This is a genomic window from Paludifilum halophilum (genome assembly GCF_002245355.1).
Classification (GTDB): Bacteria; Bacillota; Bacilli; order Thermoactinomycetales; family DSM-45169; genus Paludifilum; species Paludifilum halophilum.
Map to the genome: position 1 here is coordinate 1 of NZ_NOWF01000003.1, position 57,671 is coordinate 57,671.

Consider the following 57,671-nt stretch of genomic DNA (forward strand, 5'->3'; position numbering starts at 1 on the left):
TATCTTCAGAAATGGAGCCAATGGTTTCGATGTAGAAACGACTGTTCCAAAGATGCCCTCCCCAAAGTTTCTGTTTTAAATGGGGGAATTTTAAGAAACATTTTCGTGCGGAAATTCCTTTTAACATCTTGACTATGTACGAGGGAGCCACCTTTGGATGAGCGGAAGCAAATACATGGACATCTTTCTCACCCACTTCCATCATGACAACTTCAAAGCCCTTTTCCTCCGCGATCTCTTGAAAAAGCCTCTGTCAGAAAGGATTCAATTTCCATATCCAGTACTTTTCTGCGGTATTTGACGGACCAAACGATATGATCATTGACGTTATAGACACAAGTTCTCGCATGCTTGATGTTCTCTTTTCCCATCCATGTAGTATAGCGAAAATAGCGGGAGTTGGCTATATTTCATGCGATTTCCCCTCGACATATGATCTGATTATCTACCGACATTGTCGGACTTGCGAGGGGGTTAACACCCCCGCCCCTCGTCCGACGCTCGCTTTCATCTACCCCATTAAAATGGGGGAGGATTCCCGCTCGCATATCCTAAATCAACATACCGGCGATGGAAGCACTCAAAAGAGAAGCCAGTGTCCCCGCCAAAACGGCTCGCAAACCAAACTGAGCAATCTCTCCCCGACGGGAGGGTGCGATTCCGCCCAAGCCTCCGATTTGAATGGCAATACTGGACAGGTTGGCAAAACCGCACAGGGCGAAGGTAACCACAGCCACTGTCTTCGGAGACAGCGTGTCCACTTCCGGTGCAAAGCTGGAATAGGCGACAAACTCATTCAGTACGATTTTTTGTCCGATAAAACTGCCCGCCATCAACGCTTCCGACCAGGGGACTCCGATTACGAAAGCTACAGGAGAAAAGATAAGGCCCAAAATCGCTTCCAAAGTCAGATCACCGTAACCGAACCATCCCCCGACATTGCTCAAAATTCCGTTCACCAGTGCGATCAAGGCGATAAAAGCGAGCAGGAGAGCCCCGACATTGGCAGCCAGCTTCAAACCATCCAGTGCCCCGGTCGCTGCAGCGTCAATCACATTGACGTGCTCCTTTTTCTCCTCCTTCACGACCCCTTCTTCGGCCGTCGACTCTTCCGTCTCCGGTACCATGATCTTGGCCATAATCAAACCAGCGGGAGCCGCCATAAAACTGGCCGCCAGCAAATATTCCAGCGGAATCCCCAACAGGGAATACCCCACTAACACCGAGCCCGCCACAGAAGCAAAGCCCCCGGTCATGACTGCGAAGAGTTCGGACGAAGTCATCTTTGCAATATAGGGCTTGACCACCAGCGGTGCCTCGGTTTGGCCGACAAAAATATTGGCCGCGGCTGATAAGGACTCCGTTTTGCTGGTTTTGAGCAGTTTTGCCACACCCCCGCCCAACAGCCGGATCACCCATTGCATAATTCCCAAGTGATACAATACCGACATCAGTGAAGAAAAAAAGATGATAATCGGCAACACCTGAAAGGCAAAAATCGTCCCTTCATTCCCTTCCAGCAAGTCGCCGAAAAGAAAGGTAATCCCTTCATTGGCAAAGTTGATCAAGGCTTGTACCTTGTTACTGAACCAAGCCAGCGCCTCTTTTCCCGTCTCCCATTTCAAAACAATGAAGGCAAAACTGAGCTGGATAAGCAATCCGCCCAGGATGGTCCGAAAGTTCAAGGCTTTCTTGTTGGTGGAAAATAGAAAGGCGATCAACAGAACCGTTATCATTCCACCAATGCCCCAGAGAAGATGCATGTCAACCCAACCTTTCCAGGCGTTTAATCTGTAAAATCAAACTCCATTTCCGCAATTCGTACGGTATCCCCTGTTGAAGCGCCTTTAGCCCGAAGGGCGTCGTCCACACCCATTTTCTTTAATATGTGGGCGAAGCGGCGTACGGAATCATCGTACTGGAAGTTGGTCATTTTCACCAGTTTCTCGACTCGATCGCCCTCGACAACGTAGACTTCGTTTTCTTTTCGAATGGCAAACGGTTGCGGAGAAGGACTGCGGTAAACTTTTCGTTTCCCTTCCTCCGGCTCCACCGCGTCCTTCACGGGTGTCCGGTCAAGAAGATCAGCCACAGCAAACAAAAGCTCCTTCAATCCTTTCCGGGTCACGGATGAAATAGGATAAACAGGAATTTCAGGGCCGACCTGCCCCCGAAAGATTTCCAGGTTTTCCTCCGCTTCCGGTAAATCCATCTTGTTGGCCGCTACAATCTGAGGGAGCAGAGAAAGAGTTTCCTTGTACCGGTTCAGTTCTTCGTTGATTTGCATCCAGTCCCGGTAAGGGTCCCGACCTTCCGAACCGGCCATATCCACTACATGGACCAGTACACGGGTTCGTTCTATATGACGCAGGAACTCATATCCCAGCCCCACTCCCTCATGGGCTCCTTCAATCAAGCCGGGCAAGTCAGCCATGACAAAGCTGCGCCCATCCGCCACTACCACCACTCCCAGATTGGGGGAAAGGGTCGTAAAATGATAAGCCCCGATTTTCGGCTTTGCGGCGCTGACTGTCGATAGAAGCGTCGATTTTCCGACGCTGGGGTAACCGACCAGCCCTACATCCGCCAATAGTTTCAGTTCCAGCTCCACCCAGAGTTCTTCGCCGGGTTCTCCGTTTTCCGCCACATGAGGAGCCGGATTCTTCGGAGTCGCAAACCGAATGTTTCCCCGTCCTCCCCGGCCGCCTCGGGCGATCACGGCCTCTTGACCATGCTCCGTCAGATCGGAGATGATCTCTCGGGTATCCGCATGAATCGCCATCGTACCCGGCGGTACTGGAACGATCAAGGGCTCAGCTCCCTTGCCGTGCTGGCTCTTGGAACGACCGTTCTCCCCGCGAGGGGCCTTGAAGTGCTTTTGATACCGGAAATCCATCAAGGTCCGTAATCCTTCGTCTACACGGAAGACGACATCGCCACCGCGACCGCCGTCGCCCCCTGCGGGCCCCCCTTTGGGAACATACGTCTCCCGGCGGAAGGCAACCATTCCGTTGCCGCCGTCACCGCCGCGGACAAAAATCTTCACCTTATCAACAAACATGCCTCCACCGCCTGTATCATAGGGTCATCCGGGAAACCGAATCGTCATCGATTCGGCCTCGGGTTGCAAAACCGCTTTCCATCTCTTTATTCTATCCCGCAACTCCTCTCGGTCAATCGTCGACGGGAGGTGATCGACCGGTAACTCCGGATCCAACGTCAATCGAACTTCTTTTCCTTCCTTCCACAGCCTTAGCCAAATCTCAGCAGGGTCTTCACCATCACCGGAGAAAGGCGTCAGCCGGGAAAGAACTTCCTTCAGAGCAGCCTGAATCCGTTCCCCGTCCCGAAACGTCAACCGTCGTGCCGATTCATCCACATGAATTTCCCATTGCCACTCGGGATATTCCTGAGGAAGAGTTACCAGGGTGAGAGCTAAAAACGAAGGTTCAACCCGGGAAATCAACCGCTCCTCCTGCAACCGGTTCACCTGCTTTTCCAAATAAGGGGGAATCCGCTGCGCCTGTCCCATGGAAGCGTAACCCGTCACCACCTGTACATGATTCATCCAATCATGCCGGTGCCGACTGAGCAATTGTAACGTTTCATCCGCATTCCGGAGGCGGCATTGCTTCTCCAGCGCCCTGCCGAAGCGCTTCCATCCCCGAAGGAGCATGCATACGGTCAAAAAACCCAGTGGCACACCGACTGACCAACCCCAGGGCTGAAGGGCCATCAACAGGATGAAACCGCAGGCCGGTGCAAAATGCTTGAAACCGTAGGTCCAACCATCTTCCACGTATACCGTCTCCCTCTCGGTATGGTCCAGACGTGCCTTTATTGTAATCGATTTCTTTCCACAAAAAAACCCCGGCTTCTTTTCGCCAGGGTTTTGGAAACGGATCAACCGTTAAGCTTGCATTTCAACGGCAACCGGTTCCGGGTAAACGCTGACCCGTTTGCGGTCACGGCCTTGACGTTCAAACTTGACGACTCCGTCCACTTTGGCAAAGAGAGTGTCATCACCGCCGCGGCCGACACCCATTCCCGGATAGATCTTGGTCCCGCGTTGGCGAACCAAAATGCTGCCCGCATTTACCAATTGACCGTCTCCGCTTTTTACACCCAAACGTTTGGCAATGCTGTCACGGCCGTTCTTTGTCGAACCGACACCTTTTTTCTGAGCAAAGAATTGCAGATTCATTTTCAGCATGATGTCCACCTCCTTCAAAAGTATCTATGAATGTTCATCCATCTGTACATAATCCTTGTATTCATCGGCTATCGAGCGAAGCGAAGATTGCATCGCCTCCAACAGAAAGCGTACCCGCCCGTCGGTCTCGGAACTCAGTCCGGCCGGCACGCGCAAATCCAGCTCCCCGTCGGTGTTGTCTTCCTCCCGGAAGAGGCGCACGCCAAGGAGACTTTCCGATGCGTTGGTCAAACCGATGGTGATTCCAGAAACAGCGGCACAGACAATATCCTGTCCATATTCACCGTAATCGGCGTGTCCCCGGACTCGGATACCCGCGATACGCCCCTCTTCATCCCTGTTAACCGTGATTCGTATCATCGGTGACGGGAATCATGCGTCGATCTTGTCGATGACGACTTTGGTGAAGGGTTGACGATGTCCTTGCTTCCGCTTGTAGTTTTTCTTGGGCTTGTACTTGAAGACGACTACCTTCTTGCCTTTGCCGTGCTTCTCCACTTTACCCGTGACCTTGGCACCTTCCACCAGGGGCGTGCCGACCAGGGACTGATCTTCTTTGCCGACAAAGAGCACCTTATCGAAGGTAACCGTTTCTCCTGCTTCTGCGGGCAGCTTTTCGATATAGACGGATTGTCCTTCTTGGACTTTATACTGTTTGCCGCCCGTTTCGATCAATGCGTACATCCCGGAACCTCCTTCTGTCGAAGACTCGCCAACAACGGGTGGGAAACCCCTTGGATACCCGTGTTGTGCGGTATGGCTTACTCCGGGAGAGCAAGCGCAAATGACACAAAAAGAATCTTATCATAAACGACCGTTCCTGTCAATTTGACGCAGGACTTTTTCACAAACGGCTTATCTACCCAACCAAGTCCCCTATCATAGACGAAGCGGCTTTGTCATCGAAAAAACGTCCGAGCAAAACCTCCTCCGGCAATGAACATAACCGCCCTTGCCGGTCTCGGACCACAAATACATGATAAGCTTCTTTTCGCATCCGTTTCAACACCGCGTACAGGGGCTCTTCCCGGCAAACGTTCAGTTGAACGATTCGGGCGGAATCCGGAGGCGGGCATTCTTTTCTGTGCATCAAAAAACGCACATACTGAAATTCTTTCTGTTTGAGGGCCATCCAGTTGGCATACGCCAGAAAGAGAGCGATCATGCACAAATGAAGATGAACCGTCTCGGCAGTGGTGAATGCATACAAAAAAAACGACAGTGCCACAATCAAGCTTCCCCACAAGGTCCATAAGATACACTTCCGGTAAGGCATTCCGTAGCTCAAAAGCGATTGGAGGATTCGTCCTCCGTCCAAAGGATAGACAGGTAACAGGTTAAATCCGGCCATCAAGGTATTCCCCTGGATGAAATACTCGGTCCAATCCCCCGACCACCAACCGGCCTTGAAAAAAAGAATCCCGGCCAATACCATCATCACATTGTGGAAGGGACCCGCCAGTGCGACAACGATTTCCTCCCGGGCGGAAACGGTTCCCCATTCATCTGTGTGAGCGACACCGCCAAAGGGCAGAAGCTCCATACGACGAATACGCCACCCGAAAGAATGGGCGGCAGTGATATGGCCCATTTCGTGGATGATCACCAATACAAACAGGGTGATCACCTCCATAAACCGCCCGGTCAGCACGGAAGATAAAATCACCAACCAAAACAGAACATGGACCCGCACCTCGATCCCTTGCCACGGCCATTTATTCAAAGGTGATCACTTTCGTCGGATCGACGAATTGATCGCCCCGCTTCAAAGCGAAAAAGAGCAGGGGTTCACCATCCCGGCCTCCCGTCTCACCCAACAGTTGCTCCGGTTTAACCCAATCCTTCTCCTTGACCCGGATCTCTTTCAGCCAACCGTACCAAGTCTCACGACCATCGGTATGCCGCACGACAACCGTCAAACCCAACCCTTCTTTTCGTCCGGCTTCCACTACCCAACCCTCAGCGGCAGATACGACCGGAGCTTGTTCCGAGGTCCGCAGAGTCACTCCCCGATCCTCCTTTTTAAAGGAACCGGTCAATTCTCCCTTGACTGGGGCTATCCAGCGCTGTTCCGATTTTTCCTGTTCGTTTTTTTCTCTGAATGTAGGTAAAATAGCCGGAGAGCCATCGATATTTTCCTGATACCATTGGGCAACCCCCCGGAAATTATAATCCCGTTCCATCACCTCCGTAATAAACGCTTGCACCTGCTTGCCCGCCGGTACCTGTGACTGAAAGACCAAATAGGTTCCCGTAAGCAGAAAAAAAGCGAAAAAGGCTTGGACGACCCATCGTCCTTCTTTTTTCTTCTCGCTTTCCTCCATCCACTGACCCGGCCGGTTCCATGGCAGATCCTCGGATTTTCCCGTCTCTCTTTTCTGCCACACAGGTTGTCCATAACGACCCCAGCCTGCACCGGTTCCATATTGACTGTCACGGATCGCCTTCATCTGCCGTTCCCGACGCTTTTTCACTCCTTGATACCATTCCCGCATCGTCCTACACCGCCTCTTTCCGCCTAATCCCTGTTTGTAACCATCCTATTCCCGTCCTCCGGGAATATGAGCCCTTGTCCCAGTATCGCTGACAATCAACGACGACAAGTGAAAATCAGCCGGCATCAATCCAGAACGATGCGGTTATCTATTAAAAAAAGAACCGGATGTTTCCGGTTCTTTTTTGATCACTCGAGAGTGGCCAAGTGCTTTTTGGGATCATATTCAATCAGCGGACTTCCCTGATTGACTCGGTGCAGAAAATCGGGATTGGCAATCAAAGGGCGTCCGAAGGCCGCCACATCGATAATACCTTCCTCTATTGCTTGTTCCGCTGTATCCGGATCCAAATCACCGACTCCGACGATCATACCGTCCCAAAATTGGCGAACTAACTGATGCAGGGTTTTTCCATCGGCGATGGTTTCTTGAAAATTCATGGTGGAAGGATGGATCATCCGGACTCCCGCCTCTTTAAAGGCCTCGATAAACGTTCGGATTGCCGCTTCCGGTTCTTCCCACATGTAGTCGGGCTGATCGATTTTGAGGGCGGAGAAACGGATCAAAGTACGGTCCGCCCCGACAGCATCGATCACGGCGTTCAACACTTCTTTCATAAAAGTGAGACGCTGGGCCAGATCTCCACCATATCGATCAGTTCGGCGGTTTGAAACATCAGAGTTAAACTGATCAATCAAGTATCCGTGGGCACCGTGAATCTCAACGCCATCAAACCCGGCCTCCAATGCGTTTTTCGCCGCCTGGGCATACTGACCCACCACCTCTCGGATATCATCAATACTCATTTCCTCCGGTGTGTCAAAGGGTTTGCGAAAGCGCGGCACACGACCCTCGGCACGCAACGGGGAGGCGGACTGAGGCGGCCACCCGCCGGTCAGTTCATGGTGGGATGCACGGCCCACATGCCATATTTGGGCGATGATCCTGCCGCCTTCCCGATGAACGGCTTCCGTGACAGGCTTCCAGGATTCAATCTGCTCTTTTGTATAGAGGCCCGGTACTCCCGGGTTTCCTTTGGCACGGGGACTGATCACGATACCTTCCGTGATGATCAGGCCGATCCCGTCAGCGGCGCGTTTGCGATAATATTCCATGACATCCCGACCGACAACCCCGGTTTCATCATCGGCAAAACAGCGTGTCATCGGGGCCATCGCAGTTCGGGTCCTCAGTTTCCAGGCCCCGATTTGAACCGGCTCCATCAGTTTCTTTTTCACTCGGGTACTCATAAGCTCCCCTCCGGTTCTTGATACGTATTTTTATACCAGGCGGCGGCGACTCCGATTTCCGAACGGGTCAACTGATGACCGGTGCTCCCCCAATGAACTTCCACTTCAGCACCCGCCTTCTGAAACAACTTTTCCAGCTCCTCGGTTTCTGCCGGGACGCAGATGGGATCGTTCCGCCCCGCTCCGATGAAGACGGGCAGACCGGAGAGATCCGGAAGTTCGATTCCACGTCTGGGTACCATCGGATGGTGTAAGACGGCTCCTTGAAGAATCTTCCCATAATGTAACAGCAGACTGGCAGCGATATTGGCCCCGTTGGAATATCCGACAGCAATCAATCGTCTTGGGGAAAAACCGTACTCTTGTGCGGCTTCCTCCAAAAATTCCTTCAGCTCCCAAGTTCGGAAAACAAGATCCTCCTCATCAAACACCCCTTCAGACAGGCGGTGGAAAAAGCGGGGCATTCCGTTTTCCAATACATTTCCGCGTACACTCAGAACAGAAGCCGACGGATCCACCATCTCCGCCAGAGGAAGGAGATCTTCCTCATTTCCGCCGGTCCCGTGCAATAAAAGCAGAACGGAAGCATCAGCGTCGGCTCCCTTTCGAAAAAGATGTTTCATTCTCATGACCGCCGATCTCCTTTCAACAAGCGGACTTCAATCGGCTGAAGGATTCTCTCGATCTGATCCCGCTGGGACTCCAACCAGGGGGGTAACATGAGCTTTTCTCCCAGCGCCTCCAGCGGTTCATCCCGGGTAAATCCCGGCGGATCCGTGGCCATTTCAAACAGGATACCGCCTTCCTCCCGAAAGTAAACGGAGTGAAAATACTCCCGGTTAATAATCTCTGTAGGGCTGAACCCGTTTTGTTGAATCCGGCTTCTCCAGTCCTTCATCTCCTCATCATCCCGTGCCCTCCACGCGATGTGATGGACGGTCCCCGCTCCCATACTTCCCGGAGCAGGGATCGTTTGCTTGACATCGATGACGTTTCCCAGGTCCCCTGTGGCACGAAGGCGGGAGAAATCATTTTCTTCACCCACTTTTTCCAGGCCCATTTGCTCCAACAAATGAACGGTCGAATCAGGATTGCCGGAGTACAGAATCGCACCCCCAAAACCTTTGATCGCTTTTTCTTGAGGAATATTCCCGAAGGCCCATTCGTTCCGGGGACCTTCTTCCCGGGCAACCAACTCCAACCGAAGGCCGTGGGGATCGTTAAACTCCAAGTAATCCTCTCCAAAGCGACTGGAATTCATGACCGACACACCGAACGCCTTCAGACGTTCCTCCCAGAATCCCAGCGTACCGACGGGAACGACATAGGTTGTAACCCCCACCTGCCCCGCTCCGATCCGACCCCGCCGGGCACCCGACCACGGGAAAAAGGTGATGATCGTTCCCGGGTCTCCTTTTTTGTTTCCGAAATACAGATGATACGTTCCCGGATCATCGAAATTAACCGTCTTTTTCACAAAACGGAGTCCCAAAACCCCGGCGTAAAAATCCACATTCTCCTGAGGATCTCCTACTATCGCTGTCACATGGTGAATCCCAGCGGTTTGTCGGGTCATGGAAAACCCTCCTTTTCAGGTCATCAATTTATGTAAAGTTACTTTACTTTAGTAAGTATTTTATCATACCTCTGTAACACGTCAACATACCGCCTGACCGGATGTGTTCCACCAGGATACCTTGATACCCGTTCGCCTTCGCATACATCGGAGGCGATAGGGGAAAGCTTTACAAAAGGAGGAGGATCTCAATTGATTGGACTGCTGGTTAAGCTCATCGTCTGCCCATCGGTCGTGCTCCTTTCCACGGCTATGTTCGCCGACGTTTATTATCCCTACATTTACCAACCGATCATCGTCGGGTTGGTGCTTGCGGTGGTCGGTCACATGATGGAGCTTCTCTTGCTCAAAAGAGGCACCTTTTGGTTGAGTAATATCATGGATTTTATTGCCGCCACTGCTATTGTTTATTTCAGCGCTTTCTTTTTCGCCGGAGCCCAAATGACGGTGATCGGCGCATTGTTAACCGGCTTCCTTTTGACCGTGGCGGAATATTTCCAGCATTTATGGTTGATCCGTACAGGAAAAACCCAAAAAGCGGTGTAAAACAGAGTCTGCCTGCTTAAGATCATTTCCCCAATACCGGACCGGATCAGACTCTGTTCCCTTCAAAATGGCACCGACCACCCCCGGCAAGGGATCAAACAGATCAAAGTTTCCTGAAGGGACACTAGGTACATTAATCAACCACTTTGAGTAATTCGGGACTTCCATATCAAAAACCCGCCTGACAGGCTAGAAAAGCCCTGATCGGCGGGTCACTCATCTTACAGCGAATTATGCGAAGCCCAGCCATTTTTTCATCCGGGCCACCATCTTGTTCTCCTTTTCCAGAACCAAAAGCGGTACAACTTCCCCTTGAATTCTTTTAGCGATATTTCGATAAGCCTTAGAAGCCAAGCCTTTATTATGTAAAACGATCGGTTCCCCCTGATTGCCTGCCCAAATAATTTCCTCATCGTCAGGGACCACACCGAGAAGGTCGATCGCCAGAACGGAAACCACTTCATCGACGTCCATCATACCGCCTTCTTTGACCAAATGAGAGCGAAAGCGGTTAACGATCAGCTTGGGAGAACCTACATTTTCTTTTTCCAGAAGACCGATTACGCGATCGGCATCTCGCACCGAAGCATTTTCCGGAGTCGCAATCACGATGGCACGATCGGCCCCGGATACAGCCGTTTTAAACCCCATCTCTATTCCGGCGGGAGAATCGATGATGACATAATCGAACTCTTCCTTCAACTCATAAGTCAACCAGCGCAGCTGTTCCGTACTGATCGCCGATTTATCTTTGGTTTGAGCCGCAGGCAACAGGTAAAGAGCGTCACAGCGTTTATCCTTGATCAATGCTTGCTTGATCCGGCATTTTTTTTCGACAACATCGACGAGATCGAATATGATGCGATTTTCCAAACCCATCAGGACATCCAGGTTGCGTAGTCCGATATCCGTATCCAACAAACAGACTTTATTTCCGGCCAGGGCTAAAGCAGTACCGATGTTGGCCGACGTCGTCGACTTGCCTACGCCACCTTTCCCCGAAGTCACTACGATGGACTCACCCACTCTTCACCCTCCTCCCGGGCACAGACCTTCCACACGGGTCATCCTCTGAACCGATTTTCTTTCCACTCGATCTCGGGGCGAATTCGGCTCAGATGATGCATTTTATCCACCGCAATCTGGTGATTAATCAAGTAAGCGAAGTTCATACCCGAAGTCTCCGAATCCTCCCATTCGTCAGGAGGTCGCGATACCACGTTAGCGATTCTCAATTGTGTCGGTTTCAGAGCGGAGGCGGCGATAATGGCTGACTCGTCCCCTTCGCCGCCGGCATGGGCCAATCCGCGAAGCGCTCCGAGAACGAAAACGCTCCCCGTCGTCCGTACGGTCCCACCGGGATTCACATCGCCGAGGAGCAACAGGTCGCCGCGGTACTCCAAGACCTGACCGGAACGAACCGTTCCGGCCAGCATCTGAATCCCCGGGTTCATATTACCCCCGTCCGATTTCCCTTCCGTCTCGATGGAATGAATGATCAGATTTTTTCGTGCGGAAAAGAGCCGTCGCAATTCCTTTTCCTCACTGCGGCTGATCTGCCGGTTTCCGGTTTTGATTCGCACCCGGGTATCCGGACCATCCCATATGTTGGACGATTGTTCCAACTTGTATTGTAATTCACTTAATATCACGGAAAATGGACGCGATTCATCCAACAGGAAAAGAAGCCCGTCCTTGGTTCCTTTAATCGTGACACCCGGCTTTAACACTTTCCCCATGATTCAAGTCACCCCGCCTTATGTAAGATTTCGGCACACACCCCCGAATTCCTGCCCTCAAACGAACAAGTTGGCGGCCCGATTCACTTCCTGATCTTTGAATGAAACATCTGTACCGAATGCGGGTGAAACCGTTTAAAAATCCATTGAACTCCCAGGTAGACGGGAAAAGCGACCAATGTATTCAACAGAATCGACGGAACGATATGAAGGCCCAAGGCATCCTCCCAGCCGATGCGGGTAACGCCGAACAGGCGAAACCAGGCATAACTCATCGTGAGATGAACCCCTTGATTGAGACCCGTTACCAAAAGGGCGACGATCGGTCCCGAGACGAATTGGCGGGAAAACAGCCCGCCAAAATACCCGACTGCGGCAGTAGTGAAGGCGTAAACGCCGATGGCATCCCCAAAGACCACGTCATGGAGCAGACCGAAGCAAAACCCGTAAATCAGTCCGAGCCGCCGATCCCGCAACAGAGAAACGATGATGACACCGCTGACCGCCAGTTGGGGAATCCAGACGATATCGCTCCCCCAGGTTTGAGGAGCCAACAGTTGCAGAACAGTCCCTTCTAATAAAAAAAGAAAAGAGAGGAAACCGACGAGAATCCAGGCGGCCATTCGCTCATTCCCCTCCGTTTCCTTCCCGAGAATCCAACTCTTCCTGATGTTTTTTCAATTGCAGCTTCGTCGGATCCCGTACAACCATGACGTAATCCAACCGTTCGAAGCGGGCCGCGGGCTTGACATAAACCTTTTGATCGACACCGAACTCCCCTCTCGTCACTTCATCGACGGTTCCGATCAAAAGATCACCGGCAAAAGTGTCCGACATACCGGAAGTGACTACCATTTGTCCTTTTTTCAATTTTGCACCGGAGGGAAGTTTTTTCATCAGCAATCGCTTTTTTTCGGTGTCGTAACCTTCGATCAAGCCGAAGACATTCCCGTTCTTCGTCTGAACATGGGCGGCGATGCCGGGAGCGCTACCCGTATCCGTCAGCAGTTGAACATCGGACATATGACCTGTCGTCGCTGTAATCCGGCCGATCAACCCTTCATGGGTAATCACCGGCATATCCTTCCGGATACCGTCCTCAGAGCCACGGTCGATCACCACCCGATTGTTCCAGCGGTCGGGACTGCGGGCCACGGTTCGGGCCGTAATAAAATTGAGCTGATTTTCCCCGGTATACCGGACCGCCTTCTTTAATTCCTTATTTTCTTGCTGCAACTGGTCCACACGGGCTTTCAGCTTCAGATAGCGATCCATTTTCTTTTCCAGCTTCTCATTTTCCGCTCTTAACGTCCCGATTTCGCCCCATTCCTCCAACCAGTTCGAAACTCCGAACACCGGAGTGGATAGGAGACTGTCCACCCAGGCAACGCTATTTTTCACCGCCGCCTCCGGCCAAGTTACACCCTCCCGTTCCCCCCGGGTCATCCCCATGATCACGATCAGCAAAATGACGGAAACCAGCAGAGCAAACAGCCGGCGATTACCGAAAAAACGAAAGAACAATCCGGATCACCCGCTTACTACCTGTTTCCGTGCCGGGAAGAGGTGATCCCCGCTCCGGAGGTGAACAGATGGATGTTTTCCAGGGATTGTCCGGTTCCGATAGCGACGGAATCCAAGGCGTTTTCGGCGACGACAACCGGCATATCCGTTTCTCTGGAAAGACGAGTATCCAAGTGGCGCAACAAAGCCCCGCCGCCGGTCAGGACAATCCCCCGATCCATGATATCAGCGGCCAATTCCGGCGGCGTCTGTTCCAGCGTGAGCTTCACCGAATCGATAATCGAATTTACCGTGTCGGAAAGGGCTTCAGCGATTTCCCGGGAATGAACCTGAACATTTTTGGGAAGGCCGGAGATCATATCGCGTCCTCGGATCTCCCGGTGCTTTTCCACGGCATCGGATTCAGCCGATCCGATCTCCAACTTGATCGTCTCTGCAGTCCGTTCGCCGATCATTACATTATACATCCGTTTAATATACTGAATAATCGCTTCATCCATCTCATCGCCGGCGATTCGCAAAGACTTGGCCGTAACGATGCCGCCGAGGGAAATCACTGCCACTTCCGTCGTTCCGCCTCCGATGTCGACAATCATACTGCCCATGGGTTCCCAAACCGGCAGTCCGGCACCGATGGCGGCGGCAAAGGGTTCCTCGATGGTATAGGCTTCCTTTGCGCCCGCCTGACGCGTCGCTTCCTCCACAGCCCGCTTCTCCACAGCGGTCACACCCGAAGGAACACAAACCATGACATTGGGGCGGCGGGGAAGATAGACCCGCTGGGTCTGCGCTTTCTTGATGAAGTATTCCAACATGGTCGCTGTCGTGTTGTAATCGGCGATCACCCCGTCCTTCATCGGCCGGATCGCCACAATGTTTCCGGGAGTTCGACCGATCATGCGCTTTGCCTCATCTCCGACCGCTTTAATCTCCTCAGAGCCGGTCTCCAAAGCGACCACGGAGGGCTCTCTCACCACAATGCCCTGTCCTTTTAAATAGACGAGCGTATTGGCCGTTCCCAGATCGATCCCCATGTCCCGGGTTAAACCGCCGAATTTCTGAAAAATCGTCTCGGTTCCCCCGTCACTGTTCCCTTTACTCCCAAACCAAAATCGCATTGACGATCTCAGCCCTTCTGCTTAAATATGTTGTGTCAATCAGCTTCAACAAGTTGTTTCTCGTTATCGTTCGCTTATGAGGGAAGAATCCCTTTTTCTTTCATGCTGTAGAAACGTTGATCTCCGATGATGATATGATCCAACAGATCCACTCCAACGATCTGACCCGCTTCAAACAGGCGCTGGGTGACATGGATGTCTTCCCGGCTGGGTGTCGGATCCCCGCTGGGGTGATTATGGACACAAACCACACCGGCGGAACTTCGCCGGATCGCTTCCCGAAAAACCTCCCTCGGGTGGACCACCGAAGCGTTCAGACTGCCCACAAAAATGCACCGCTTATCGATTACCCGGTTTTTCGTGTTCAAAAACAGGCAGATAAAGTGTTCCTGGGACAGATAGCGCAACTCATCCATGACGTAATCAGCCGCATCCCGGGGCGAGCGAATCGCGGCCCGTTCATCGGGGATCGCCCGGGATATGCGGCGTCCCAGCTCAATTCCCGCCAACACCTGAATCGCCTTGGCCGGACCGATCCCTCGGATTTGCACCATTTCGGACAAATTCATGTCAGCGAGACCTTTGAGACCTCCGGTTTGAGACAGCACCCGATTAGCTAAAGTGACGACCGATTCGGAAGAGGTCCCGGTCCGCAGTAAAATCGCAATCAATTCCCCGTTGGATAAGTGGGATGCCCCACGTTGGGTCATCCGCTCCCGAGGACGTTCTTCCTTCGGTACATCCCGAATCATCAACTGATCCCGGTCACGCGTCAACGCTCCAACCTCCCGACTCACCGGTCAATAAGGAGGACATGGATGTGGAACGCAAAGAGGTTAAGCCTTATTCTCCGGAGAGGAAAATGAATGTAATACGGAATAATCCAATTCGTTCAACATGTCATAAAGCAAAGGAAGGGACATACCCACTACATTGGTATAACATCCGTCAATCCAATCCACCCACATGGAGCCGATCCCCTGAAGCCCGTAGGCTCCAGCCTTGTCCATCGGTTCGCCGGTCGCTACGTACCACTCGATCTCCTCGCGGTTCATACTGCGAACCATCACTTCCGTCACCCGATGGCCAATCAGGCGGCGGGAAACTTTCCCTCCGTCCACTTCCACCAACGCAATCCCCGTATATACTTGATGAGCTTGCCCCTGTAAGCGCTGCAAGATGCCGACTGCATCATCAGCATCCTTCGGTTTCCCCAGTATTTCTCCGTTCAGGGCGACGACCGTATCCGACCCGATGACCAGCGCATGATCCTGGGTATGGGCCACTGCCAACGCTTTCTTTGCGGCGAGGATTTCCACCAGTTCGCCGGGGAAGGGATCTCCGGGGACTTCTTCGGTTACTGAGCTCGGGTACACAGAAAAGGGAACGCCTAACGTGCGCAGGAGTTCCCGACGCCGAGGAGACCCGGAAGCGAGTACGAGTTCCGGCTGCATGGGGTCCCGACCTCCTTATCCGTCTGCGGTAAATTTTGTTAATCGATTGCTTATTTTATGCTCAGTCGGGAATAAAATTCAAATCTTGTAAAAAAGGAAAGAAAATAGATCCTGTTGGCCACCCCGGACTCTTCTTCCGGAACTAAGCGCCTCTCACGCGGTCACAGGATCGTGAGTGACTTACCACACGGCTAACGTTCTCCCAAGGTATTTCCTTCGGGCACCGTGGGCTTCTCGGCTCATCGGGGCTGACAATCTAGATCCCTCGCCGACGGCTCCGCCCGAGCCAACAATATACACCGGGCTGATCCGGCTGCTGTCTGATACTACCGGGGCCAAAAACGGGACCCGGTCTGTAGAACGAGCTTTCGCTCTCGCTTTAAAGCTAACAAAACCTTGCCGGACAGAGAAGGCTTGTCTTCCCTCGTCCGACGACCGAAGAAAGTGCCCGCGGTGCACTTGCTTTCATTCCAACCCTAAAAGACGGGGTTTCCCGCTCACATTCTATAAACAGTGGATATAGATTCAGTTTAGCAAAATCAATTCAGAGGAACAAGGAACAATCAACTTCTAGCGCAAAGCTTCCACAAATTTTTCATAGGCGAGAGCGTAACGGATCAGACCTTCCTGTATCTGCCAAACAACCGCCGTATTCGGAGAGGCGGAGAAATCCCCCCCTCCCTGCATCACCTGATCGATGGCTTGCCTCATTTGATTGAACTCCGGGCGGGCCCCCTCGGGGATCTCCCGATTCAACCGATTCCCGGTTTCCTGAAAGGCTTTGTAAGAGGAACGAATTTTCTCCCGATCCGGATTCCATGAAGGATCGGAAGATCCCAAAAAGCGAACAGTCTCTTTTGTTAAATTCGCAAAAATCTCATTACCCTTTTTCAAAAAAGAGGAAAGGGGTTTTCCCCACTTTTCGGCATCCTCCTCGGAAACCGGAAGAGGATCAGCCCCGGTTTCCGTTTCATTCAGGTGAATGTCTACCTCTTTTTCTTTTAAAAGGGAAGATAGTTTAAGGGCATCATCCCGCTGAAGACCAATCCCTTGATAAATACGGTAAGGCGCCTGGTCCGTCATCACGGCCGCCAGTCCCTGAGTTCGGTGTTTTTTTTGCATCCGGTCAGCTCCGGATTTCTCCTTATAAATCCCGCTTTGAACGAAAACCGACTTTAATGTCGGGAGCTTTAAGCTCTCCTGCTCAGTACCTGCGGGCTTCTCCTTTGAAGATTCCCCTCCGGATTCAGCTTTCCCCTTTTCAACCTCTCCCGTCGGATCAGGAACCGTTTTTAAATGGGAATCGATCGCCCGCGACGAAATTTCCGCATCACCGGAAAAGAATAAGGAAAGAATGAGGATTCCCATCAAGGTCCCCAACAGAACCGCCCCACCCACGGAAACGACCATGGGCCAAACCCCTTTTTGTCCATTCGGATGACGGCTTTTTCGGGAATAGGGACTCCCCCATTCGATTCCGTCCTCTTCCTCCCGCACCACCCGGGGACGAGCCATCCGGCCCGTCCCCTTTTCGCCCTTTCCTGCGTCATCAGCAAGGGGTTTCGGACTACCGGCGGTGATGGCACCCGGACCGGGTGTCCGCTCCTCCTCCCGAAACTTCGACGACGCGGTACCGGAAAAAGGACGGGTACCGGATCGAGACTGGATCTGAACCGTTGCGGTTGTTTTATCCGTCTGTCTGTTCCTCGTCCGGAGGGTGATTCGGGGTTTTTCCATGGTTTATCGTCTCCTTCTCTCACGGTTACTACCATGTTATGTTTTGATAGAATCGGCTAGAACCTGCGATCGGAAGACGAAAAAAGAAATCTGATAGATAGAGAGTTTATGGAAAAAAAGAGAGATACCATCGGATCAATTCCTCTGCCCATGCCCATGCCGTCAAAAATCCGACAGCTAGAAAGGGGCCGAAGGGCAGAGCGGTCCTTCGGCCCACTGCTCCCGATACCCACAGAAATACAGCGAACAAGCCTCCTGCAAAAACAGAAACAACCAAACCCGCCGCAATATCCGGCCAACCCAGACATCCCCCTGAAGCGGCCGCCAATTTGACATCGCCCCCACCCATACCTCCGCGGCTCAATCGAGCCACCGTCCACAACACAGCGCCACCGATCAACCATCCAGCCGGATAGGAAAGCAGGGTTGTTTCTCCGAAAAGGAGCCGAACTGCTAAAAAAAAGAAGCCTCCGGGAATGGTCAACCGGTCGGGAATCAGCCCGTATGCAAGATCCGTCAGTACAGCCGTCGCCAAAAAGAGAATAAAAAACCAACCGATCACTCGATCCGTTCCGCTCTCTTCCAGCCCGAATACCAACAGGAAAGCGGCGGCAACCGCCCCCTGGAAAAAAACCGAGTTGAAACGGGGAAAAACGGGATTCTCTACCAACTGAGAAACTGTAAAACGCGCCAATCTCGGAAGTCCCCCCGCCACCAGCCAGCCCATCAAACCTACTGCTATCCCTGTCCAAACAGCCATCCTTTGATCGATTCACCTCAAATGCTGAAAATCATTTCCGGCACACATCCATTATATACAAAAAAAGGGCTGAGAGGGTGATGGTTGATGTGGTGATTCAGCAACCCAAGGGCCGATTGGTAAATGGCCATGGAGTTTACGGATCGGCCGGTTCTGAAACAACTCCGTATTTGTTCCGATAACGGGACAGGGCAGTGAGAGGCCATATATAGTGATAGCTGTGGTACCGGATATAAAATTGCCCCGACAAACCCGCCCCGGTAGGATAAGTGATCATCCAACCCGATTTTTTCCGCATCATATCCAATAAACATCGCACACCGGCCCGGATTTCCGGAATCGGCTTTTCATAGACTGTAATCAACGCGTCCAAAGCCCAGGCGGTCTGGGAGGGGGTACTATATCCCAAGGGAACATATCTTCTCACCTCATCGCTGCGGCAGGATTCTCCCCAACCCCCGTCCCGGTTTTGAACAGATAAAAGCCAGTGAACCCCTTTGGCGATAACCGGATGAGAACGATCGTACCCGACCGCCGCCATCCCTGTTACAACCGCCCACGTTCCGTACAAGTACGCGATCCCCCAACGCCCGAACCAGGAACCGTCCGACTCCTGATTTTTCACTAAAAAATGGACCGCCCGTTGGACTGCGGGATGATCGCGGTTCCACTTTAATTCACGACCGATAAATGTTAACGTGCGCCCGGTCAAGTCGCAGGTAGACGGATCCGTCCAAACCGTACGGGCATCCTGGTATGGAAGAAGCCGAGCGGGCCAGGATTTATCCGTATTTTTTTCAAAAGCGGACCACCCCCCGTCCCGGTTTTGCATGGACAGTAACCAATGGACTCCCCTCCACCAATGTCCTCCATACAAAGAGGGAGCGAGCCGGACGGTTCCTGCGATCGCTTTCAGACAGGCGGCGGTGTCATCCACATCCGGGTTGATCGTGTTGATATCGGAAAATCCCCAACCCCCGGGAAGCACTCCCGGATTTCGCAGGGACCAATCCCCCAGACGGGTGTGTTGACGGCGTAGAAGATAATTCACACCCCTTTGAACCACCGGGGAACTGGGAGGGATCCCGGCCTGTTGCAAAGCGTCCAGGATGAGCGACGTATCCCAGACTGCCGAGGTGGTTTCCTGCAGGTGAAACCCTTCTTTTACCGGAAACAAAAATGTTTTCAGCCCTCTCACCGCATGGGCGATCACCGGGTGATTTTTCGAATAACCCAAGGCCATCCATCCGAAGATCATCAACCAGGTCGAGCTAAAGTAGCTGTATAACGTTCCGTCCGGTTCAATACGATCCAGGATAAACCGCTCCCCTTTTCTTAGAGCCAGCGTTTGCAAGATATTGCCGGAGAAGAGCTGTGCAGAGAGGGCCGCTTTTACTTCTCGATCCAGGGCATGAGCCTCTGCCGAGGCGGAAGCTTCCTCGGATCCGGCCGGCCACCAGCCTGCCAAGCGGTCGGATATTCCCGGCACGGATGCGGAAAAACGGCGGTGGGACGCCAGCAAAATCGGAGCGACATGAACTCGGGTAAAACCGACCAAATCAAAAAAGCTGACTGGAAACCACCAAGGCAACAACAGAAACTCCACCGGGACTTTCGGATGTTGGGACCAGTCGTATAAACCCATGAAAGTGAGCATGACCCTTGTCAGAGAACCGGCTCGCCGCACGCCTCCCCGCGATTGGACAAACTCTCTCGCCCTCTGTGCAACCGGATGATTCCGATCCATCGCTCCCGTCCCCACTAAGGCTGTGACGGCTTCCACCGTCGCCGATACATTGCCATTCGGTTCATCGGGATAAAGTTTCCACACTCCCTCATCACCAGTGGCAATCAGGCGCTCAATCATCCCCTTTTTCCCTTCAGCGGAATCGTCACCCAGAAGTTGATACAACAAAACCATATAAGCATCCGTCATCGGACCGGATTCAAAACAAAATGACCACCGACCGTCGGGTTGTTGGTTGTTTTGCAGAAAACAAAGAATTCTCCGGATCTCCGCCTCTACCTCTTCCATCATCGTACTCCCCCCTGATTCACCATATGGAATCCGTAACCGGAGTATTCGACTGGAAGCTGCTTTTGGAACTGGACACGGGTCGGGGTCTGGGATAAGATGACAAGGACGGATGAATTCAGTTGAGAAAGCGAGGGTCGGTTGTTGCTGGAAATCAAGCAGTTAACCGGAGGATATTCCGCGCAATCCTCCGTCATCTTCGATATTGATTTTACGGTTCAACCCGGGGAAATCGTGGGACTGATCGGCCTCAACGGCGCCGGCAAAAGTACGACGATCAAGCAGATCCTGGGTTTTCTGCGGCCCCGGTCCGGCCAAATCCGGTTTAACGGCATTTCCCTGGATGAGGATCCGGTCCAGTTTCGCAGGCAAGTTTCCTACATACCGGAAACCCCGTACCTATATCCGGAACTCACTCTACGTGAGCACCTCGAGTTGACAGCGATGGCGTACGGGGTTGACCGCCAAACCCTGCAAAGCCGGCAAAACCATCTCCTGGATTTGTTTCAGATGAAAAAGAGATTGGATTGGTACCCCAGTACATTTTCCAAAGGGATGCGCCAAAAAGTGATGATCTTATGCGCTTTTCTCATTCGTCCCTCCCTGTTGATCGTGGATGAACCTTTTATCGGGCTCGATCCCTTGGCGATCCACTCCCTGCTGGAGCAGATGACCGAATTGAAAAAAGAGGGGGCGGGCATCCTTCTGTCCACTCATGTCTTGGCCACCGCCGAAAAGTATGGGGACCGCTTTGTATTATTAAGAGACGGACGAATCTCTTTAAAAGGAACTCTGGCGGAAATAAGAGAACAGGCCGGGTTAAAGCATGCTTCCCTGGACGATCTCTTTATCCATGCAACAAAGGAAGATCGACCATGAACACCCATGAAGATTTGTTCATTCAACGGCTGAAACAAGCCTGGAACAAGGGAATCCGCTACTGTGTTTTAATCGCCAGGGGGCTTCATCTCATTCCCTTGTTTCTGATCCTGTTAGTTTACTTTGGGTACAAAGCCTTTTTGGGATGGTTGCCCGCTGATTTCCCCGCTTACCTGTTCATGGCGCTGATCATTTCCTGGACTCTTACCCAAACAGGCATCCGCACCTACCTCAAAGAACCGGACCCGGTATTTTTGCTGCCGGCTCAATCCATCCTGATCACTTATTTCCGTTACAGCCTGGTCTACAGCGCCTTCGTGCAAGTCTTTAAAACCACTTTGTGGATGGCTTTTTTGTTCCCCTTGTATATCGACCGAATCGGCGGTATGAGTGCCTTTGCTCTCTCTCTGATCACCGTAGTCGCTCTGAAGCTGTGGAACGTTCAAATCCGTTGGCTGGAGATTCAATCCGGCTCCCATCCCGGGCTGGCCCTCTTCCTTCGGGGCGTGACCAACCTGTTGGCAACGGTATGGCTTTTTTACGGAGGCTTCTTTGGAATCCCTCTGATAATCGCTATCGTATGGCTCGCTTTGGTCCTTTTTTTCTACTGGAAACGAACACATCCATCCCATATCATTGCTTGGGAAAGGTTGCTCGCGGAAGAACAACGGACGGTAGCCCGTTATTATCGATTGGCCAATCAGTTTGTCGATGTACCTTTCGTCGGCAATCAAGTAAAAAACCCCCCATGGTTACGATTTATTTACCGGTGGATTCCCTTCGGTAGTAAAAACACATACCTATACCTTTATCTACGCACTTTTATTCGCTACAGTGAGCCCTTAGGAAGTGTGTTTCGATTGACACTGGTTACCTCCATCTTGCTTACATTCATGCCGGCGATTCCTTGGTTCCTTACATCGGGATTGTTTGCGGGCGGTCTTTATCTGACGGCCATCCAACTTCCCTGGATCCGTCGAATCCATCGCTATCAGCCGTGGTTTCGGCTGTATCCCCTGCCCGAACAACAAAAGCAGACAGACCTGTCCCGTCTCTTATCGGTCTTGTTGGGGGTTCAAGGAACCTTGATTCTTCTTCCGCCACTCCTCTTGCAATCCCACTCTTATCCCCTCCTGCTAACCCTTCTTGGGGCCGGGTGGGTCATCGCGTTCTTTTTCAGTTATGTCCATCTGCCTGTCAAGCAAAAAAAGTTCCCCGGATAAACCGGGGAATGGGTATCTTCCTTTGTGATGAGCGAATCAAAAAACCCTGGTTTCCTATCCAAAGGAACCAGGGTTTTGTGTGTCTATGCTCCCTTTGCCGGATACATCATAAAACCCTAAAAACTAACTTAATGCACGAACCAGACTTTTTCCAAATGCTTTGGCACCATCTGGACCATTGCTTGTAATGATATCATCATGAGCAACAACGTCTTGGGCAACATATTCGACCTTGTTAGCTTTTAATTCATGAATCATTACATCGACTGGATAACATGTCGCTTTTCGCCCGGAGAGCAAGCCTGTTTTTACTACCGAAACAGATCCTGCACAAATTCCTGTTACAAGAATGTTTTTCTCATATGCCTGTTTCAAATAGCTCGTTAATTCTTCATTTCCCCATAGATAGTCGATTGTTCCTGATCCGCCAATCACAGTTATCACATGATAATTATCGGCTGAAACGTCAGAGAAGACAACTTCGGCTGTCGCTTTCCCTTGATTATCTCCGGTGATATCACCGGTCTTGGTACTTGCGATCGTTACTTCAACTCCCGCCTTTTCCAATTCTTCTTTTGGAAGAAATAATTCCTCCTCATTAAACCGATCGGGTGGTATAATAAATAACGCTTTTTTACTCATGATATCCTCCTTAAAGTTAATGACTTGTGTTTCGGACATAACCTATTGTACGGACGGGCATTTATATTGTGAAGAATGCACTTTTTTGTGCGGATGTTACTAAAAGGTTACTGTCATAAAAAGAAGGAGGCCGATCGGAAACCATGCCTGATCTACTAAGAGAAGAAATTAAAGAAAAGATACTAAATGGTGATTTTCATTGCGAAAAAGAGCTCACCTTATCGATCATAAGCGGAAAATGGAAAATCGTTATTCTATGGCATTTAGGTGTAGAAGGCCCACATCGTTTCAGCGATCTCCAAAGACTTTTTCCGAAAATATCGCATAAAATATTAACAAACCAATTACGCGAACTGATCGAAGATGGAATCGTCCATAGAGAAGTATTTCCGGAAGTTCCTCCCAAAGTCGAATACTCCATGACTGAGCTTGGGATGACATTACTACCCATCGTGGAAATGATGTATGAATGGGGGAAAAATCGAATAGAAGAAATCAAACAAGAAATCAATTCTTCAAGGTGAAATCAATAACCATCTCTCTGTGCTTTAATCAGCAGCCGGTCAGTCTAAGCGGCGAACCGTTTGACCCACCCGTCCTTTATCTTAATATAAAAAGACTGCTGACCCGAACACTTTGTCAGCAGTCTCATTCCCCGGATAGGGGAACTTTTTTATTTCTGTTGCAGTTTCTTAACGTCTTCCATCATTTGGTCCACATCCGGATTGATTCCGTCGTACCGTTGGTACACGGTTCCGTTCCGATCCACCAGGAAGAAGGAAACAGGATGGTTGATTACCAGCGGATCATCCTCGGATTTTCGTTCCTGCTTTTGTACAGTGCCTTTAAAGCCGTCCCTAACCAACTTTTGAATTTCTTGATCGCTGTATCCCGTCAAGAAGTGCCAGTTGTCAAAATCGACATCATGCTTTTCGCCGAACTTTTCCAGAACTTTCGGTTGATCATGTTCCGGATCGACGCTAAAGGAAACGATTTCCACATCCAACCCTTCTTGATCCAGTGTTTTTTGTACACGGGACATGTTGGCGGTCATCGGGGGACAAACATCGGGACAACGGGTAAAGATCGTATCCGCTAACCAAACCTTGCCGTCCAGATCGGACAGGCCGAATAATTCGCCGTCCTGATCCGTATATTGAAAATCGGGGACTTCCCAGTTTAATGCTTGCTGTTCTTTCTGCCCGCTATCATTGCCGTTATTCTCCGGTTCATCGGTTCCACAGGCAGTCAGCACAACGAGGGAAAACAGCATTGCCGTCCACCCGAGGATTTTTAAACGCTTTTTCATCATCGATGATCCGACTCCTTCCGATTCCGAACCTGCACCGAATTCGGTGCTGTCGATTCGGATGAATCAAGCCCTCCTCCTCAGTGTAATCGATTTTGTGCCGGGACCCTGCCTGCTTCCAGCAACCTTCACAAATTCGTTAAAATCCGCACCGCCCATCGGCCCGGTATCGGAGCGAAGTCTCAATGAAGAACAGGCCTTATAAAAAAATCATGACTCCTTCTCTGGATCATCCCATTCCAAGGCATAATTAGGCTTGAAGAAAAAGATCACTTTCTCTTTCTTCTCCCTTTGGGAAATAATGAGCCTGTCATGAAGAGGTACAGGCTCGCTTTCGAATAGCTCTAACATTTTCATATTCATTGTAATCGATATACATACAGGCCTTTTCATTTCTCATTTTGGAATGACAGTAATAACATCGCCAGAATTATTTGTTATAACTTTAACATCTTTTGTTTAAAAAGTATTATTCACGTGTCTTATTTACCTTGACCATGCTCCACATACCGATGTCCCGGAAACCCAGCCGTTTATAGATCTTCCCCGCCCGGGGATTATCATAAAAGAGGCACAGTTTTTTCCCTTCGTACAATACCTCACAGCACAATCGGGCCATCAGTTGCGTCGCCAATCCTTGACGGCGAAAGTCAACATGAGTTCCCACACCGACGATCATAGCGGCATAAGGATTTTCCGCTGAAGTCCGGACCATGGAAACCGCCCGTCCTTCGGATTCAATCCAGTATCCTCTGGATTCTCCCTTCTCCAGGGAATGGCGCAACATTTCTTCCGCTTTGGCATTGCCGCGAAATTCGTCGATCGTATTTGCCAGCTCCATAATGACAGGGACATCCTGCAGACGCATCGGTCTCACTTGATAGGAGAGCGGTTGAATCATCCTGTCCAGATGTTCCGATCGAGTAAGTTCGGTAAAATAAGTGGTTCGCAAGCCGGACCAGTCGAGGGGAAGCTCTTTCACCCGGCGGAACGTTTCCGTTACCCGTTCACCCCCAAAAACGTTTCCAAGTTCCCCTGTTCCAGAATCACCCGAACCAATCCGTCCCGGTCAAATTCTCCTTCGGCATAAGGGATGTAATTGCCGAAATAACGGAGCAGAACCGCCCGCAATTCGCCTTCCGGGCTGAAGTCACCCCAAACTTGCTGAAAATCCCGATCAAAGCCAAAGTTGATGATATCACCGATCATGAACAGATTAAGAGAGCTTTGTTTACGGAGAAACCGCAAAACCGGCTCCCGATCCTCTTCCTTCAGTTGACGAATGGTCATCCATCATTCTTCCCTTACGACGGAGTTTTATTTGATCTATTATACAATAAAACAGCCCCGGAAGAAGCCCGGGGCTGTCGACAGAATCTCATCGGTTCATGGTTATTCCAAAGTGGATTACTGCTGTTTAGCCGGTTTGGCATTTCGACCTTTCTTGGGACGGGGTCTTTCCTTTCTCAAGTCTTTATAAAGGGAGATTCCCATACCGATTAGAACGAATATAAAGGGGAAGGCCGCGATAATCGACGCCGTCTGTAGCCCTGTCAATCCTCCGGAGGCCAGCAGAACAGCCGCGGCACCCGCCTGAATAACCCCCCAGGTCAGTTTTACGCTCTGAGACGGATTCAAGCTGCCGTTGGTGGTCTGCATACCCAGCACAAAAGTGGCAGAATCAGCGGAAGTGATGAAGAAAGTGCTGATCAGCAGAATGGCGATCACAGATATGACAGAGCCCAAGGGGAACCCTTCCAAGAGTTTGAACAAAGCAATTTCTGTTCCCTGTTCGTTCATCAGATCCACAATTCCGGCCCCTTGGAACATTTCGGCGTACAGTCCACCGCCGCCCAATACAGCAAACCAGAGAGCGCTGAAGATGGTCGGAACCGCCAAAACACCGATCACGAATTCCCGGATCGTACGGCCCCGCGAAACCCGGGCGATGAAGGTCCCTACAAAGGGTGCCCAGGCAATCCACCAAGCCCAGTAGAAAATCGTCCAGCTCTGTTTCCACTCCGCTTGCTGTGTATCATTGAAGGGGGAAACTTGCAGACTCATGTGCGGCAGTTCCTGGAGGTAGTTTCCAATCGTTGTTGTGAAGAAGTTCAACATGAATTGGGTCGGTCCCGCGAAGAGCACAAACAACATCAGTAAAGTAGCCAGGATAATATTCATGTTGCTAAGATACTTAATGCCTTTATTGAGGCCGGACCAAGCCGATATCATAAACAAGACTGTTACAACGGCAATAATGATCAACTGGGTGGTCAGAGTATTTTCGATCCCGTCGGACAAAAAGGACAGGCCGCCGGAAATTTGAGCGGCTCCGAGACCAAGGGAGGTCGCCACGCCGAAGACAGTGGCGAATACGGCAAGAATGTCGATCGTCTTACCGATCGGTCCTTTCACCTTGTCCCCGAGCAAGGGATAAAAGGTGGCACTGATCAAACCCGGTGCATCCTTGCGGAATTTAAAGTAGGCCAGTCCCAAAGCGATTAAGGTGTAGATCCCCCAGGGATGAAGTCCCCAGTGGAATAGAGAATACTTCATCGCGTTGGCTGCGGCTTCCCGGGTTCCTCCTTCTCCCGTCGGAGGTGAGGAAAAATGGGACAGGGGTTCTGCTACTCCCCAAAACACCAGCCCAATCCCCATACCGGCACTGAACAGCATGGCAAACCAAGTTAAGTAACTGTACTCCGGTCTTTCCTCATCCTTTCCCAGCCGGACGCTCCCCGCTCGGGAGAAGACTAGGAAAATCACGAAGATCAGAAAGGCCGACGCGGCCAACAGGTAAAACCAACCGAAACTGGTCTGTAGGAAATCCTGAATATTTCCTGTCACCCCAGCGACGCTTTCCGGGGAAATGGCCCCCCACAGAATAAACAGAAAAGCAATGAAGACGGATGTACTGAAAACAGTTTTTGATACTTTTTTCACATTAACCCACCTTTGACTATTCCATCACACTTCTTTTCAAGGCATATTATTGTATACCCTAATTTCTGGGGAAGAAACACAATCAGGATCGAATAATCATTTTATACCGATATTGTGCCTTTCTCCCCAGACAATATAACAGCATACAATGGTTTCTCCCTTCGTCCAAGAAAAAAGCCCATCCGCAACGGGATGAGCTATTTTTCATTGTTACGGCCGGCTGAATGGATCCCGTGAAAAATGCAACCCGCAAAAAGGGTATGAATCCTTTATAGTATATGCCAGGATGGGCCGCCGTTTCAAAACCGCTCACACTGTTTCCTCGGGAATGAGATGTTTATAAGGACGAATCGAGGAAATTAAAATGGTTTTTCAGAGACTTTTATTCACCTTTTTGCGTTTTTCCAGCGCAGACACCAAGTTGTGCGCCACTCGCCAGATATCTCCGGCTCCCATGGTTATTACCAGATCCCCCGGCTGGATGCGGTCGATCAGATAATTCTCCACATCTTCCTTGGTATCGCAAAAGTACGTATGAGGATTACAATTAGCCCGGGTCATTTCCGCCAGCCTTTCCGAAGTCACTCCCTCAATCGGTGCTTCTCCCGGCGGAGAGTAGATACTGGTAATCACCAGTTCATCCACTTCCCCGAATGACCGGCTAAATTCCTCCATCAAAAGGTGAGTTCGGGAGTAACGCTGAGGCTGAAAAACGGCAACGATTCTTCGTTCCATCGCTTTTAGACCGTTGATGGTGGTTCGGATCTCCGTCGGGTGGTGGGCATAGTCGTCCACGACAAGAATGTCATCCACCTCGCCGATGACTTGGAACCGGCGCTTGGCCCCCTGAAACCGATACAATCCCCTGGCCGCCTGCTCAAAGTCGAGACCCGACTCCAGACAGACAATCAGAGTGGCCAGAGCGTTGGCTACATTGTGTCGTCCCGGAACACAGATCGTTACCTCACCCAGGATGTCCTCTCCCCGTTGAACATCAAAATGAACCCGGTTCAACTGTTGTCGGATGTTGACGGCATTGTAATCCGCCTTCCGATCCAGGGCATAAGTAATTACCCGAGCTTCAGTCTCAGAAGCGATTTCCCGCAGGTAGGCATCATCCCACCCCAGTACAGCGACTCCATCATCCTTCACTTGGCGCAAAAACTGTCGGTAAGCTTTTTTCAGGTTGTCAAATTCTCCGTCATAATTCTCCAAGTGATCGGGTTCAATATTGGTAACAACCGCCATATGGGGATGATATTCCAGAAACGTCCCGTCACTTTCATCCGCCTCCGCCACCACGTAATCACTCTGTCCGGCCTTGGCATTGCTTCCCAGACCGACCACTTCACCTCCGATCACATAGGTGGGATCGACACCGCTCTCTTCCATCGTCTGGGCGATCATCGAGGACGTGGTTGTCTTTCCGTGAGCACCCGCCACAGCAATCCCCTTTTTATGGTTCAGAAGCACCGCCAACATCTGTGAGCGATGCAAGACGGGAATCCCTTCTCGTCTCGCTTCTTCCAGCTCCACATTACTCTCAGGAATGCTCGAAGAATAAACCACCCGATCGGCACCATGGACGAGAGAAGAGTCGTGACCCCGATGAATCTCGGCCCCTCTGTCGGCCAACCCCTCCGTCAGTTTGTTGGACGCTACATCGGAGCCTGTCACTCGGTACCCCATCTCCAGCAGTACGCGGGCAATCGCACTCATCCCATACCCGCCGATTCCGATAAAATGCACATGTTCCTGTTGATTCAACCCACTCACCCACCTTCGTTTCTATTCTACGTACATAGGCTTTGACGAAGTTCCGAAACCAGAAACAGCGTACCCGTCACCAGGATCAGGTCGTTTTCACCCGCCCAGCGTGTCAGCGCCTCCAATCCCTCGCGAGAGGAACCATACGCCTCTACTTTGGCTTCCGGTTGAAAAAAACGAACCTGCTCCCCCAATTTTTCAGCGGGCATCGCCCGGGGATGCTCCGGCTGAGTCGCCACTACCCGGTCCGCCAGCGGCAGCAGCGGAGAGAGAATCCCTTGGACATCCTTATCTTCCAAAACGCCGATCAACAGATGCAAGGAGTCGTATGTATAGGAAGAAAGGGCGCGGGCCAGCGCACAGGCCGCTTCAGGATTATGGGCACCGTCCAGCAAAATCTGCGGCTGCTTCGACACTCTCTCCAAGCGGCCCGGCCACTCAGTCCGTTCCATTCCCCGCAGGATATCCTCATCATCCAACACCGTCGCATAATATTGTCTGAGCACTTCCAGTGTCATTAACGCGGCGGTTCCGTTCGTCACCTGATGAGATCCCGCCAGCGGAATCGTCACCGGTTCGATATCCCGAAAAGGACCGCTGAACCGGAAATACGCCCCTTCCTTCTCTCCGGGAAGTTCCTGTCCGTAAAAATCCCGGTCGATCCGGTAGAAACGGCTGTTGTTCTCTTCTGCTTTCTCCTTTAACACTTGCGCCGCCGCTTCCTCCCGGCAAGTGGTTAGCACCGGAACGCCCGGTTTGATAATACCCGCCTTTTCGGCGGCGATCTCGGACAGACTTTCACCCAACAGGTTCATATGGTCGTGTCCGATACTGGTAATGACAGAAACCAGGGGGTAAACCACATTGGTGGAATCCAGGCGGCCGCCCAGGCCCGTTTCCCACACGACAAACCACGGCAGGGCTTCCCGGGCAAAATAATTGATCGCCACCAGGGTCCAGAATTCAAAAGGTGTCGGCCGTTCCATTCCCTCTTCCGCCAGCTTCTCGACAACGGCAGCCACTTGTCCCGCCCAGTGATTAAACGCCTCTTCTCCGATCGGTTCGCCATCCATTGAAATGCGTTCGCTCCAATGGTTGATATAAGGGGATGTGAACATGCCGGTGGGATAGCCGGCCTCGTTCAACACGGAAGCGATCATTGCCGCTGTCGAACCTTTCCCATTGGTTCCGGCAATATGAATATATTTCAGTCGCCTCTCGGGACGACCCATCCGTTCCAGCACCTCTTCCATACGCTCCAGACCGGGCCGGATCCCCGTCTCACATCCTTGTTCCATCCACTGAAACACGTCCTCCGACGAGGTAAAATCGATTTCCTCCGTCATCTGTCTCGCCCCCTTTGGACCCATCCGTTTTTTCTTCGCAAAGAGAGCCGGGCGACCATCCGCCCGGTGATCCTCATCCTTGTTCTTGAAGAAGGTGAATCTGGATCATCAACGATCCTGCCCTTGCAACTCTTTCAGCCGGTTTTTCACTTTGTCCCGTTTTTGCCGGTACTCTGCTCCCTTTTGTTTCTCCTCCTCCACAATATGAGCGGGTGCTTTAGAAACGAAACCCCGGTTGGCCAGTTTTTTCTCAACCCGTTCCACTTCCTTGTCCAACTTTTTCAATTCGTCTTGTAAACGGGTGATCGTTTGGCCGATATCGATTAAACCTTCCAGGGGAATGAAAATCTCTGCGCCTGTGACAACAGCGGTTGTGGCCTTATCCGGCCGCGCCAAATCACTTCCCGCTTGAAAGCGGTCCGCTCCGCAAAGCCGCCGAATCGCCGACTCATTGTTTCGATAGGCGGATAAAACGCTCCCGTCGGCACGGATGATCAGCTCCACCTGTTTTTTCGGGGAAATTTCCATCTCCGCCCGTATATTGCGGACGGCACGGATCGTCTCGATCAGGACCCGCATCTCCTGAACCGCTTGTGTCGCTTCAAAAGCGGGATTCTTCTGCGGCCATTGCGACACCGTGATACTCTCCCCGTCGACGGGCAGGTGCTGCCAAATCTCTTCCGTGATATAGGGCATGAACGGATGCAGCAAACGGAGAGACTGATCCAGAACGTAAACCAGAACGGAACGGGTCACTCGCTTGGCTTCTTCGTCTTCTCCGTACAAGGGCCGTTTGGCAAATTCAATATACCAGTCGCACAATTCATCCCAGATAAAGCGATACAACGCCTGTCCCGCTTCGCCAAAGTCGTAGCGATTCAGGCTTTCGGTAACCGTCTCCACGGTTTCGTTCAGCCGGTGTAAAATCCAACGATCCGCTGTTGACAAAGGCGCTTCCAAAGAGAGAGTTTCCGCCCCGGTCTCCTCCAAATGCATCAAAGCGAACCGGGAGGCATTCCAGATTTTATTTGCGAAATGGCGGGCGGCTTCCACACGCTCCCAGCGAAAACGCTGATCGTTGCCCGGAGTGTATCCGGTGGACAGCATAAACCGCATCGCATCGGCACCGTACTGATCAATCACTTCCATCGGATCGACCCCGTTGCCCAGGGATTTCGACATCTTCCGCCCCTCGGCGTCACGGACCAGACCGGTGATCAATACATCCCGGAAGGGCTTTTCGCCGGTAAACTCCAGAGCGGTGAAAATCATCCGGGCCACCCAGAAGTAAATGATATCATATCCGGTCACCAATACGTCCGTCGGATAGTATCGATCCAGATCGTTCGTTTTCTGAGGCCAACCCAGGGTAGAAAAGGGCCACAGACCCGAGCTGAACCAGGTATCCAGCACATCTTCATCCTGCTTCAGCTTCCCGCCGCCGCAACGGGGACAAGATTCAGGATCCTCTATCCGAACAATGGTCTCGCCGCAATCGGCACAATACCACGCCGGAATTCGATGACCCCACCATAACTGTCGGGAAATACACCAATCCCGCACATTTTCAATCCAATGCAGATAGATTTTTTCGAACCGCTCGGGAACAAACCGAACCCCTTCGCCGGATTTGGTATCGCGGATCGCCTGTTTCGCCAGGGGCTTCATCGCGACAAACCACTGAGTGGAAAGGTAAGGTTCCACCACCGCCCCGGAGCGCTCGCTGTGACCGACGGAATGAACGTGCTCTTCAATCTCCGTCAACACACCGGCATCTTGGAGGTCCTTAACGATCTTCTCACGGCATTCAAAACGGTCCAACCCCCGGTAAGGGCCGGCATTCTCGTTCATCGTTCCCGTCTCATCCATCACCAGTACCTGAGGCAAGTCATGACGGCCTCCGATTTCAAAATCATTGGGATCGTGAGCCGGTGTGATTTTGACGGCACCGCTTCCAAATTCGGGATCCACGTGCTCATCGGCAACGATGGGAATCTCCCGACCAACAACGGGTAGAACAACGGATTGACCCACCAATCCCTTGTACCGATCGTCATCGGGATGAACAGCGACACCGGTGTCCCCCAACATGGTTTCCGGTCGGGTAGTGGCTACACGGATGAAACCCGAACCGTCCTTCAAAGGATAATTCATGTGATAAAGGTGTCCCTGCACTTCCTTGTGGATCACTTCAATATCCGAAAGAGCCGTACGGGCCGCTGGATCCCAGTTGATAATATACTGTCCGCGATAAATCAGCCCTTTTTCATAAAGGGTGACGAACACTTTTCGCACGGCCCGGGATAAGCCTTCGTCCATCGTAAACCGCTCCCGGGAGTAGTCCAGCGAAAGCCCCATTTTGTACCATTGTTCGCGAATAATCTGGGCATAGTGCTCTTTCCACTCCCACACCTTTTCCAGAAACTTTTCCCGCCCCAGATCGTGGCGACTGATTCCCTCCTCTCTGAGTCGGGCCTCCACTTTGGACTGGGTGGCGATTCCAGCGTGATCCATCCCCGACATCCACAGGGTGTCATAGCCCTCCATCCGCTTCCAACGGATCAGGATATCCTGCAATGTCATATTCAAAGCGTGGCCGATGTGCAAATTTCCCGTCACATTAGGCGGTGGAATCACAATCGAAAAAGGCTCTTTCTCCTCGCTTCCCTCTTTGCCAGCCTGGAAAAATCCACCTTTAAACCAAAATTCATACCATTTTTGTTCTGCCTGTTTCGGATCATACGCCTTCGGCATGGTCGATCTCCCTTGTTCAACCATTTGCGCCCTCCTTTAAAAAGAATAAAAAAAACTCCCTCGTCTCAAAGGACGGACAGGAGTTCCGCGGTACCACCTTTTATTCATCGGAATAACATTCGATGCTCTCATTCCCGTTAACGTGTGGGACCGGACCGCCCTACTCACCCTTTCAGGCGGACAGCTCCGGGGTGACGTTCGAACGGTTTCACCTGGAAGCCTTCCAGCCAAGGGCTTCCTCTCTTTAAAGGCTGACGCCGCCTACTTTCCCCTTCATCGCTTTTTTCGAACATATCCATTGTTGTTTTATTTTATAACGCCAAAGCTGCCGAGTCAAACCGGCACCTGTCCAATCACTAAAAAGCGGAGGAACCTCTTTTTCGTTCCCCCGCCGATGAAAAGAAAAAAATTACCGTACCATTCCAAAGGCTTGTTGAACACTTTCCCACATCAGTTGCGGATTTGCCAAAAAGGCCAATAACAACACGGTACACAACAGCATCACGCTGAGAATGAGGATGATCAATAAGCCGCGGTACATACTCCTCATCGTCGATTTGACGACGCTCACGCGAAGCCCCCCTTATCCTGCAGTCTCTTGTACTATTTTGCTCTTTTCCCTTCAGCTTGTCCACCTTTTTTCGTTTTCCTCCTCCGCTCTTCGCAATAACCCGTCAAAAGAACCGGACAAAGGTTCCTCTCACAGGGGAAAAACAAACTTCCGGCAAAGGATCGTATTTTTCCCCCGTGCATATCATTTGGTTAAGGGAAAAATCAACAACCGGTAGAACGTATCGAAGAAGGTGAAAGCGATGGACCTGTTTCAAGCTCTTTTTCTGTCCTCCACCCTTTTTCTGTCGTTGAAGGGCCTGAAAAATTGGTTACAACAGCACCATGTCCGTAAATAAAAAAACACCGGTGATACCGGTGCAGAATGGTGACAAAGGGCATTTGTCCCTGATGAATCATTTTTCAGGAGAATCAATCGATCGCCGCCGATATCGGTGCTTTTGTTTCCCGCTCTTTACCTCGATGCGGAATCGACACCACGGACGCCGGCAGGCTCCAGAGACTTTCCATTTTTGTCGGGCGGCAACTTTTTTTGCCACAGACGCAATACCCAATCCTGAAACAGATGAAGACGATCCATCTCCTCTTCCAACCGACGCAGAAAAGCCGCTTCTTCCCCCTGATGACCTTCATAGTATCGGCGGATAAGGTGGAAAGGACGTTCCGGATAAGCCAGATAAAGGGCCAATAATCTTTTTTCTTTCCCCGTCAGAGGCCACTCCGATTCATACTCTTTTAATAAAGCGGCCGGATCAACCACTTCCTCTTCTTCCAATGAAAGAAACCGGCGCATAAACGAAGCGATGTCCAGAACCGGACTGTCCAGAACAGCGTGATCAAAGTCGATCCATTTCCAGCCGTCCTCACCAACCAAGAGATTCCGGGGATCCAAGCGTCCGTGTACCAGTGTGTAACGGGGAGGGCGCCCCTGCTCTCGATTTACAAATTTGTCCATCCCCTGAATCGCGAATGAGAAAGCCTTATCAATAAAAGACACATGGCCCTTCAAGGCCCGATCGAAAGGGGACGGGAATTCCCGATTCAAAGCGACCTCCCGGTATTGAAACACGTCCTTCTGGTGCTCTTTCCATCGGTCAATCAACGTTGTGTCCACCTGTCGGCGAAATTCCGAACTATCCTCCGTTGCGGTGTGACAGAGACGATGAAGGCGGGCCAACTGGCGGATCAGTTCGTCGATCGCCACCTTCCCATTCCAACCGGCTTTTCCATACCAGGGAAGCGCATACCACACTCCATCCCCCTGTTGGACATAAGCTTTTCCGGATTGGGTCTTTACCCAGGGAAGCAAGTGTTCATATCCTGCATCCAACAACCGACGGGTCACCTGTTCCAAAAAAGCGAGTTTCTCGGGGGAAGCGACTGATTTTTTCAAAGCGTAGACTTGGTTACGGTCAACGACGCGCAACGCACCGCGGACATAGCGAACTTGACGAGGAGACCAGCCGTACTGTTCAAATACCTGGGCCAGGACGGGACCATCTCGGTTCGGGTCCAGTTTCAACGGGCTTCTCCCCTTTCTCAATTCCCCGGCTACTCTCCCTTCTTTCGGGGCATTATTCATTGGCCGCAGGGAGATAGACGATTTGCCCCTCCTCCAGGGCGGCGGATTCCAACCGGTTCATCTGCATGATTTTACTGGCGGCCACATTGTAACGATCGGCGATGGTGTCGAGGGAATCTTCCTTGTGGACAATCACCATTCTCATTTTGACGAATTCATCTTTATCATCTTTTAACATCCATCGGGCCCATTCCAGACCTGTTCCCGAACCCGACTCTTGCTCCTCTTCTTCAGTTTCTTTCGCCTCTTCCATATCTTGCTCACTTCCGCTCGGTGCCGACTCCTCTTTGTCATCATCACGGTCACCGGCGGTTTCCTCTGGTTTCAAGTCCTCGGCCCCGAACTCTCTTTTCTCATCTTCACCGAAGTCCTGAGAACCAAACTCGTTGGAGTCGGGTGGACGGAGAAATTGATCGGATAAGTTCAGGTTTTCCCGGTCTCGACCGATCCGGGGATGAAGGCCCAGCTTCACTGTGTCCGAAGGAGAAGGGACCTTTGGTTCTTCCGCCCGATCGTGATCTTCCTCTGCACCATCTTCATCGTTGTCTTCCTCTGTATCCTCCTCACGGGGTGAGGCACCTTCATCAGCAATGGGCTCCTTTTTCGCCTGCTCTTCCACTCTTTTCTCTGTCTCTTTCACCGCTTGCGTCTCTTCCGAAAGTTCTTCCTCCTCCTCTTCCGGTTCGTTAATCGGATATTCTTGCGTATCTGCAAGTCCTTCCTCGTTGTCATCATTTTCCGGGTCATAACGGGCCACATGAATATATTCGTATTCGTTTTCTTCCGGTTCAAGAATGCCTTCAGCGGAACCTTCCTCTGCTTGTTTTTCTTCCTCTCTTTGGCTCACTTCGGGTACACTGAAGGTCGGGGACTTTCTTCGATCAATCACTTCGTAGGACGGGTCCGACTCTTCTGGTTGCTTCTCCTGCAGTAAACCATCAATGGTTAAAACCGCTTCAATCTGTAGTTCAAAGGGTGACAACACTTTATAATCGAAGGATTCGATCTCTGAAGCGATGTGCTCCATATCCGCCCGATCCGCCGGTAGTGTGATCTCCACGGGGATCACATAAGCGATTTCTTCCTGTTTCTCCTCCGGTTGAAACCCTCCTTTCCCTGTCTCCTCTTTTTTCTCCGCAGACTTGAAATCGGAATCTTCTTCAGCAAGATAGGTTCCGTTCAACCTCAGATAACCCTGGATTTTCAAGTGTGTTTTCTGATCTTCGATTTCCACATCCGGATATAGATCCAATTCCAGGAGGGTGCCGATCCCCGATTGTTGGGGATGGAGCCGGACCTTTTCCAAGATGTCGAACCGAAGTTGGTTGTAGTTGCTCTCCGTCAAAACAATCCCCCCTCAAAACAAGATTAGCGAAAGAACCCGAAAATCTCTCCCGCTGAACGGACGATCCACCAGAAGAAGAAAACTTCGCACCTCTGCAAAATGCCGGAATTTCGTGTTTTCCGGGTACGGATGCCGCCGAAACAGCGAAAGTTTTGGGTTTACAGCTGTACGCGATGACTGACAAGGGGGAGCTCCCCGTGTCAACATAGGGTCAACAGTCTGGTACTGTAAATATATGCGGGGAATGGACGGATATAACCCCTGTCCGTCAAGGCCCCGTCCGCCCCCTGGCATGTAAAAAAAGCCGATTCCCGACCTTATCGGGAATCGGCGGTCACTCAGGATCACAGTTTGCGCAAAGCGGTCCGGCTGGCTTCGATCGTCCGTTCGATATCCTCGGGTGTATGGGCTTTGGATACAAACATTCCCTCAAACTGAGACGGGGGAAGGGAAATACCCTGGTTCATCATCTCTTTGAAATAACGGGCAAACCGTTCGGTATCCGATTTTTTGGCTTGCTCGTAGCTGACCACTTTTTCTCCGGTAAAGAAGAGACAGACCATCGAACCGACACGGTTGATGTGGGAAGGAATTCCGACTTCGTCGGCATTTTGCCGCAACCCCTCTTCCAGGCGGACCGCCCGCTGTTCCAATTGCTCGTAAGATCCGGGCTTTTTCATCTCCCGGAGGGTCGCGTAACCGGCAGCCATCGCCAGCGGATTGCCGGACAGTGTACCCGCTTGATACACAGGCCCGACAGGAGCCACCAGATCCATGATCTCTTGCCGTCCACCATAGGCCCCTACCGGCAACCCGCCTCCGATGACTTTACCCAGCGTCGTCAGGTCAGGAGAGACGTCGTACAAACCTTGGGCACAATGATAATCCACACGGAATCCGGTCATCACTTCATCAAAAATCAACAGGGACCCGTAATCGGAAGTCAACTGGCGCAAACCTTCCAGAAAACCGGCTTCCGGCGGAACGACCCCCATGTTTCCGGCGACGGGTTCCACGATCACCGCCGCGATATCGTGGCCGAACTTTTGAAAGGCAAGCCGGGCACTGTCCATATCGTTGTAGGGGACGGTCAAAGTATGTTGACCCGTGTTCTCCGGCACGCCGGGACTATCGGGAAGTCCGAGAGTGGCCACACCGGACCCCGCTTTGATCAACAGGCTGTCGGAGTGACCATGGTAGCAACCTTCAAACTTCAGGATTTTGTTGCGTTTGGTATAGGCTCGGGCCAGGCGAAGTGCGCTCATCGTCGCCTCTGTACCGGAATTGACCATCCGAACGCTGTCCATGGCCGGAATCGCCTCTGTCACCAAACGGGCCAGATCCGTCTCAATCGTAGTCGGCGCACCAAAACTGGTCCCTCGCTCCGCGGTGGATTGTACCTCTTGAACCACGTCGGGATGAGCATGCCCTAGAATGAGGGGCCCCCAGGAGCAGATGTAGTCAATATATTCGTTCCCGTCTGCATCATATACTCTGGAACCTTCCCCCCGCTCAATGTATACAGGCGACATGTCCACACTCTTAAAGGCGCGGACCGGGCTGTTCACCCCGCCCGGAATCACCTTCTGCGCTTCTTCAAAATACGATGCCGACCGTTCATAGCTGCGTTCCACAAAAGATCACTCCTTATCGTTTGGATCTCTCCCGTACGGATTTACAAGGCCTCATAACCGTTTAGAGCATTGATTCCCTCGATGGTAACGTGAGAGTGAGGACCGACAGCAACAGCGCTGATAAAAGCCTCCCCTTCCAACGATTTTCCACCGGGGGTCTCCATATACAAAGAAACCCGTTTTTCTCCATAATAGAAACAGCTATCCAAAAAATTGGCGCTGTCGATATCCAGTCCTTGAATTTTTACCGACCAGCTTTTCAGATTATAAGGACCCGGTGCATCCAAAATGAGAAACGCTTCCTCAAACAGCACATCCACCCGTTTGGTTTGGGTGTCCGCTCGGACCCGGTGAAGCGGGTATGACTCGGGCACGTTTTTCCTCCCCTTCCAACTTTCAGTTCATTTTACACCTCTGTTGTAACGCCAGCCCGCAACTCCATCCGGCAACGGGCCGCTCTATGCCCTTCCCACGATTCCATGGTAAGGGAGGGAAGCCATTCCCACAAGAGTCTGTTGAAAATACCACAGAGCAGGCGTGTTGATGAACCACGTTTTAGAGGGAGATCGTGTTCTACTACGCTCCGGTTGTATCCAAAGGGCACAAGTCGCGCCTAGGGTCGGCTTCGCTCCCGGTCTCGCTATGGCAGAACACGATGCCCCCTACTTACACCTCATTGTTTGGTTAATCGACAGTTCTGGCCATGAAGGAAGGGACACCGAACGAGTGTCCCTTCCTTCATACGGTCATCGCTTCTCGGACTCCTCCGGCAGGAAGGGCCCATCAACCCGACAGGCAGTTTCTTAACCTTCCCTCAACCAGCGGGCAGCCTCTTTGGCATGGTAAGTGAGGATCAATTCCGCTCCCGCTCGCTTCAGGCCGGTCAACATTTCCAGCACCACCGCCTGTTCGTCGATCCAGCCTTGCTGAGCGGCGGCCTTTATCATGGAATACTCCCCGCTCACATTGTAGGCGCAAACCGGTATATCAAAACGCTCTTTTAAACGGCGGATGATATCCATATAGGCCATCCCCGGCTTCACCATCAGCATATCGGCTCCTTCAGCAATGTCCGATTCAGCTTCCCGAAGAGCTTCTCTGGCATTGGCCGGGTCCATCTGGTAAGTGCGCCTGTCGCCGAATTGAGGAGTGGAATGAGCCGCGTCGCGGAAGGGACCGTAGAAAGCGGAAGCGTACTTGACAGCATAAGACAGGATCGGCGTCTGGACGAAGCCCGCTTCATCCAGACCTTCCCGGATCGCAGTGACAAAACCGTCCATCATATTGGAAGGTGCGATCATATCCGCCCCGGCCTGCGCCTGGGATACGGCAGTCTTGGTAAGAATCCGCAGGGATTCGTCGTTGACGATCTCCCCGTCCTCCGCCACTCCACAATGGCCGTGGTCCGTATATTGACAAAGGCAGGTATCCGCCATGACATAGAGAGATGGGTGCCTTTCCTTCACATATCGGATCGCCTGCTGGACAATCCCGTCATCGGCATAAGCAGATGTTCCACAGGCATCCTTGCTCTCCGGGACGCCGAAGAGAATCACCGAAGGAATGCCCAGTTCCACCACCTCATCCAACTCGTCATCGATCTGGTCCAGCGAGTAGTGAAAAACTCCGGGCATCGAAGGAACCTCGCGCCGAATCCCGGTTCCCTCTACCACAAATAAAGGATAAATGAAGTCATCCGGGGACAATTGATGTTCCCTAACCATGCGGCGAATCGCCTCTCCGGAACGAAGGCGACGATGCCTGTCAAAGGAACGCATGGTCGATCCCTCCTCGATGGGTTTTCAAATTTGGGGCAAGCGCAAGACAGCCTCTATCAGGCCGTCGATGGTATAACAGTCCGCCGTCACATCCACGCGAAGCCCCAACTCCCGGGCCGTATCGGCGGTTACCGGACCAATGCAGGCGATTTGCGCCTGTCGCAACAGGTGTTGCCCCTCCGGTTCCACAGAGCGAATCGCTTCCACGAAGTTGCGAACCGTCGACGAACTAGTGAAGGTGAGTATGTCCAAACAACCTTGTCGCAACATCTCAACGAGCGTTCCCGCTTCCCGGGTATTGGGCAATGTATCGTAGGCATCAGCGTCGGTGACGTGACAGCCGCTTCGTTCCAATTCCAGCGCCAACCATTTTCGAGCGATATTGGCCCGAGGGAGGAGTATCCGCTCTCCCGGGCGAATACGGGAATGAAGCGCCTTCGCCAACGCCTCCGCCCGATATTCTCCGGGTAGCACATCCACTTGAATTCCTTTTTTTTCAAGGGTTTCGGCTGTTTTCGGTCCGATGGCGGCAATCCGCGCCCCGACCATCCGACGGATATCCAAATCCAACTCCCGCAAACGCTGAAAAAAGAAGTGGACCCCATTCGTACTGGTAAAAATCAGCCAATCATAAGTGTCCAAACGGTAAAGTGCTTGATCCAGAACCTTCTGTTTTTTGGGGGGAGCGATCCGAATTGCGGGAAACTCCACTACTCCTCCCCCGAGATTTCGGATCTTCCGGGCCATGCTTTCACTCTGGTTTTTCGCACGGGTGATCAGCACCTTCCGACCAGAGAGAGGCCCCCGATTTTCCTTGCCGGCACTCATGACTGAATCCCTTCCCGGACAGAGTCCAGCAATTCCCGAGCTCCCTGATCCATCAGATCGTTGGAGAGAAGACGGCCCAGCCGGACTCCTTCAGCCCCTTCGCTGCTCCCGGATAAAACCGGCTGACCGCCGGGATCCGCCACCAGACCGCGCAACTGGATCCGATCCCCTTTTACCGTGGCATAACCGGCGATGGGCAAATGGCATCCGCCTTCAAATGCATGAAGAAAGGTGCGCTCCGCTTGTACGGCCATCTCCGTTTCCCGATGGTTCATTCCTTGCAGAACTTCTAACATCTCATCATCATCCGCCCGGCATTGAACCGCCAATGCCCCTTGTCCGACTGCAGGGAGCATCACACGATCGGATATGATCTCGGTTACCCGATCCTGCCACCCCATTCGGGCGATGCCGGAAGCAGCCAATACAATCGCATCGAATTGCCCTTCCATCAGTTTTTTAAACCTTGTGTTGAGATTGCCTCGAACCGGCTTCACCCGCAGATCCGGCCGATAAGCCAAAATCTGAGCCTGACGGCGCAGGCTGCTGGTTCCGATCCACGCGTTCTCCGGCAACTCATTTAGCGTAGCGCCGGTACGGGAGATCAGGCAATCCCTCGGATCTTCCCGGAGGGTGACCGCTCCCATCGTTAAGCCTTCCGGCATTTCCCCGGGTAAATCCTTCATACTGTGAACTGCCAAATCGATCCGCCCGTCCAGAAGCGCCTGTTCGATCTCCTTGACAAACAGACCTTTTCCTCCCACTTTGGACAGAGTGACATTTAAAATCTGATCCCCTCGAGTCACGATTTTTTCCTGTTGCATCTCCCAAGAAGCGGGGATGTGTTCCTGGAGGGATTCCATCACCCACTCCGTCTGTGTCACCGCCAAATCGCTCCGTCTCGTTCCAATGATCACCGTGCGCATCAAAAGTCCTCCTCCGTGTCCAAAGGTTCGACTCCCTTTCTAAAATCCCACGGGAAGCCGACCCTACTCCCTGCTATAAAAAAGCCGTCCGCATTCAACGATGAACGGACGAATCAAAAATGCAACTGCCGGATCCTGACCGCGTTACAGCCAATGGTGGAAAGACAGCCCCGCATTGGAAATCAAATAATTGAGTAGCACCGTACTGAAAGAGAGGAGGCTCCACCAGGCCAAACGCCGCCCGTTCCACCCCTTAACCACACGTTGATACAAGTAGATGGAATAGGCGAGCAACACCAACAGTGACCCGAAGATCTTCGGATCATACCAAAAACCTCCGCCCACTTTTTGATAGGCCCAGATCAGGCCCAGGATCAACGCCAGGATCAAAAGCGGTACCCCGGACATATTCAGCCGATAGGAAAATTGCTGCAACCGTCCCAGGCTGGGTAGTCGACGCAGTGTTTGATTCCATTTTTTCCGCTTCAAAAGATGGTTGCCCACCAAGTAAAGGACGGCGAAAACCGCGGACAGAGAAAAAAGGGCATAAGCCAGAAAAGCCATGGTCACATGGATAAATACCAGTTCCGAAAGAAGGGGTTCCGCCATACGGGCGTTTTCCGCATCCGGAAGGACGAAAAAATGAACCGCCAAAACGGTAAAGCCCACCAGGTTCGCGGCGAAAACCACAAAATCCATGCGATAAAACCAGTTGATCACCAGAGTGAAGGTGACCAAGGCCCAGGAATAAAACAACAGGGAGTCAACCCCCGTCAACACTGGAAACAAGTCGTAGGCCCTCCAGATCAAGTAACCCGTCTGAAACAACCAAACAGCCACCAGAAGGGTGAGTGCCAACCGACGAGCACGCCCGTTGGCCTGCAGTAAATCGGAAAAGGCGCACAACAAACTGATGGCATATACATAAATGATGAAGTCAAAGAACCAATGCTCGGCGAACACATCGGCCTCCCCCTTCGTTTACGAACGGATGGAAACCTCGCCGGCGAAGGCCGGAGAGTTCAGACCCACTTGGAGAGTCTCTTTCACAGCCTCGTGTTTTTTTTGTTCCTCCGCTTCCCTCTTCTTTAACTGCTCCTCGAGAGCAAAGATTTGCACGAACATCTCCAACGCTTTATCCCGATCCGAGGTAGCGGCCATCTCTTTGACCCGAACCAGAGGGTCGCGGAGTAGTTGGTTGACGATACTCTTGGTGTGCTTGTTGAGAACCCGCCGCTCCCGTTCCGTCAAGTCGGGAAGTTTTCGTTCGATGCTCTTCATCGTTTCTTCCTGAATTCCGATCGCCTTTTCCCTCAGTGCCGTAATCAAAGGAACCACACCGAGCGTTTGCAGCCATTCCTGGAAGATATCAGTTTCCTCCCCGATCATGGCCTCCGCCTTTTCGGCTTCCTGACGCCGCAAATCGATATTGGCCTCGACAATCCCGTTCAGATCGTCGATATCAAAGAGGTAGATATTATCCATCCCGTGGATCTGTGGATCGATGTCCCGCGGAACGGCGATATCGATCATAAACAGAGGATATGTCCGCTTTTTCACCGCTTCTTCCACGATCTCCTTACCGATGACCGCTGTCTGCGAACCGGTGGAGCTGACCACGATATCCGCTTCCCCGATCGATTCGGCCAATCGGGAAAAGGGTCGGGCTTCTCCCTCGAACCGGTCCGCCACCTCCCGGGCTTTTTCCCAGGTTCGGTTGATGACGATCACGCGATCGACACCGGACTCGTAAAGGTGCTTCGCCGTCAACTCGCCGGTTTCACCAGCACCTAAAAGAAGGATTGTCTTGTCGGCAAAAGTGCTGAACATTTTTTTCCCCAATTCGACGGCCGCGTAGCTCACGGAAACAGCGTTTTGTCCGATCGCCGTCTCCGACTGCACACGCTTACCCAAGGTAACTGCCTGTTTAAACAGGTGGTTGAAAAGGGTTCCGGTCGTTTCTGCTTTCTGAGCCGCCGTAAAGGCTTGTTTCACCTGCCCCAGAATCTGAGTCTCGCCCAAGACCATCGAGTCCAGACCACACACGACGGAAAAGAGATGATGAACCGCCTCTTCATTCCATTTGTGATAAAGATGGTCAGTAAACTCCTCTTTCGGAATCCCGAACTCGTTTTCCAAAAAAGCTTTGGAATAATATTGGCCGGTATGGAGTTGATCCGTAACCGCGTACAACTCCGTCCGGTTGCAGGTGCTGACGATCACACATTCCAGGATGCTCTTCATTTGACGCAATCGGCGGAGGGATCGATCCAAACCGTCGGTGGAGAAAGTCATCCGCTCTCTCAGTTCCACCGGCGCCGTTTTATGGTTGAATCCTGTTAAAACAATATGCATAGACCCTCACTCCGAATCTACCGGTACCCATCAGAAATAGGTCCGGACATTCCAACTGCTTTTTTCGATTCGAGCACGCTTTTTCTAATCCTATCGGATCTCATGTATTCTTTTCCCATTATAGCACAGGGTATTCTCTCATGAAAAAAGGGTTGTGAACAGATTTTGAAGCCCCGCATACGATACATCAGCCCATTTTTGAAAAAGAAGGGAGATGGACCGATGAAAGTGGTCCGCAGGGGCTTTCTCCTCTTACTCATCCTCGGCTTCGCCTTCACTGCGGCAGCTTGCGGTTCCGATCCGACCGGTAAAAAAGAAACAAAAACCATTCACGTCGTCGAAGTGACGCGTTCCCTCTTCTACGCCCCCCAATACGTAGCCATCCATGAGGGTTTTTTCAAAGAAGAGGGGCTCCGTATCGACTTGAACAACGGATTCGGCGGGGATAAAACCATGGCCGCCCTTCTGTCCGGAGATGCCGATATGGTATTGGTGGGCACAGAAGCTGCCGTCTACGTCACCTCCCGAGGAGCTCAGGATCCTGTCGTCGGTTTTGCCCAGTTGACTCAGACCGACGGTTCCTTCCTTGTCTCTCGTCAACCGGTGAAGGATTTCCAGTGGAAAGATCTGAAGGGTAAGAAACTTCTCGGACAGCGCAAGGGTGGAATGCCGGAGATGGTAAGTGAATACGTTCAACGCCAAAACGGTCTGGAACCCCATAAGGATGTAAGCATTATCCAAAACGTTGACTATAAAAACCTGGGGTCCGCCTTTCTCTCCGGAACCGGCGATTATGCCCAACTCTTCGAGCCCGTCGCTTCCAAAATCGAACAGCAAGGCAAAGGAACGGTCGTCGCTTCCTTCGGAAAGGAAAGCGGAAAGCTTCCCTATACCGTATACCTTACCAAAGAAAGCTATTTGCAGAAAAACCCCGATCGGATCAAGCGCTATATTCGCGCCCTGCACAAAGCTCAACAATGGGTAGCATCCCACTCTCCGGAAGAAATCGCCGATTCTGTTCAGCCTTCTTTTCCCGACACGGACCGGGAAATCATCGTCAAGGTGCTGGAACGGTATCAATCCCAAAAATCCTGGGCGACAAATCCCATCATCAACCCCGGAGAGTACAACACCCTGCTGAAAGTCATGGATCAAGCCGGCGAGCTCCCTGAGAAGGTTACCTACGAAAAGGTGATCCGTACGGAATTGGCGGAGCAAGTGATGGCGGAGTCCGAATAATTCCGGACACCCGGAAGGGAGGGGTGAACCATGCAAACCACTTTTGCCATCGAAGTAGACCGGGTGTCAAAGACCTATCTGAGCAAACGGGATCAGGTGGAGGCCCTGAACCCGGTTTCTTTCCGGGTCCAATCCGGTGAGTTTGTCAGCCTTGTCGGTTCCAGCGGATGCGGGAAAAGTACTGTCTTATCCCTGATCGCGGGTCTCATCCCCGCTACCTCCGGGGAGATTCGTCTGTGGGGAGAACGGGTGACCCGTCCGCCCCGGGGGATCGGATACATGTTGCAACAGGACTGCCTCCTGGATTGGCGAACGGTGAAAAAAAACATTCTTCTCGGCCTGGAGTTTCAGGGTTTGAAAAACCGGAAAACAATCGCCCACGCCCGGTTCCTTCTTCGGGAGTTGGGCCTCGCCCACACCTCTGAGCAATACCCTTCCCAACTATCCGGGGGAATGCGGCAGCGGGTCGCCTTGGTCCGAACGCTGGCTCTTCAACCCGACATTCTCCTGTTGGATGAACCCTTCTCCGCTCTGGATTACCAGAACAAACTACACCTGGAAGAGCTTTTGATCAATGTCCTAAAAAAAAGGCGGATGACCGCCCTGCTGGTCACCCATGATTTGGAGGAGGCCCTGGCCTGCTCTGACCGAATTCTGATCATGGGCGGCCAACCCGGAGACATCCGCCGCTCATTGGAAGTACCCGAGGAACTGAGGAAAGCTAAACCGCTTCACGCCCGGGGACTTCCCTCCTTCCGACCCCTTTTCAATGAAATATGGAAGGAGATTGAAAAGCCATGAAATTCCTTATAAACCGTTGGTTAACCCGGAATGCCCAGTCGGAAATCCACGCCGATCATCTACGCCGGTTGCGAATCACCGACATCTGGGTAGGGCTCACTCGCACCGGAATTCTCCTCCTTTTTCTCCTCGGGTGGGAATGGAGTGCCAACGCCGGCTGGATCGATCCCTTTCTGTTCAGCAGCCCCAGCCGCATCTGGGAGCTGTTTTTACAGATGAGCGCCACTGGCGAACTCTACCGGGACATCGGAATTACCGTTTTGGAGACAGTGCTCGGGTTCATCCTCGGAACCGCCGGAGGAACGATGATCGCTACCCTGATCTGGGCTTCCCCATTCCTCTCCCGGGTGCTGGACCCCTACCTGGTCGTCCTGAACAGCATGCCCAAAGTGGCCCTCGGTCCCCTGTTCATCGTGACGACCGGAGCCGGATTCGGTTCCATTCTGGCTATGGGCGTCGCCATTACGATCATTATTACCACCTTAGTCATCCACTCCAGCTTTCAGAGCGTCGATCCGGATTACCTAAAGCTGGCCCGTTCCCTGGGAGCTTCTCGGCGACAACTGTTTTGCTCGATCATTTTCCCTTCCTGTATCCCGGATCTGATTGCCGCTCTCAAGGTGAACGTGGGCCTGGCCTGGGTCGGAGTGATTGTCGGTGAGTTTCTCGTCTCCAAGAACGGGCTGGGATATTTGATTATCTACGGGTTCCAAGTGTTCAATCTCACCCTTGTCCTCCTGAGCCTCGTCATCGTTGCTCTGTGTGCCACGGCTATGTACCAAATTGTCTCCTGGTTTGAACGACGACTCCTGCACCACCGTCACCTGTAGTCCTCTACTCCAACAAGACCAGCTCATGCTGAATCGCATGGATAATCGCCTGTGACCGACTCTTGACCCGCAGCTTTTTCAGGATATTGCTCACGTGGATTTTGACCGTTTTGTCACTGATGAAGAGCTGTTCGGCGATTTCCTTATTGGAAAGTCCCTTCACCATTAACTGCAACACATCCAATTCCCGCGGAGTCAGGGAATCGTCCCCTGATCCGCGGTCCGTTTTTTTCTCTCCGCTGATATTATCCAGGAGTTTGCGAGCCATGACCGGGTGCAGCGTGGACTCCCCCCGGAAGGCGGAACGAATCGCTTCTATGACGTCGGCGGAAGGCGCGTCCTTCAACAGATAACCCGTCGCACCGGCGCGGATCGATTCATAGAGGTATTCGTCCCGGTCGAACATAGTCAGGACGAGTATCGCAACTTTCTGGTCGGTGGCCCGGATGCGGCGAATCGCTTCAATTCCGCTCATCCCCGGCATATTGATATCCATCAGGATCACATGAGGGTCCAGCTCTTCTATCATGCGCAGTGCCTCAGTTCCGCTGTTCGCCTGCCCTACCACCTGCATATCCTGTTCCAGACTGATCAAATTGGATAATCCGTCCCTAAGGACGGCATGGTCATCCACCAAAAGCACATTAATGGGCATGAACAGCTGCTACCAAACCTATGGACAAACCAAACCATGAAGTTGTCGGTGCTTGCTCACCGGCTACAAATGATTTGTTTGTCGTTTTTCGCCACGAGCCGGTAGCAGATTTTTCACCTCCATTTTTTTGTGCTCGCACGCTCGGGAGAATGTTGTGTTGTTTCCCTCTCAGCCGATGGTCGAGCTTTGTTACCCGTGGCGTACGGTTGATGAAATCCTGTCAGTGACAGTAGGCTTTTTATCATTCCGGAAGGGGCTTATTCCCATCAGCTCCTCTGCTGATAAGGGAATGTACGTTCTCTAACTATTCTCCATCAACAGCATGTTTTCCTTTTCATACTGTGCTATTTTTACCCCGCTGACCGGACGATGCTTGGATCGCTTCCTCTTTCATCGGGATCGTCAGGATGACACGGGCTCCCTGGCCTTCTTCACTGTCGAATTGAAGAGCCGCATTCAAATTTTGCGCCCGTTCATTCATCCCCACAATGCCGTAACGCTTCTGGGCTTCCGCCTTATAAACCGCCTGAGCCAAGGAAAAGCCGACACCGTTATCCTCAACGACCAGTTTCAGCTCCTCCGGTTCATAGCGAAGGGTCACTTTCACTTCGGAGGCTTTGGCATGTTTCGCCGCATTGCTCAACGCTTCATGGCAAACCATGTAGACCGTCTCCTCCGCCTCCGTGGACAAAGGGTAGTTCTCCCCCTCCTGCTCGAAAAATGCATCGACGTCGGTTTCATTTTGAAAGGCTTCCACCCGCCTCCTCAATGCGGGGATCAAACCGATCTTGGCCGCCGGGGAGGGGCGCAGAGCCGTGATCGAGTGCCGTACTTCCTTCAAGCCTTCCCGAAGCTTTTTCTCACTCTGTTCCAGCCAGGAACGAACTTGTTCCGGCTGTGAATCGAACACTTTTAATGAGGATTCCACCTTCATCAGGACACCGGCGAAGGACTGAGCAATCCCGTCATGAATCTCCCGGGCCAAACGATTCCGCTCCTCCGCCACCACCCGGCGCTCCCTTTCATTCATCAGACGAGCATTATGAAGAGCGATCACGGTCTGACTCGCCAACACCTGTAAAAAGGTGAGATCCGCCTCCTCAAATCCGCGTCGGTCCGCTTTCCCCAAGGTGATTACACCCAGTACCTCCCCGTCCATCTCCAGGGGAACACAAAGCATCGAGCGCACTTCTTCAGCATCTTCCAGATCCTCATGACAACGGGGATCCAACTTGACATCATCCACCATGGCCGGTTGGCCATGAGAAGCCACCCACCCGTTCAAACCCCGGTTCAGCGTGTGGGACTGCTTTTTCAAGTGATGCGGAACATCTCCGGAAGTGACGGAAGGGTAAAGCCGCTCATTTTTCAACAGATAAAAGATCCCGTAACTATAGTCGATCACTTTCGACAGGGGAAGGATCGTCTGCTCCATTACCTCGCGCAAGTTCAGTGTTTTATTGATGTTGGTGGACAGCAGAAACAACAGCTCCAGCTTCCTCCGTTTACGCATCAGACGGGCGATCACATTGGACAGTACGGCAAACGCGACCAGGGGGGTAAAAAAGAAAATGAACGCGAGGGTGTCCGTATCCCGCTCCTGCCAAAGCATCCCGAAAAAAGCTGCACAATAGAGGAGAGATAAGAGAGCAATCCCCGTCTCCCACAGCCAATTGTTCACCCAGAGACGGGAATAACGGGGACGAAGGCGTAAACACTCGGTACCGTCCCGGATTATTTTGCTCACCAACTCAAACACCAGGACATAAACCGCAAGTACCAAAAGGAGTTTCCAGATATCGCCTGCCTCCAGCAGCGGCTGACGCATAAAAGATATGTAGGCCTCCGCTGCCATCAGCCCGAGAATCGTATATCCCGAACGAAAGGCACTGTTGGACAGCGATTTCTTCGTCATCCAACCGACGAACAGAACCGTCAGTCCGTAGACGATCCCCGCCACTCCCGGGGAATAGAGGGAACCTAGTGCGAATAGGAAGGGGAAATGGACCGTCACCCGGCCTCCGTGTTCCGGAAAGGGAAACAGCTCCGTCACCCACAGCAAAGCAGTTAAAGCGAGCAGATGAAAAACGCTCCATTCAGGGGCGGTATGCTGTATGAGAGAATAAAAAGACAAAATCCATGCTAAAAAAACAACCGACCAGCGAACCATCCGTTCAATCCACATCTTCCACACTCGGCAACCCGCCATTCATTATATACTTGCAGGATTGGAACCATCGTCGCAACCGCTTGAACCCCCTCGGTTCGACGTGCTGAAGCACCTTTTCGCCCGAAATCATCGGACCGGCAGATGGATTCCGTTCCTTTCATCAACCCCCTTTCTTTAAAAAATGCGGTTCATTCGTTTCTTTTAATCCTATCATAAACGCGCCATGATTTATAAGATATCGAAATAAAACGATCCTTCATTTGTAAAGGATTTTTATATTTATAATCTAAAGCCCAACCATTTTGTGATAATATGAAAATTGGGTTCACTCATCCAAAGATGGGCTGAAAAAACCAAATCAACACGAAAAGGGGAATCCTTCATGCAGGGTAAACACGCAGGGATCGTATTGATCGTCGCAGGAGCCTTTTTGCTGATGAGAGAAACCGAGTGGCAATTATATAAATATTTATCGACGTGGGAATTTTTATTAATCCTGACCGGGCTGATCGTTCTTTTTCTTTCCATGCGCCAACCGCATCATCCGAACCTGATGATCTGGGGAGGAATTACATTGGGACTGGGCATCCACGCTTGGGGTCTTTCCCATGTCAAAGAATGGCCGCAGCATTGGAGTCTTGTTCCCGCCATCATCGGTGCTTGCTTTTTCCTAATCGGGGGCCTTTTAAAAAAGGACCGGAAGAAAGGAACGATCGGCGCCATCCTTCTCCTCCTCGGCCTGTTCGCATGGCCGGGTGCCAACCGGATACCGGGGGTTGGGGAAGCCGCTGTCTTCATGAACACCTACTGGCCCACTTTGTTGATACTCCTCGGAATTTTCCTCCTTTGGAAAAAGTAAGAGAATTCCGGGCCACTGCGGGGATTGCTCCCGCAAAAAACGGGAGTTCTTTCCCTCACCCCTTCATAAGATAAAGGATGAAACCCCTCAATGGAAAGGACGAACCCGATGGCTCTGATTAAAACAAAAGAAGAAATCCGCCGAATGGAAAAAGCGGGAAAGCTGCTGGCCGCCTGTCACCGGGAGATTGCCAAGCGGATCCGCCCCGGCATCACCCCTCAGGAAATCGACCGGTTCGTAGAAGAATATCTCGAACGACACGGAGCATCGGCGGAACAAAAAGGATACATGGGTTACCCCTACGCCACCTGCGCCTCGATCAACGACGTCATCTGCCACGGGATGCCTGGAGATGAACCTCTCCGGGAAGGAGACATCATCACCGTTGATTTTGTCGTCAACTTGAACGGATGGTTGGCGGACTCCGCCTGGTCCTATCCCGTCGGCACCGTCTCTAAGGAAACGGAACGTCTTCTCTTCGCCACTCGAAAAGCCTTGTATGCGGGGATCCGACAAGCTGTACCGGGAAACCGGATCGGGCATATCTCCCACGCCATCCAAATCCAAGCTGAAACCCGGGGGTTCTCCGTCGTCCGTCAGTTCATCGGCCACGGCATCGGTCAACGTATACACGAGCCTCCGGATGTGCCCCACTTCGGTCTTCCCGATTCCGGACCCGTTCTTCGGGAGGGGATGGTCATCACGATCGAGCCGATGCTGAACACAGGATCTCACCAGGCCCGCATCGAGGCCGATGGCTGGACCGCCCGGACTGTCGACGGCGGCTTGTCAGCCCAATACGAACACACGGTAGCGATCACCGACGACGGACCGTTGGTGCTTACCGAGCAGTACACGGAAGGAGACTCCGGTGAACCGAGGCAGATGTAAGAAGTTCCCCGAAGCCGGTGCTGAATCTTGGATGAAACAACCGGGATTTCTCCGTATCAACCACTGACCCGCAAACCAACCCTTGTCCTCCTCCGGACATGAAAAAAGACCCCGCTGGTACAGCGGGGTCGACCTGGGTGCCCCTTCCGAAAAAGTCGATCGTGTTTTCCCGACGAGGGAGAGGCCGAATTTTCACAACGCTTCCGGTAGGATACTCAGCCGTCGACCGACTGAGTAACCCTTTTACTTCAGCTCATAAGCGGTTGTCGACTTTCTTTTCTCCTCATAACGTTCCATGGCCAAGTCGATTAATCGGGTGACGAGTTCCGGATAGCTGATGCCGGAGTGCTCCCACAGGTTGGCATACATACTGTATGGAGTGAATCCGGGCATGGTGTTGATCTCGTTAATCAGCACTTGGCCGTCCTTTTCCCGGAAGAAGAAATCGACTCGGGCAAGGCCGGTTCCGTCGATCGCCTGAAAAGCACGGATGGCGAGGCGGCGGATTTTTTCCGCCGTTTCCTGGGGGAGATCCACCGGAATCCGCATCTCCGAGATGCCGTCCACATATTTGGCCCTGTAATCATAGAAGTCACCGGAGGATACGATTTCCCCCGGAACGGACGCCTCAGGGGACTCATTACCCAGAATGGCCACTTCCACTTCCCGTGCCTGAATAAATTCCTCCACAATAATTTTCCGATCATAACGAGCGGCCAGGGAAAGGGCTTCAGCCAAACCGCTCCGGTCTTTTGCCTTGGAAATGCCGACACTGGAACCCAGGTTTGCGGGTTTGACAAAGCAGGGATAACCGAAAACCTCTTCAATCTCCCGAACCACCCCGTCCACATCCCTTTCGATCCGGGAACGGAAATAATGGGTAAAGGCCCCTTGGGGCAAACCTTCCTGAGCGAAGATCTTCTTCATCATCACCTTATCCATACCCACGGCGGAGGCCATCACCCCAGCCCCGACATAAGGGATGTCCGCAATTTCCAGAAGACCCTGAATCGTTCCGTCTTCACCAAAAGTCCCGTGAAGAACAGGGAAAACAGCATCCACATCCTCCCGATTCAACGAAGGGAACGACCGTCCGGATGCCGCGGGAAGGGCGTTCTGGGCAGACACTCGCTTTTCCAGGTTTTCCAACTGCTCCGGCTCCATTTTACCATCCAGAGCGGGGAGGGCTTTTTTACCCGATTCCCAACCCCCATCCCGGTTAATCAGGATCGGAAGCACTTCGAAAGAAGAAGGATCCATCGCCTGAATGACGGAAGCAGCGGAGTGGAGAGAGACTTCATGTTCTCCTGATTTTCCGCCGAATAACACGGCTACGTGTATTTTTTTATTCATCCTCTCCCAGCCTTTCTCGTCTCACTCTGCGTTGGGTTACTCTTTGTCGGTATGTAGACTATTCCCCATCGATCCGGATGGTTCCACACTCAGCTTTTGGCGAGGCGCCTGATCGCCGTCCAGAGTTCTTCTTTGCCCTGACCGGTATCTGCGGAAAACAAAACCAGGGAATCGCCGGGATCGATATCCAGTCCTTCCCGAACCTGTTTCAAGTGCTTGGGCCACCGCCCGCGAGAAATTTTATCCGCTTTGGTGGCTGCAACGATCACCGGGATCTGATGGTATGTCAGCCATTCATACATGGCCACATCATCTCGGGTAGGGGGATGACGCAGGTCAATCACCTGAATGGCCCCTTTCAACATGTCACGGGTCGTCAGATACCCCTCCACCATCCGGCCCCAAGCCGCCCGCACCGACTTGGACACCTTGGCGAAACCGTAGCCGGGCATGTCGGCGAAAAACAATTCCCCATTGATCCGGTAGAAATTGATCGTCTGAGTTTTACCCGGTTTGGAACTGGTTCGGGCCAAATTTTTGCGGTGGATCAATCGATTGATCAAAGAGGATTTACCCACATTGGAACGCCCGGCCAGAGCGATTTCCGGCAGGGCGTCCTTGGGATACTGTCCCGGATGGACAGCGCTGATCACAAATTCAGCCTTCGTCACTTTCATTAGAATCCCTCACCAAAGCCAACTTCAACACTTCGTCCATATGACCGACCGTCATAATCTTTAAGTCTTTTTTCACGCTGTCAGGAACATCCTCTAAGTCCTTTTCGTTTTCCTTCGGTACGAGAATATGGGTAATGCCCGCCCGGTTTGCCGCGAGGGATTTCTCCTTTAATCCGCCAATGGGCAGCACCCGTCCTCGCAGGGTTACCTCCCCGGTCATGGCAACCTGGCGGGAAACAGGGATCCCGGACAAGGAGGAAACCAAAGCAGTAGCCATGGTAATCCCCGCCGAAGGACCATCTTTTGGAATCGCTCCCTCCGGAACGTGAATGTGAATATCGTTTTTTTCGTGGAATTCCGGATCGATCTGTAGTTCATCAGCCCGAGAACGAATGTAGCTGAAGGCGGCCTGGGCGGATTCCTTCATCACATCCCCCAGTTTGCCGGTCAGGGTCAACTTCCCTTTGCCGGGAAGCACCGTCACTTCAATCGTAAGCGTGTCTCCCCCCGTCGCGGTCCAGGCGAGACCGGTAGCCGCTCCGACCTGGTCGGTCTGTTCCGCCTTGCCATAACGAAACTTTTCTGGCCCCAGGTATTGAGGCAGATTTTTGGCTGTGATGACTACTTTTTTCCGTTCCTCCGATACCAGTTGCCGAACGGCTTTGCGGCACAGAGTGCTCACCGTACGTTCCATGTTCCGCACACCGGCTTCCCGGGTATAACGGCGAATCAATTTCCGGACTGCATCCGAATTGATTTGCAGCTTCTCTTTAGTCAACCCGTGTTCCTTCAGCTGTTTCGGAATCAGATGATCTTTGCAGATCCGTTCCTTTTCGATCTCCGTATAGCCGGAAATATAGAGCATCTCCATTCGATCCAACAAGGGACGGGGAATATTGTGGGCCGTATTGGCCGTCGTGATAAACATCACCTTGGAGAGATCGTAGGGCACCTCAATATAGTGGTCACTGAAGCTTTTGTTCTGTTCCGGATCCAACACTTCCAGCAAGGCGGAAGCCGGATCCCCCCGAAAATCCATGGCCATCTTGTCAATCTCGTCCAGAAGGAAGACGGGGTTTGCACTCTCCGCCGTCTTCATCCCCTGGATGATCCGTCCGGGCATCGCCCCGACATATGTGCGACGGTGACCGCGGATTTCCGCTTCATCCCGTACACCACCCAGAGAAACACGAACAAAGTTTCGATTTAATGCCCGTGCAATGGAACGGCCGAGGGAAGTTTTCCCTACACCGGGAGGTCCCACCAAACACAGGATGGGTCCTTTCAACTGTTTGACCATCTTTTGTACGGCCAGATATTCCAAAACGCGCTCCTTGGCCTTTTCCAATCCATAATGGTCTTCATCCAGAACCTTCTCCGCTTTTTTCAGGTCCAGATCGTCCTCTGTCTCCTGATACCACGGCAACTCCAACAACCATTCCACATAGGTGCGAATCACTCCCCCCTCCGCCGAGGTGGTGGGAATCTTCTCCAAACGCTGAAGTTCCTTTTCCACCTTCTCTTTAACCTCGTCGGGTGCTTCCAGCTTTTCCAGCTGGCTGCGGAGCTCCTCCACTTCCCCCATCCGTCCTTCTTTTTCACCGAGTTCCCGCTGAATTGCCTTCATCTGTTCTCTCAGATAGTACTCCTTCTGTGTCTTCTCCATCTGCTTTTTGACACGCTGAGAGATCTTTCGCTCCAGCTCCAGGACCTCCCGCTCGTCATTCAGGATGGACAGAAGAGTTTCCAGGCGTTCCTTGATATCCACCGTTTCCAGGATTTTTTGCTTATCCTCGATCTTCAGAGGAAGATGAGAGGCGATCACATCAGCCAAACGTCCCGGTTCATCGATATCGGCGACAGCGGAAAGGGTTTCCGGGGAAACTTTTTTGGACAGACGCAGGTATTGCTCAAAGTGGTCCAAAACCGACCGCATCAGAGCCTCTACGTTGATATCGTCCACTTCATCCTGCAAAAGCTCGCTGACGCGCACTTTATAATAGGAGTCTTCATCCTGAAACTCCAACAACCGAGCCCGGTGCAAACCCTCCACCAATACTCGAATCGTTCCGTTGGGTAATTTCAGCATCTGCCGTACCCGGGCGACGGTCCCCATCCGGTAAATGTCATCCGGAGTCGGCTCTTCCAACTGAACTTCGTGCTGCGTCGCGAGGAGAATCGTATCATCATCCACCATTGCTTGTTCCAGAGCTTTTACGGAACGTTCGCGGCCAACATCCAGGTGCAACACCATATTGGGATAGACGAGCAAACCGCGAAGGGGAAGCAACGGCAACACGCGCTCCTCCTCTTTAACAGCCATGTATGCACCTCCGATGCCGTATCTTGCCTGTTTATAAAAGGGTTGAACTTTGTACGATTTTATCTTATTCGCCGTCTTTTGTCCATGACAGCGCATTTGTGGGAATAAGAGCGGTTATCCCAAGGAAGAGGCCGTCAGCACACCGGCGGCTGCCGGCATCGCCGATTCCGTTTCTGAATCCTGCCGACAAGCCCACTTTAGGACATCTTCCACCTGATTGACCGGGATCACCTGAATGTCCTCCCAGTCTTCAAACAAAGCCTGCATATTATCCTCAGGAATCAATACCCGTTTCGCCCCTGCCTGTTTGGCCGCCTCCACTTTGGCCACGACTCCGCCGACGGGTTTTACTTTCCCGTGGATAGAAAGCTCGCCGGTCATCGCCAGACGGTTATCCACCGGCAGTCCTTTGATAGCGGAATAAATCGCTGTCGCCATGGTCACCCCCGCCGACGGTCCATCCAAGGGAATACCTCCGGGGAAGTTGACATGAAGATGATAGGCATAAGGATCGATATCCGTTCGCCTCAAAACGGTAAGCACATTTTCCAGGGAACTTCGGGCCATGCTTTTGCGGCGAAGAGTTCGCTGTCCAGCGCCTCCCAATTCCTCTTCATCCACCATCCCGGTAATGCGGATGGACCCTTCGGTCCCGCGCTTCACCGGAACCGCCGTCACTTCGATCTCCAAGAGAGCACCCATATTAGGTCCGTATACGGCCAATCCGTTAACCAAACCGGGTTGTGCCGAATCCGGGACTTTCTTATCCGGTCGAGGAACGAGCTGACTACTGTGAACCACCCACTCGATATCCGCCGCTTTGATTTCCTTTCGATCTTCAGTCAAGGCCAGACCCCCGGCGGTTTGGACGATATTAATCGCTTCCCGCCCGTTGGTGGCATACTTCTGAATCACCTGTATCGCCTTCTCCTCATGGGAAAAATGGATTCTCTCGATTGCCTGACGGGCCACTCGAGCGATTTCCTCCGGCAATAAGGGACGGAAATAAATCTCCATGCAACGGGAACGGATCGCCGGAGGGATTTCCTCGGGAGTGCGGGTGGTCGCTCCGACCATTCGAAAGTCGGCAGGGAGACCGTTCTGAAAAATATCGTGGATATGGGAGGGTGTATTGGTATCCTCCGGACTGTAATAGGCGCTTTCAAAAAATACTTTGCGATCCTCCAATACTTTGAGGAGCTTGTTCATTTGGATCGGGTGCAGCTCACCGATTTCATCGATAAAAAGAACGCCGCCATGAGCCTTGGACACCGCTCCGGGCTTCGGCTGGGGAATTCCCGCCATCCCCATTGAACCGGCCCCTTGATAAATCGGATCATGAACGGAACCGATCAGGGGATCAGCGATTCCCCGTTCATCGAAGCGGGCGGTGGTGGCATCCAGCTCCACAAACTTGGACCCGTGATTGAAGGGCGATTGGGGATTCTTTTTCGCTTCCTCCAACACCACCCGCGCCGCGGCAGTCTTTCCGATTCCCGGCGGTCCGTAAATCAACACGTGTTGGGGGTTGGGACCGCACAGGGC

General features: G+C 52.1%; 55 protein-coding genes, 1 pseudogene and 1 other annotated feature (1 of these 57 running past the window's edge). Of the genes and pseudogenes, 9 read left to right on the forward strand and 47 right to left on the reverse strand.

What is annotated here, in order from left to right:
• From tnpA to CHM34_RS05215, 13 genes and pseudogenes are all read right to left on the reverse strand, one after another.
• Window positions 1–202 (reverse strand): IS200/IS605 family transposase (gene tnpA, locus CHM34_RS19535; protein WP_240511889.1); only part of this gene is annotated, 202 nt, incomplete at its 3' end.
• Window positions 203–212: 10 nt separating this feature from the next.
• Window positions 213–371: a transposase gene (locus tag CHM34_RS20135; RefSeq protein ID WP_206093750.1), complete on the reverse strand. Its 159-nt coding sequence runs from the start codon at window positions 369–371 to the stop codon at window positions 213–215.
• A gap of 180 nt (window positions 372–551) precedes the next feature.
• Window positions 552–1,763 (reverse strand): NupC/NupG family nucleoside CNT transporter, encoded by a 1,212-nt coding sequence (locus tag CHM34_RS05165; protein WP_094263547.1) that lies wholly within the window; start codon window positions 1,761–1,763, stop codon window positions 552–554.
• Window positions 1,764–1,786: 23 nt separating this feature from the next.
• Window positions 1,787–3,061, reverse strand: coding sequence for a GTPase ObgE (obgE, locus tag CHM34_RS05170; RefSeq protein WP_094263548.1), 1,275 nt, complete (start codon window positions 3,059–3,061; stop codon window positions 1,787–1,789).
• A 24-nt stretch (window positions 3,062–3,085) separates the two neighbouring features.
• Window positions 3,086–3,799 (reverse strand): Spo0B domain-containing protein, encoded by a 714-nt coding sequence (locus CHM34_RS05175; RefSeq protein WP_094263549.1) that lies wholly within the window; start codon window positions 3,797–3,799, stop codon window positions 3,086–3,088.
• Between the two features lie 111 nt (window positions 3,800–3,910).
• Window positions 3,911–4,213: a 50S ribosomal protein L27 gene (gene rpmA / locus CHM34_RS05180; protein WP_094263550.1), complete on the reverse strand. Its 303-nt coding sequence runs from the start codon at window positions 4,211–4,213 to the stop codon at window positions 3,911–3,913.
• A gap of 24 nt (window positions 4,214–4,237) precedes the next feature.
• Entirely contained in the window at window positions 4,238–4,573 is a 336-nt protein-coding gene (locus tag CHM34_RS05185) for a ribosomal-processing cysteine protease Prp (protein WP_094263551.1), read from the reverse strand.
• Between the two features lie 12 nt (window positions 4,574–4,585).
• Window positions 4,586–4,897 (reverse strand): 50S ribosomal protein L21, encoded by a 312-nt coding sequence (rplU, locus tag CHM34_RS05190; protein ID WP_094263552.1) that lies wholly within the window; start codon window positions 4,895–4,897, stop codon window positions 4,586–4,588.
• 175 nt (window positions 4,898–5,072) lie between these two features.
• Window positions 5,073–5,936: a M50 family metallopeptidase gene (locus tag CHM34_RS05195; protein WP_094263553.1), complete on the reverse strand. Its 864-nt coding sequence runs from the start codon at window positions 5,934–5,936 to the stop codon at window positions 5,073–5,075.
• The gene (locus CHM34_RS05200) at window positions 5,929–6,708 is read right to left on the reverse strand and encodes a M23 family metallopeptidase (RefSeq protein WP_094263554.1); all 780 of its coding nucleotides are present in this window, start codon (window positions 6,706–6,708) and stop codon (window positions 5,929–5,931) included. The genes CHM34_RS05195 and CHM34_RS05200 overlap by 8 nt, the downstream gene beginning before the upstream one ends.
• Before the next feature lie 188 nt (window positions 6,709–6,896).
• Window positions 6,897–7,937 (reverse strand): annotated as a pseudogene (locus CHM34_RS05205) (alkene reductase); the annotation flags it as partial.
• 17 nt (window positions 7,938–7,954) lie between these two features.
• Window positions 7,955–8,581: an alpha/beta hydrolase gene (locus CHM34_RS05210; RefSeq protein WP_206093759.1), complete on the reverse strand. Its 627-nt coding sequence runs from the start codon at window positions 8,579–8,581 to the stop codon at window positions 7,955–7,957.
• A gap of 2 nt (window positions 8,582–8,583) precedes the next feature.
• Window positions 8,584–9,534: a ring-cleaving dioxygenase gene (locus CHM34_RS05215; RefSeq protein WP_094263557.1), complete on the reverse strand. Its 951-nt coding sequence runs from the start codon at window positions 9,532–9,534 to the stop codon at window positions 8,584–8,586.
• A 192-nt stretch (window positions 9,535–9,726) separates the two neighbouring features.
• On the opposite strand from CHM34_RS05215, the gene CHM34_RS05220 reads away from it, so the two are divergent.
• Entirely contained in the window at window positions 9,727–10,080 is a 354-nt protein-coding gene (locus tag CHM34_RS05220) for a DUF2512 family protein (RefSeq protein WP_094263558.1), read from the forward strand.
• A 231-nt stretch (window positions 10,081–10,311) separates the two neighbouring features.
• Here CHM34_RS05220 and minD read toward each other — a convergent pair whose 3' ends face one another.
• From minD to CHM34_RS05270, 10 genes are all read right to left on the reverse strand, one after another.
• On the reverse strand, window positions 10,312–11,106 hold the full coding sequence (gene minD / locus CHM34_RS05225; RefSeq protein ID WP_094263559.1) for a septum site-determining protein MinD: 795 nt from the start codon (window positions 11,104–11,106) through the stop codon (window positions 10,312–10,314).
• A 38-nt stretch (window positions 11,107–11,144) separates the two neighbouring features.
• The gene (gene minC / locus CHM34_RS05230; RefSeq protein WP_094263560.1) at window positions 11,145–11,819 is read right to left on the reverse strand and encodes a septum site-determining protein MinC; all 675 of its coding nucleotides are present in this window, start codon (window positions 11,817–11,819) and stop codon (window positions 11,145–11,147) included.
• 83 nt (window positions 11,820–11,902) lie between these two features.
• Entirely contained in the window at window positions 11,903–12,442 is a 540-nt protein-coding gene (gene mreD, locus CHM34_RS05235; RefSeq protein ID WP_094263561.1) for a rod shape-determining protein MreD, read from the reverse strand.
• Between the two features lie 4 nt (window positions 12,443–12,446).
• The gene (mreC, locus tag CHM34_RS05240) at window positions 12,447–13,343 is read right to left on the reverse strand and encodes a rod shape-determining protein MreC (protein ID WP_094263562.1); all 897 of its coding nucleotides are present in this window, start codon (window positions 13,341–13,343) and stop codon (window positions 12,447–12,449) included.
• Between the two features lie 17 nt (window positions 13,344–13,360).
• The gene (locus tag CHM34_RS05245; RefSeq protein WP_094263563.1) at window positions 13,361–14,461 is read right to left on the reverse strand and encodes a rod shape-determining protein; all 1,101 of its coding nucleotides are present in this window, start codon (window positions 14,459–14,461) and stop codon (window positions 13,361–13,363) included.
• A 74-nt stretch (window positions 14,462–14,535) separates the two neighbouring features.
• Window positions 14,536–15,213 carry a RadC family protein gene (gene radC, locus CHM34_RS05250; RefSeq protein WP_094263896.1) on the reverse strand — a complete coding sequence of 226 codons (678 nt, stop codon included), beginning with the start codon at window positions 15,211–15,213 and terminating at the stop codon, window positions 14,536–14,538.
• Window positions 15,214–15,297: 84 nt separating this feature from the next.
• Window positions 15,298–15,915, reverse strand: a complete 618-nt coding sequence (locus CHM34_RS05255) for a Maf family protein (RefSeq protein WP_094263564.1) — start codon at window positions 15,913–15,915, stop codon at window positions 15,298–15,300.
• A gap of 570 nt (window positions 15,916–16,485) precedes the next feature.
• Window positions 16,486–17,652, reverse strand: a complete 1,167-nt coding sequence (locus CHM34_RS05260; protein ID WP_094263565.1) for an SPOR domain-containing protein — start codon at window positions 17,650–17,652, stop codon at window positions 16,486–16,488.
• 106 nt (window positions 17,653–17,758) lie between these two features.
• Window positions 17,759–18,346, reverse strand: coding sequence for a prepilin peptidase (locus tag CHM34_RS05265; protein WP_169713600.1), 588 nt, complete (start codon window positions 18,344–18,346; stop codon window positions 17,759–17,761).
• Window positions 18,347–18,548: 202 nt separating this feature from the next.
• Window positions 18,549–20,450 (reverse strand): terpene cyclase/mutase family protein, encoded by a 1,902-nt coding sequence (locus CHM34_RS05270; RefSeq protein ID WP_094263567.1) that lies wholly within the window; start codon window positions 20,448–20,450, stop codon window positions 18,549–18,551.
• Window positions 20,451–20,591: 141 nt separating this feature from the next.
• On the opposite strand from CHM34_RS05270, the gene CHM34_RS05275 reads away from it, so the two are divergent.
• Both CHM34_RS05275 and CHM34_RS05280 read left to right on the forward strand, forming a co-directional pair.
• The gene (locus CHM34_RS05275) at window positions 20,592–21,326 is read left to right on the forward strand and encodes an ABC transporter ATP-binding protein (RefSeq protein ID WP_206093751.1); all 735 of its coding nucleotides are present in this window, start codon (window positions 20,592–20,594) and stop codon (window positions 21,324–21,326) included.
• The gene (locus CHM34_RS05280; RefSeq protein WP_094263569.1) at window positions 21,323–22,549 is read left to right on the forward strand and encodes an ABC transporter permease; all 1,227 of its coding nucleotides are present in this window, start codon (window positions 21,323–21,325) and stop codon (window positions 22,547–22,549) included. The genes CHM34_RS05275 and CHM34_RS05280 overlap by 4 nt, the downstream gene beginning before the upstream one ends.
• A gap of 123 nt (window positions 22,550–22,672) precedes the next feature.
• On the opposite strand, the gene CHM34_RS05285 is transcribed toward CHM34_RS05280, so the two are convergent.
• Window positions 22,673–23,191 (reverse strand): DJ-1/PfpI family protein, encoded by a 519-nt coding sequence (locus CHM34_RS05285; RefSeq protein ID WP_094263570.1) that lies wholly within the window; start codon window positions 23,189–23,191, stop codon window positions 22,673–22,675.
• A 143-nt stretch (window positions 23,192–23,334) separates the two neighbouring features.
• Here CHM34_RS05285 and CHM34_RS05290 point away from each other — a divergent pair, with 143 nt between their 5' ends.
• Entirely contained in the window at window positions 23,335–23,715 is a 381-nt protein-coding gene (locus CHM34_RS05290) for a winged helix-turn-helix transcriptional regulator (RefSeq protein WP_094263571.1), read from the forward strand.
• Between the two features lie 149 nt (window positions 23,716–23,864).
• Here CHM34_RS05290 and CHM34_RS05295 read toward each other — a convergent pair whose 3' ends face one another.
• The 17 genes from CHM34_RS05295 to hemA all read right to left on the reverse strand — a co-directional run bounded on the left by CHM34_RS05295 (window position 23,865) and on the right by hemA (window position 44,328).
• The gene (locus tag CHM34_RS05295) at window positions 23,865–24,503 is read right to left on the reverse strand and encodes an SCO family protein (protein ID WP_240511890.1); all 639 of its coding nucleotides are present in this window, start codon (window positions 24,501–24,503) and stop codon (window positions 23,865–23,867) included.
• Between the two features lie 466 nt (window positions 24,504–24,969).
• Window positions 24,970–25,482, reverse strand: coding sequence for a GNAT family N-acetyltransferase (locus CHM34_RS05300; protein WP_094263572.1), 513 nt, complete (start codon window positions 25,480–25,482; stop codon window positions 24,970–24,972).
• 17 nt (window positions 25,483–25,499) lie between these two features.
• Entirely contained in the window at window positions 25,500–25,790 is a 291-nt protein-coding gene (locus CHM34_RS05305) for a hypothetical protein (RefSeq protein WP_094263573.1), read from the reverse strand.
• A gap of 117 nt (window positions 25,791–25,907) precedes the next feature.
• Window positions 25,908–27,443, reverse strand: coding sequence for a glycine betaine uptake BCCT transporter (locus CHM34_RS05310; protein ID WP_094263574.1), 1,536 nt, complete (start codon window positions 27,441–27,443; stop codon window positions 25,908–25,910).
• A gap of 372 nt (window positions 27,444–27,815) precedes the next feature.
• Window positions 27,816–29,210 (reverse strand): UDP-N-acetylmuramate--L-alanine ligase, encoded by a 1,395-nt coding sequence (murC, locus tag CHM34_RS05315; RefSeq protein WP_094263575.1) that lies wholly within the window; start codon window positions 29,208–29,210, stop codon window positions 27,816–27,818.
• A 26-nt stretch (window positions 29,211–29,236) separates the two neighbouring features.
• Window positions 29,237–30,556 (reverse strand): bifunctional folylpolyglutamate synthase/dihydrofolate synthase, encoded by a 1,320-nt coding sequence (locus CHM34_RS05320; RefSeq protein WP_169713601.1) that lies wholly within the window; start codon window positions 30,554–30,556, stop codon window positions 29,237–29,239.
• A 108-nt stretch (window positions 30,557–30,664) separates the two neighbouring features.
• Entirely contained in the window at window positions 30,665–33,334 is a 2,670-nt protein-coding gene (locus tag CHM34_RS05325; protein WP_094263577.1) for a valine--tRNA ligase, read from the reverse strand.
• A 41-nt stretch (window positions 33,335–33,375) separates the two neighbouring features.
• Window positions 33,376–33,596 (reverse strand) — a binding site (T-box leader).
• Between the two features lie 123 nt (window positions 33,597–33,719).
• Window positions 33,720–33,881: a hypothetical protein gene (locus tag CHM34_RS19240; RefSeq protein WP_169713602.1), complete on the reverse strand. Its 162-nt coding sequence runs from the start codon at window positions 33,879–33,881 to the stop codon at window positions 33,720–33,722.
• Window positions 33,882–34,334: 453 nt separating this feature from the next.
• Window positions 34,335–35,402 carry a YutH/CotS family kinase-like spore coat protein gene (locus CHM34_RS05330; protein ID WP_169713603.1) on the reverse strand — a complete coding sequence of 356 codons (1,068 nt, stop codon included), beginning with the start codon at window positions 35,400–35,402 and terminating at the stop codon, window positions 34,335–34,337.
• A 52-nt stretch (window positions 35,403–35,454) separates the two neighbouring features.
• Window positions 35,455–36,807, reverse strand: coding sequence for a LysM peptidoglycan-binding domain-containing protein (locus CHM34_RS05335; RefSeq protein WP_094263579.1), 1,353 nt, complete (start codon window positions 36,805–36,807; stop codon window positions 35,455–35,457).
• 344 nt (window positions 36,808–37,151) lie between these two features.
• A complete protein-coding gene (gene hemL / locus CHM34_RS05340; RefSeq protein WP_094263580.1) occupies window positions 37,152–38,441 on the reverse strand; it encodes a glutamate-1-semialdehyde 2,1-aminomutase in 1,290 nt (429 codons plus the stop codon).
• 41 nt (window positions 38,442–38,482) lie between these two features.
• A complete protein-coding gene (locus CHM34_RS05345; RefSeq protein WP_094263581.1) occupies window positions 38,483–38,815 on the reverse strand; it encodes a hypothetical protein in 333 nt (110 codons plus the stop codon).
• A gap of 429 nt (window positions 38,816–39,244) precedes the next feature.
• A complete protein-coding gene (hemB, locus tag CHM34_RS05350) occupies window positions 39,245–40,219 on the reverse strand; it encodes a porphobilinogen synthase (RefSeq protein ID WP_094263582.1) in 975 nt (324 codons plus the stop codon).
• Window positions 40,220–40,243: 24 nt separating this feature from the next.
• On the reverse strand, window positions 40,244–41,047 hold the full coding sequence (locus CHM34_RS05355) for a uroporphyrinogen-III synthase (RefSeq protein ID WP_094263583.1): 804 nt from the start codon (window positions 41,045–41,047) through the stop codon (window positions 40,244–40,246).
• Complete coding sequence (gene hemC / locus CHM34_RS05360) at window positions 41,044–41,973, reverse strand: hydroxymethylbilane synthase (protein ID WP_094263584.1); 930 nt, start codon at window positions 41,971–41,973, stop codon at window positions 41,044–41,046. Before hemC ends, CHM34_RS05355 begins: the two co-directional genes overlap by 4 nt.
• Window positions 41,974–42,117: 144 nt before the next feature.
• Window positions 42,118–42,936, reverse strand: coding sequence for a cytochrome C assembly family protein (locus tag CHM34_RS05365; protein ID WP_094263585.1), 819 nt, complete (start codon window positions 42,934–42,936; stop codon window positions 42,118–42,120).
• An 18-nt stretch (window positions 42,937–42,954) separates the two neighbouring features.
• On the reverse strand, window positions 42,955–44,328 hold the full coding sequence (gene hemA, locus CHM34_RS05370; RefSeq protein WP_094263586.1) for a glutamyl-tRNA reductase: 1,374 nt from the start codon (window positions 44,326–44,328) through the stop codon (window positions 42,955–42,957).
• A gap of 222 nt (window positions 44,329–44,550) precedes the next feature.
• On the opposite strand from hemA, the gene CHM34_RS05375 reads away from it, so the two are divergent.
• Genes CHM34_RS05375 through CHM34_RS05385 form a run of 3 tightly spaced genes read left to right on the forward strand, consistent with a single transcriptional unit; the run spans window position 44,551 to window position 47,198 of the window.
• Complete coding sequence (locus CHM34_RS05375) at window positions 44,551–45,567, forward strand: ABC transporter substrate-binding protein (RefSeq protein WP_094263587.1); 1,017 nt, start codon at window positions 44,551–44,553, stop codon at window positions 45,565–45,567.
• 30 nt (window positions 45,568–45,597) lie between these two features.
• Window positions 45,598–46,368 (forward strand): ABC transporter ATP-binding protein, encoded by a 771-nt coding sequence (locus tag CHM34_RS05380; RefSeq protein WP_094263588.1) that lies wholly within the window; start codon window positions 45,598–45,600, stop codon window positions 46,366–46,368.
• Entirely contained in the window at window positions 46,365–47,198 is an 834-nt protein-coding gene (locus CHM34_RS05385) for an ABC transporter permease (RefSeq protein WP_094263589.1), read from the forward strand. The genes CHM34_RS05380 and CHM34_RS05385 overlap by 4 nt, the downstream gene beginning before the upstream one ends.
• A 4-nt stretch (window positions 47,199–47,202) precedes the next feature.
• On the opposite strand, the gene CHM34_RS05390 is transcribed toward CHM34_RS05385, so the two are convergent.
• On the reverse strand, window positions 47,203–47,853 hold the full coding sequence (locus CHM34_RS05390) for a response regulator (protein ID WP_094263590.1): 651 nt from the start codon (window positions 47,851–47,853) through the stop codon (window positions 47,203–47,205).
• Window positions 47,854–48,187: 334 nt separating this feature from the next.
• Window positions 48,188–50,038 carry a GAF domain-containing sensor histidine kinase gene (locus CHM34_RS05395; protein ID WP_240511915.1) on the reverse strand — a complete coding sequence of 617 codons (1,851 nt, stop codon included), beginning with the start codon at window positions 50,036–50,038 and terminating at the stop codon, window positions 48,188–48,190.
• A gap of 367 nt (window positions 50,039–50,405) precedes the next feature.
• On the opposite strand from CHM34_RS05395, the gene CHM34_RS05400 reads away from it, so the two are divergent.
• Together CHM34_RS05400 and map are read left to right on the forward strand one after the other, a co-directional pair.
• Complete coding sequence (locus CHM34_RS05400) at window positions 50,406–50,882, forward strand: LiaI-LiaF-like domain-containing protein (RefSeq protein WP_094263592.1); 477 nt, start codon at window positions 50,406–50,408, stop codon at window positions 50,880–50,882.
• Between the two features lie 108 nt (window positions 50,883–50,990).
• Window positions 50,991–51,773: a type I methionyl aminopeptidase gene (map, locus tag CHM34_RS05405; RefSeq protein ID WP_094263593.1), complete on the forward strand. Its 783-nt coding sequence runs from the start codon at window positions 50,991–50,993 to the stop codon at window positions 51,771–51,773.
• Window positions 51,774–52,016: 243 nt separating this feature from the next.
• Here the strand turns inward: map and CHM34_RS05410 are convergent, their stop codons facing one another.
• The 4 genes from CHM34_RS05410 to lonB form a co-directional block, all read right to left on the reverse strand.
• Window positions 52,017–53,126 carry a D-alanine--D-alanine ligase gene (locus CHM34_RS05410; RefSeq protein WP_094263594.1) on the reverse strand — a complete coding sequence of 370 codons (1,110 nt, stop codon included), beginning with the start codon at window positions 53,124–53,126 and terminating at the stop codon, window positions 52,017–52,019.
• A gap of 89 nt (window positions 53,127–53,215) precedes the next feature.
• Window positions 53,216–53,803 (reverse strand): ribosome biogenesis GTP-binding protein YihA/YsxC, encoded by a 588-nt coding sequence (gene yihA / locus CHM34_RS05415; protein WP_094263595.1) that lies wholly within the window; start codon window positions 53,801–53,803, stop codon window positions 53,216–53,218.
• A complete protein-coding gene (lon, locus tag CHM34_RS05420) occupies window positions 53,784–56,126 on the reverse strand; it encodes an endopeptidase La (RefSeq protein WP_094263596.1) in 2,343 nt (780 codons plus the stop codon). Before lon ends, yihA begins: the two co-directional genes overlap by 20 nt.
• Before the next feature lie 114 nt (window positions 56,127–56,240).
• Window positions 56,241–57,671 carry the 3' portion of an ATP-dependent protease LonB gene (gene lonB / locus CHM34_RS05425; protein WP_094263597.1) on the reverse strand. It continues 249 nt past the right edge of the window, so the window shows 1,431 of its 1,680 coding nt (coding positions 250–1,680); its start codon lies off the right edge, out of view; it ends in the stop codon at window positions 56,241–56,243.

Bases quoted from the DNA above. Each gene is read 5' to 3' on its own strand.
- CHM34_RS20135 (WP_206093750.1), bottom strand. From the start codon at position 371: ATGGGAAAAGAGAACATCAAGCATGCGAGAACTTGTGTCTATAACGTC.
- CHM34_RS05165 (WP_094263547.1), bottom strand. From the start codon at position 1,763: ATGCATCTTCTCTGGGGCATTGGTGGAATGATAACGGTTCTGTTGATC.
- obgE (WP_094263548.1), bottom strand. From the start codon at position 3,061: ATGTTTGTTGATAAGGTGAAGATTTTTGTCCGCGGCGGTGACGGCGGC.
- rpmA (WP_094263550.1), bottom strand. From the start codon at position 4,213: ATGCTGAAAATGAATCTGCAATTCTTTGCTCAGAAAAAAGGTGTCGGT.
- CHM34_RS05185 (WP_094263551.1), bottom strand. From the start codon at position 4,573: ATGATACGAATCACGGTTAACAGGGATGAAGAGGGGCGTATCGCGGGT.
- rplU (WP_094263552.1), bottom strand. From the start codon at position 4,897: ATGTACGCATTGATCGAAACGGGCGGCAAACAGTATAAAGTCCAAGAA.
- CHM34_RS05200 (WP_094263554.1), bottom strand. From the start codon at position 6,708: ATGCGGGAATGGTATCAAGGAGTGAAAAAGCGTCGGGAACGGCAGATG.
- CHM34_RS05210 (WP_206093759.1), bottom strand. From the start codon at position 8,581: ATGAAACATCTTTTTCGAAAGGGAGCCGACGCTGATGCTTCCGTTCTG.
- CHM34_RS05215 (WP_094263557.1), bottom strand. From the start codon at position 9,534: ATGACCCGACAAACCGCTGGGATTCACCATGTGACAGCGATAGTAGGA.
- minC (WP_094263560.1), bottom strand. From the start codon at position 11,819: ATGGGGAAAGTGTTAAAGCCGGGTGTCACGATTAAAGGAACCAAGGAC.
- mreD (WP_094263561.1), bottom strand. From the start codon at position 12,442: ATGGCCGCCTGGATTCTCGTCGGTTTCCTCTCTTTTCTTTTTTTATTA.
- CHM34_RS05245 (WP_094263563.1), bottom strand. From the start codon at position 14,461: ATGCGATTTTGGTTTGGGAGTAAAGGGAACAGTGACGGGGGAACCGAG.
- radC (WP_094263896.1), bottom strand. From the start codon at position 15,213: ATGATTCGGGATGTACCGAAGGAAGAACGTCCTCGGGAGCGGATGACC.
- CHM34_RS05255 (WP_094263564.1), bottom strand. From the start codon at position 15,915: ATGCAGCCGGAACTCGTACTCGCTTCCGGGTCTCCTCGGCGTCGGGAA.
- CHM34_RS05260 (WP_094263565.1), bottom strand. From the start codon at position 17,652: ATGGAAAAACCCCGAATCACCCTCCGGACGAGGAACAGACAGACGGAT.
- CHM34_RS05270 (WP_094263567.1), bottom strand. From the start codon at position 20,450: ATGATGGAAGAGGTAGAGGCGGAGATCCGGAGAATTCTTTGTTTTCTG.
- CHM34_RS05280 (WP_094263569.1), top strand. From the start codon at position 21,323: ATGAACACCCATGAAGATTTGTTCATTCAACGGCTGAAACAAGCCTGG.
- CHM34_RS05285 (WP_094263570.1), bottom strand. From the start codon at position 23,191: ATGAGTAAAAAAGCGTTATTTATTATACCACCCGATCGGTTTAATGAG.
- CHM34_RS05290 (WP_094263571.1), top strand. From the start codon at position 23,335: ATGCCTGATCTACTAAGAGAAGAAATTAAAGAAAAGATACTAAATGGT.
- CHM34_RS05295 (WP_240511890.1), bottom strand. From the start codon at position 24,503: ATGATGAAAAAGCGTTTAAAAATCCTCGGGTGGACGGCAATGCTGTTT.
- CHM34_RS05305 (WP_094263573.1), bottom strand. From the start codon at position 25,790: ATGACCATTCGTCAACTGAAGGAAGAGGATCGGGAGCCGGTTTTGCGG.
- CHM34_RS05320 (WP_169713601.1), bottom strand. From the start codon at position 30,556: ATGACGGAGGAAATCGATTTTACCTCGTCGGAGGACGTGTTTCAGTGG.
- CHM34_RS05325 (WP_094263577.1), bottom strand. From the start codon at position 33,334: ATGGTTGAACAAGGGAGATCGACCATGCCGAAGGCGTATGATCCGAAA.
- hemB (WP_094263582.1), bottom strand. From the start codon at position 40,219: ATGCGTTCCTTTGACAGGCATCGTCGCCTTCGTTCCGGAGAGGCGATT.
- CHM34_RS05355 (WP_094263583.1), bottom strand. From the start codon at position 41,047: ATGAGTGCCGGCAAGGAAAATCGGGGGCCTCTCTCTGGTCGGAAGGTG.
- hemC (WP_094263584.1), bottom strand. From the start codon at position 41,973: ATGCGCACGGTGATCATTGGAACGAGACGGAGCGATTTGGCGGTGACA.
- hemA (WP_094263586.1), bottom strand. From the start codon at position 44,328: ATGCATATTGTTTTAACAGGATTCAACCATAAAACGGCGCCGGTGGAA.
- CHM34_RS05375 (WP_094263587.1), top strand. From the start codon at position 44,551: ATGAAAGTGGTCCGCAGGGGCTTTCTCCTCTTACTCATCCTCGGCTTC.
- CHM34_RS05380 (WP_094263588.1), top strand. From the start codon at position 45,598: ATGCAAACCACTTTTGCCATCGAAGTAGACCGGGTGTCAAAGACCTAT.
- CHM34_RS05385 (WP_094263589.1), top strand. From the start codon at position 46,365: ATGAAATTCCTTATAAACCGTTGGTTAACCCGGAATGCCCAGTCGGAA.
- CHM34_RS05390 (WP_094263590.1), bottom strand. From the start codon at position 47,853: ATGCCCATTAATGTGCTTTTGGTGGATGACCATGCCGTCCTTAGGGAC.
- CHM34_RS05395 (WP_240511915.1), bottom strand. From the start codon at position 50,038: ATGTGGATTGAACGGATGGTTCGCTGGTCGGTTGTTTTTTTAGCATGG.
- CHM34_RS05400 (WP_094263592.1), top strand. From the start codon at position 50,406: ATGCAGGGTAAACACGCAGGGATCGTATTGATCGTCGCAGGAGCCTTT.
- map (WP_094263593.1), top strand. From the start codon at position 50,991: ATGGCTCTGATTAAAACAAAAGAAGAAATCCGCCGAATGGAAAAAGCG.
- CHM34_RS05410 (WP_094263594.1), bottom strand. From the start codon at position 53,126: ATGAATAAAAAAATACACGTAGCCGTGTTATTCGGCGGAAAATCAGGA.
- yihA (WP_094263595.1), bottom strand. From the start codon at position 53,803: ATGAAAGTGACGAAGGCTGAATTTGTGATCAGCGCTGTCCATCCGGGA.
- lon (WP_094263596.1), bottom strand. From the start codon at position 56,126: ATGGCTGTTAAAGAGGAGGAGCGCGTGTTGCCGTTGCTTCCCCTTCGC.